This window comes from Klebsiella sp. K-3 (assembly GCF_051207495.1).
Classification (GTDB): Bacteria; Pseudomonadota; Gammaproteobacteria; order Enterobacterales; family Enterobacteriaceae; genus Klebsiella; species Klebsiella aerogenes.
Window position 1 is genome coordinate 512,432 of the sequence record NZ_JBPNXF010000001.1, and the last position, 56,712, is coordinate 569,143.

General features: G+C 56.8%; 52 protein-coding genes (2 of these 52 only partly in view). 22 read left to right on the forward strand and 30 right to left on the reverse strand.

What is annotated here, in order from left to right; all coding sequences use genetic code 11:
* The 6 genes in view from moaA to ACSEMK_RS02490 are tightly spaced (at most 44 nt apart) and all read left to right on the forward strand, a layout consistent with a single transcriptional unit that may run on beyond the window.
* Window positions 1-905, forward strand: the 3' portion of a protein-coding gene (moaA, locus tag ACSEMK_RS02465; protein ID WP_087860035.1) for a GTP 3',8-cyclase MoaA. It extends 85 nt beyond the left edge of the window; the window shows 905 of its 990 coding nt (coding positions 86-990); its start codon lies off the left edge, out of view; the stop codon is at window positions 903-905.
* A 23-nt stretch (window positions 906-928) separates the two neighbouring features.
* Window positions 929-1,441, forward strand: coding sequence for a molybdenum cofactor biosynthesis protein B (gene moaB / locus ACSEMK_RS02470; protein WP_015367606.1), 513 nt, complete (start codon window positions 929-931; stop codon window positions 1,439-1,441).
* 3 nt (window positions 1,442-1,444) lie between these two features.
* Window positions 1,445-1,933, forward strand: coding sequence for a cyclic pyranopterin monophosphate synthase MoaC (gene moaC / locus ACSEMK_RS02475; RefSeq protein ID WP_015367605.1), 489 nt, complete (start codon window positions 1,445-1,447; stop codon window positions 1,931-1,933).
* On the forward strand, window positions 1,926-2,174 hold the full coding sequence (gene moaD / locus ACSEMK_RS02480) for a molybdopterin synthase sulfur carrier subunit (protein ID WP_015367604.1): 249 nt from the start codon (window positions 1,926-1,928) through the stop codon (window positions 2,172-2,174). Before moaC ends, moaD begins: the two co-directional genes overlap by 8 nt.
* A 1-nt stretch (window position 2,175) precedes the next feature.
* The gene (gene moaE, locus ACSEMK_RS02485) at window positions 2,176-2,628 is read left to right on the forward strand and encodes a molybdopterin synthase catalytic subunit MoaE (RefSeq protein ID WP_032707649.1); all 453 of its coding nucleotides are present in this window, start codon (window positions 2,176-2,178) and stop codon (window positions 2,626-2,628) included.
* Window positions 2,629-2,672: 44 nt separating this feature from the next.
* Window positions 2,673-3,377 (forward strand): Bax inhibitor-1/YccA family protein, encoded by a 705-nt coding sequence (locus tag ACSEMK_RS02490; RefSeq protein ID WP_015367602.1) that lies wholly within the window; start codon window positions 2,673-2,675, stop codon window positions 3,375-3,377.
* A 93-nt stretch (window positions 3,378-3,470) separates the two neighbouring features.
* Here the strand turns inward: ACSEMK_RS02490 and ACSEMK_RS02495 are convergent, their stop codons facing one another.
* Genes ACSEMK_RS02495 through ACSEMK_RS02505 form a run of 3 tightly spaced genes read right to left on the reverse strand, consistent with a single transcriptional unit; the run spans window position 3,471 to window position 6,435 of the window.
* A complete protein-coding gene (locus ACSEMK_RS02495; protein WP_430914949.1) occupies window positions 3,471-4,436 on the reverse strand; it encodes a lysylphosphatidylglycerol synthase domain-containing protein in 966 nt (321 codons plus the stop codon).
* Window positions 4,433-5,677, reverse strand: a complete 1,245-nt coding sequence (clsB, locus tag ACSEMK_RS02500) for a cardiolipin synthase ClsB (protein ID WP_015704806.1) — start codon at window positions 5,675-5,677, stop codon at window positions 4,433-4,435. Before clsB ends, ACSEMK_RS02495 begins: the two co-directional genes overlap by 4 nt.
* Window positions 5,674-6,435, reverse strand: coding sequence for an endonuclease/exonuclease/phosphatase family protein (locus ACSEMK_RS02505; RefSeq protein ID WP_087860032.1), 762 nt, complete (start codon window positions 6,433-6,435; stop codon window positions 5,674-5,676). Before ACSEMK_RS02505 ends, clsB begins: the two co-directional genes overlap by 4 nt.
* 131 nt (window positions 6,436-6,566) lie before the next feature.
* On the opposite strand from ACSEMK_RS02505, the gene ACSEMK_RS02510 reads away from it, so the two are divergent.
* Entirely contained in the window at window positions 6,567-6,977 is a 411-nt protein-coding gene (locus ACSEMK_RS02510) for a YbhQ family protein (RefSeq protein WP_087860031.1), read from the forward strand.
* Here the strand turns inward: ACSEMK_RS02510 and ACSEMK_RS02515 are convergent.
* The 5 genes from ACSEMK_RS02515 to cecR form a co-directional block, all read right to left on the reverse strand.
* Window positions 6,939-8,045 carry an ABC transporter permease gene (locus ACSEMK_RS02515; RefSeq protein WP_087860030.1) on the reverse strand — a complete coding sequence of 369 codons (1,107 nt, stop codon included), beginning with the start codon at window positions 8,043-8,045 and terminating at the stop codon, window positions 6,939-6,941. The two genes, ACSEMK_RS02510 and ACSEMK_RS02515, sit on opposite strands and share 39 nt — an antisense overlap.
* Window positions 8,046-8,134: 89 nt before the next feature.
* Entirely contained in the window at window positions 8,135-9,268 is a 1,134-nt protein-coding gene (locus tag ACSEMK_RS02520; RefSeq protein WP_316424439.1) for an ABC transporter permease, read from the reverse strand.
* On the reverse strand, window positions 9,258-10,997 hold the full coding sequence (locus ACSEMK_RS02525; RefSeq protein ID WP_316424440.1) for an ATP-binding cassette domain-containing protein: 1,740 nt from the start codon (window positions 10,995-10,997) through the stop codon (window positions 9,258-9,260). The genes ACSEMK_RS02520 and ACSEMK_RS02525 overlap by 11 nt, the downstream gene beginning before the upstream one ends.
* On the reverse strand, window positions 10,990-11,982 hold the full coding sequence (gene hlyD, locus ACSEMK_RS02530; protein ID WP_316424441.1) for a secretion protein HlyD: 993 nt from the start codon (window positions 11,980-11,982) through the stop codon (window positions 10,990-10,992). Before hlyD ends, ACSEMK_RS02525 begins: the two co-directional genes overlap by 8 nt.
* Window positions 11,979-12,656, reverse strand: coding sequence for a transcriptional regulator CecR (gene cecR, locus ACSEMK_RS02535; protein ID WP_213317771.1), 678 nt, complete (start codon window positions 12,654-12,656; stop codon window positions 11,979-11,981). The genes hlyD and cecR overlap by 4 nt, the downstream gene beginning before the upstream one ends.
* A gap of 259 nt (window positions 12,657-12,915) precedes the next feature.
* Here cecR and rhlE point away from each other — a divergent pair, with 259 nt between their 5' ends.
* From rhlE to ybiB, 3 genes are all read left to right on the forward strand, one after another.
* Window positions 12,916-14,259 (forward strand): ATP-dependent RNA helicase RhlE, encoded by a 1,344-nt coding sequence (gene rhlE, locus ACSEMK_RS02540; RefSeq protein ID WP_087860027.1) that lies wholly within the window; start codon window positions 12,916-12,918, stop codon window positions 14,257-14,259.
* 195 nt (window positions 14,260-14,454) lie between these two features.
* Window positions 14,455-16,599: an ATP-dependent DNA helicase DinG gene (gene dinG / locus ACSEMK_RS02545; RefSeq protein WP_430914951.1), complete on the forward strand. Its 2,145-nt coding sequence runs from the start codon at window positions 14,455-14,457 to the stop codon at window positions 16,597-16,599.
* Window positions 16,600-16,649: 50 nt separating this feature from the next.
* Entirely contained in the window at window positions 16,650-17,618 is a 969-nt protein-coding gene (gene ybiB / locus ACSEMK_RS02550) for a DNA-binding protein YbiB (protein WP_337071944.1), read from the forward strand.
* A gap of 102 nt (window positions 17,619-17,720) precedes the next feature.
* On the opposite strand, the gene ybiJ is transcribed toward ybiB, so the two are convergent.
* The 4 genes from ybiJ to ACSEMK_RS02570 form a co-directional block, all read right to left on the reverse strand.
* Window positions 17,721-17,981: a DUF1471 family protein YbiJ gene (ybiJ, locus tag ACSEMK_RS02555; protein WP_045395040.1), complete on the reverse strand. Its 261-nt coding sequence runs from the start codon at window positions 17,979-17,981 to the stop codon at window positions 17,721-17,723.
* Between the two features lie 284 nt (window positions 17,982-18,265).
* The gene (locus tag ACSEMK_RS02560) at window positions 18,266-18,532 is read right to left on the reverse strand and encodes a DksA/TraR family C4-type zinc finger protein (RefSeq protein WP_045395039.1); all 267 of its coding nucleotides are present in this window, start codon (window positions 18,530-18,532) and stop codon (window positions 18,266-18,268) included.
* A 119-nt stretch (window positions 18,533-18,651) separates the two neighbouring features.
* Window positions 18,652-18,915: a DUF1471 domain-containing protein gene (locus tag ACSEMK_RS02565; RefSeq protein ID WP_087860025.1), complete on the reverse strand. Its 264-nt coding sequence runs from the start codon at window positions 18,913-18,915 to the stop codon at window positions 18,652-18,654.
* A 158-nt stretch (window positions 18,916-19,073) separates the two neighbouring features.
* Entirely contained in the window at window positions 19,074-19,688 is a 615-nt protein-coding gene (locus ACSEMK_RS02570) for a flavin reductase family protein (RefSeq protein ID WP_087860024.1), read from the reverse strand.
* A 97-nt stretch (window positions 19,689-19,785) separates the two neighbouring features.
* Here ACSEMK_RS02570 and rlmF point away from each other — a divergent pair, with 97 nt between their 5' ends.
* Window positions 19,786-20,700, forward strand: a complete 915-nt coding sequence (gene rlmF / locus ACSEMK_RS02575; RefSeq protein ID WP_113373910.1) for a 23S rRNA (adenine(1618)-N(6))-methyltransferase RlmF — start codon at window positions 19,786-19,788, stop codon at window positions 20,698-20,700.
* Here rlmF and ybiO read toward each other — a convergent pair.
* From ybiO to rhtA, 6 genes are all read right to left on the reverse strand, one after another.
* On the reverse strand, window positions 20,697-22,895 hold the full coding sequence (gene ybiO / locus ACSEMK_RS02580; protein WP_411325790.1) for a mechanosensitive channel protein: 2,199 nt from the start codon (window positions 22,893-22,895) through the stop codon (window positions 20,697-20,699). The genes rlmF and ybiO overlap by 4 nt on opposite strands.
* Before the next feature lie 111 nt (window positions 22,896-23,006).
* Entirely contained in the window at window positions 23,007-23,729 is a 723-nt protein-coding gene (glnQ, locus tag ACSEMK_RS02585) for a glutamine ABC transporter ATP-binding protein GlnQ (protein ID WP_015367582.1), read from the reverse strand.
* Window positions 23,726-24,385, reverse strand: a complete 660-nt coding sequence (gene glnP, locus ACSEMK_RS02590) for a glutamine ABC transporter permease GlnP (RefSeq protein WP_045364618.1) — start codon at window positions 24,383-24,385, stop codon at window positions 23,726-23,728. Before glnP ends, glnQ begins: the two co-directional genes overlap by 4 nt.
* Window positions 24,386-24,510: 125 nt before the next feature.
* A complete protein-coding gene (gene glnH, locus ACSEMK_RS02595; RefSeq protein ID WP_015367580.1) occupies window positions 24,511-25,257 on the reverse strand; it encodes a glutamine ABC transporter substrate-binding protein GlnH in 747 nt (248 codons plus the stop codon).
* Between the two features lie 379 nt (window positions 25,258-25,636).
* Window positions 25,637-26,140 carry a DNA starvation/stationary phase protection protein Dps gene (gene dps / locus ACSEMK_RS02600; RefSeq protein ID WP_015367579.1) on the reverse strand — a complete coding sequence of 168 codons (504 nt, stop codon included), beginning with the start codon at window positions 26,138-26,140 and terminating at the stop codon, window positions 25,637-25,639.
* A 238-nt stretch (window positions 26,141-26,378) separates the two neighbouring features.
* Entirely contained in the window at window positions 26,379-27,266 is an 888-nt protein-coding gene (gene rhtA, locus ACSEMK_RS02605; protein ID WP_045364611.1) for a threonine/homoserine exporter RhtA, read from the reverse strand.
* Between the two features lie 352 nt (window positions 27,267-27,618).
* Between rhtA and ompX the strand changes: the two genes are divergently transcribed.
* Window positions 27,619-28,134: an outer membrane protein OmpX gene (gene ompX, locus ACSEMK_RS02610; RefSeq protein ID WP_015367577.1), complete on the forward strand. Its 516-nt coding sequence runs from the start codon at window positions 27,619-27,621 to the stop codon at window positions 28,132-28,134.
* Window positions 28,135-28,203: 69 nt separating this feature from the next.
* Here the strand turns inward: ompX and ACSEMK_RS02615 are convergent, their stop codons facing one another.
* On the reverse strand, window positions 28,204-29,781 hold the full coding sequence (locus tag ACSEMK_RS02615) for a phosphoethanolamine transferase (RefSeq protein ID WP_087860020.1): 1,578 nt from the start codon (window positions 29,779-29,781) through the stop codon (window positions 28,204-28,206).
* Window positions 29,782-30,049: 268 nt separating this feature from the next.
* Window positions 30,050-30,175 carry a manganase accumulation protein MntS gene (gene mntS / locus ACSEMK_RS02620; RefSeq protein ID WP_015367575.1) on the reverse strand — a complete coding sequence of 42 codons (126 nt, stop codon included), beginning with the start codon at window positions 30,173-30,175 and terminating at the stop codon, window positions 30,050-30,052.
* 186 nt (window positions 30,176-30,361) lie between these two features.
* Between mntS and mntR the strand changes: the two genes are divergently transcribed.
* From mntR to ACSEMK_RS02645, 5 genes are all read left to right on the forward strand, one after another.
* A complete protein-coding gene (mntR, locus tag ACSEMK_RS02625; protein WP_113373913.1) occupies window positions 30,362-30,829 on the forward strand; it encodes a manganese-binding transcriptional regulator MntR in 468 nt (155 codons plus the stop codon).
* Entirely contained in the window at window positions 30,826-31,938 is a 1,113-nt protein-coding gene (locus ACSEMK_RS02630) for an anion transporter (RefSeq protein ID WP_430914952.1), read from the forward strand. Before mntR ends, ACSEMK_RS02630 begins: the two co-directional genes overlap by 4 nt.
* 107 nt (window positions 31,939-32,045) lie before the next feature.
* Window positions 32,046-33,086, forward strand: coding sequence for an aldo/keto reductase (locus ACSEMK_RS02635; RefSeq protein WP_113373914.1), 1,041 nt, complete (start codon window positions 32,046-32,048; stop codon window positions 33,084-33,086).
* A gap of 156 nt (window positions 33,087-33,242) precedes the next feature.
* Window positions 33,243-34,619 carry a glycoside hydrolase family 1 protein gene (locus ACSEMK_RS02640; protein WP_430914953.1) on the forward strand — a complete coding sequence of 459 codons (1,377 nt, stop codon included), beginning with the start codon at window positions 33,243-33,245 and terminating at the stop codon, window positions 34,617-34,619.
* 60 nt (window positions 34,620-34,679) lie between these two features.
* Window positions 34,680-35,396, forward strand: a complete 717-nt coding sequence (locus tag ACSEMK_RS02645) for a GntR family transcriptional regulator (RefSeq protein ID WP_271032232.1) — start codon at window positions 34,680-34,682, stop codon at window positions 35,394-35,396.
* A gap of 82 nt (window positions 35,397-35,478) precedes the next feature.
* On the opposite strand, the gene ldtB is transcribed toward ACSEMK_RS02645, so the two are convergent.
* Window positions 35,479-36,393, reverse strand: coding sequence for a L,D-transpeptidase (gene ldtB / locus ACSEMK_RS02650; protein WP_015367569.1), 915 nt, complete (start codon window positions 36,391-36,393; stop codon window positions 35,479-35,481).
* Between the two features lie 198 nt (window positions 36,394-36,591).
* Window positions 36,592-37,374: a tyrosine-protein phosphatase gene (locus ACSEMK_RS02655; protein WP_047049100.1), complete on the reverse strand. Its 783-nt coding sequence runs from the start codon at window positions 37,372-37,374 to the stop codon at window positions 36,592-36,594.
* Window positions 37,375-37,553: 179 nt separating this feature from the next.
* Here ACSEMK_RS02655 and ACSEMK_RS02660 point away from each other — a divergent pair, with 179 nt between their 5' ends.
* The gene (locus tag ACSEMK_RS02660) at window positions 37,554-39,146 is read left to right on the forward strand and encodes an ABC-F family ATPase (RefSeq protein WP_015367567.1); all 1,593 of its coding nucleotides are present in this window, start codon (window positions 37,554-37,556) and stop codon (window positions 39,144-39,146) included.
* A 134-nt stretch (window positions 39,147-39,280) separates the two neighbouring features.
* On the opposite strand, the gene ACSEMK_RS02665 is transcribed toward ACSEMK_RS02660, so the two are convergent.
* Together ACSEMK_RS02665 and ACSEMK_RS02670 are read right to left on the reverse strand one after the other, a co-directional pair.
* On the reverse strand, window positions 39,281-41,644 hold the full coding sequence (locus tag ACSEMK_RS02665; RefSeq protein ID WP_316424450.1) for a glycoside hydrolase family 31 protein: 2,364 nt from the start codon (window positions 41,642-41,644) through the stop codon (window positions 39,281-39,283).
* Window positions 41,645-41,659: 15 nt separating this feature from the next.
* Window positions 41,660-42,961: an MFS transporter gene (locus ACSEMK_RS02670; RefSeq protein WP_113374838.1), complete on the reverse strand. Its 1,302-nt coding sequence runs from the start codon at window positions 42,959-42,961 to the stop codon at window positions 41,660-41,662.
* 296 nt (window positions 42,962-43,257) lie between these two features.
* Here ACSEMK_RS02670 and ACSEMK_RS02675 point away from each other — a divergent pair, with 296 nt between their 5' ends.
* Window positions 43,258-44,331 carry a LacI family DNA-binding transcriptional regulator gene (locus tag ACSEMK_RS02675; RefSeq protein WP_087860012.1) on the forward strand — a complete coding sequence of 358 codons (1,074 nt, stop codon included), beginning with the start codon at window positions 43,258-43,260 and terminating at the stop codon, window positions 44,329-44,331.
* Here the strand turns inward: ACSEMK_RS02675 and ACSEMK_RS02680 are convergent.
* The 6 genes from ACSEMK_RS02680 to moeA form a co-directional block, all read right to left on the reverse strand.
* Window positions 44,328-45,593, reverse strand: coding sequence for a DUF1479 domain-containing protein (locus tag ACSEMK_RS02680; protein ID WP_271032234.1), 1,266 nt, complete (start codon window positions 45,591-45,593; stop codon window positions 44,328-44,330). The genes ACSEMK_RS02675 and ACSEMK_RS02680 overlap by 4 nt on opposite strands.
* Before the next feature lie 139 nt (window positions 45,594-45,732).
* Window positions 45,733-46,548 (reverse strand): Cof-type HAD-IIB family hydrolase, encoded by an 816-nt coding sequence (locus ACSEMK_RS02685; protein ID WP_430914954.1) that lies wholly within the window; start codon window positions 46,546-46,548, stop codon window positions 45,733-45,735.
* A gap of 150 nt (window positions 46,549-46,698) precedes the next feature.
* Window positions 46,699-49,131, reverse strand: coding sequence for a formate C-acetyltransferase/glycerol dehydratase family glycyl radical enzyme (locus ACSEMK_RS02690; protein ID WP_435336308.1), 2,433 nt, complete (start codon window positions 49,129-49,131; stop codon window positions 46,699-46,701).
* 3 nt (window positions 49,132-49,134) lie between these two features.
* Window positions 49,135-50,034 (reverse strand): glycyl-radical enzyme activating protein, encoded by a 900-nt coding sequence (locus ACSEMK_RS02695; RefSeq protein ID WP_316424453.1) that lies wholly within the window; start codon window positions 50,032-50,034, stop codon window positions 49,135-49,137.
* A 156-nt stretch (window positions 50,035-50,190) separates the two neighbouring features.
* Complete coding sequence (moeB, locus tag ACSEMK_RS02700; RefSeq protein ID WP_316424454.1) at window positions 50,191-50,946, reverse strand: molybdopterin-synthase adenylyltransferase MoeB; 756 nt, start codon at window positions 50,944-50,946, stop codon at window positions 50,191-50,193.
* Window positions 50,946-52,181 carry a molybdopterin molybdotransferase MoeA gene (gene moeA, locus ACSEMK_RS02705; protein WP_430914956.1) on the reverse strand — a complete coding sequence of 412 codons (1,236 nt, stop codon included), beginning with the start codon at window positions 52,179-52,181 and terminating at the stop codon, window positions 50,946-50,948. Before moeA ends, moeB begins: the two co-directional genes overlap by 1 nt.
* Before the next feature lie 179 nt (window positions 52,182-52,360).
* Between moeA and iaaA the strand changes: the two genes are divergently transcribed.
* The 3 genes in view from iaaA to gsiB are tightly spaced (at most 33 nt apart) and all read left to right on the forward strand, a layout consistent with a single transcriptional unit that may run on beyond the window.
* Window positions 52,361-53,302 (forward strand): beta-aspartyl-peptidase, encoded by a 942-nt coding sequence (gene iaaA, locus ACSEMK_RS02710; protein WP_087860004.1) that lies wholly within the window; start codon window positions 52,361-52,363, stop codon window positions 53,300-53,302.
* A gap of 14 nt (window positions 53,303-53,316) precedes the next feature.
* Window positions 53,317-55,170: a glutathione ABC transporter ATP-binding protein GsiA gene (gene gsiA / locus ACSEMK_RS02715; RefSeq protein WP_087860003.1), complete on the forward strand. Its 1,854-nt coding sequence runs from the start codon at window positions 53,317-53,319 to the stop codon at window positions 55,168-55,170.
* A gap of 33 nt (window positions 55,171-55,203) precedes the next feature.
* A protein-coding gene (gene gsiB / locus ACSEMK_RS02720) for a glutathione ABC transporter substrate-binding protein GsiB (protein WP_430914957.1) crosses the window boundary here: on the forward strand, window positions 55,204-56,712 show its 5' portion. Its footprint extends 33 nt past the window's final position; the window shows 1,509 of its 1,542 coding nt (coding positions 1-1,509); its start codon is at window positions 55,204-55,206; its stop codon lies off the right edge, out of view.

Consider the following 56,712-nt stretch of genomic DNA (forward strand, 5'->3'; position numbering starts at 1 on the left):
CCTACTGCCTGCCGGACGGCTACAAGCCCGGCGCCGTGACCAACAAGGGCTTTCTTAGCGTAGACGAAGTGCGACGCGTCACGCGCGCATTTTCCGCCCTGGGCACGGAAAAAGTCCGCCTCACCGGCGGCGAACCCTCTTTACGTCGCGACTTTACCGAGATTATTGCCGCCGTGCGTGAAAACAGCGCGATTCGTCAGATTGCGGTGACCACCAACGGTTATCGTCTGGCGCGCGATGTCGAACGCTGGCGCGATGCCGGGCTGACGGCGATTAACGTCAGCGTTGATAGCCTCGACGCTCGCCAGTTCCATGCCATCACCGGGCAGGATAAGTTCCAGCAGGTGATGGACGGCATTGACGCTGCGTTTGCCGCCGGCTTTGAAAAGGTAAAGGTCAACACCGTGCTGATGCGTGATGTCAACCATCACCAGCTCGATACCTTCCTCGCGTGGATCAAACCACGTCATATTCAACTGCGTTTTATTGAGTTAATGGAAACCGGCGAAGGCAGCGATCTGTTCCGCCGCCACCATATCTCCGGCATGGTGCTGCGTGATGAACTGCTGCGCCGCGGCTGGATCCATCAGATCCGTCAGCGAAGCGATGGCCCGGCACAGGTCTTTTGCCATCCGGATTACGCCGGCGAAATCGGCTTGATCATGCCGTATGAAAAAGACTTCTGCGCCACCTGTAACCGACTTCGCGTCTCATCCGTTGGCAAACTGCACCTGTGTCTGTTTGGCGAAGGCGGCGTAGACCTGCGCGACCTGATGGCCGAGGACGAGCAGCAGGCCGAGCTGGAAGCGCGGATAGCCGAAGCCTTAACCCATAAAAAGCAGACCCATTTCCTGCACCAGGGCAACACCGGTATTACGCAGAACCTGTCGTATATTGGCGGATAATCGTTTTCGAAAGGAGCATTCAGATGAGCCAGGCAAGCGCTGAGTTTATCCCGACCCGTATTGCTATTCTTACCGTTTCCAACCGTCGCGGCGAAGAGGACGATACCTCCGGCCACTGGCTGCGCGATGCGCTGCACGAAGCGGGACATACCCTCGTCGATAAGGCGATTGTGAAAGAGAACCGCTACGCGATTCGCGCCCAGGTCTCGGCGTGGATTGCCAGCGATGAGGTGCAGGTGGTGCTGATCACCGGTGGCACCGGTTTTACCGACGGCGATCAGGCGCCGGAGGCGCTGTTGCCGCTGTTTGATCGCGAGGTCGAAGGTTTTGGCGAAGTGTTCCGTATGCTTTCGTTTGAAGAGATTGGTACCTCGACGCTGCAGTCCCGCGCCGTTGCCGGCGTTGCCAACCGCACGTTGATTTTCGCCATGCCGGGTTCGACCAAGGCCTGCGCCACCGCGTGGGAAAATATTATCGCGCCGCAGCTGGATGCGCGCACTCGCCCGTGCAACTTCATTCCTCATCTAAAGAAATAGTTTATGTCACAACTGACCCACATTAACGCCGCGGGCGAAGCCCACATGGTTGACGTCTCCGGCAAAGCGGAAACGGTGCGTGAGGCGCGCGCTGAGGCTTACGTCGAAATGCAGGCCGCAACGCTTGCGATGATTATCGACGGCAGCCACCATAAAGGCGATGTATTCGCCACCGCGCGTATCGCCGGTATTCAGGCTGCGAAACGTACCTGGGAGCTGATCCCGCTGTGTCATCCGCTGATGCTCAGCAAAGTAGAAGTGAACCTGCAGGCGCAGCCGGAACATAACCGCGTGCGCATTGAGTCACTCTGCCGCCTGACCGGTAAAACCGGCGTAGAAATGGAAGCGCTGACCGCGGCCTCGGTTGCCGCGCTGACCATCTACGATATGTGTAAAGCGGTACAAAAAGATATGGTGATTGGTCCGGTACGTCTGCTGGCGAAAAGCGGCGGCAAGTCCGGCGATTTTAAGGTGGAGGAAGCCCATGATTAACGTCCTGTTTTTTGCCCAGGTGCGCGAACTGGTTGGCACCGATACCCTGACACTCGACGCCAGCGAATTGCCGACCGTTGAAGCCGTGCGTCAGCAGCTTGCCGCGCGCGGAGACCGCTGGGCGCTGGCGCTGGAAGAAGGAAAATTGCTGGCGGCAGTCAACCAGACGCTGACCTCGTTTGACCATCCGGTCGCGAGCGGCGACGAAGTGGCGTTTTTCCCGCCGGTCACCGGGGGCTAAGATGACGCAGACTCGTATCGTGGTTAGCCCGGCGCGCTTTTGCGTCGGCGATGAGTATCCGTGGCTGGCCGAGCGCGATGAAGACGGCGCGGTGGTCACCTTCACCGGCAAAGTGCGTAATCACAATCTCGGCGACAGCGTGAAAGCGCTGACGCTGGAGCACTATCCTGGCATGACCGAGAAATCGCTGGCGGAAATCGTCGAACAGGCGCGGGAGCGTTGGCCGCTTGGCCGGGTGACGGTTATCCATCGCATTGGCGAAATGTGGCCGGGCGAAGAGATTGTTTTTGTTGGCGTGACCAGCGCCCACCGCGGCAGCGCCTTCGCCGCCGGCGAGTTCATTATGGATTACCTGAAAACCCGCGCGCCGTTCTGGAAACGCGAGGCGACGCCGGAAGGCGAACGCTGGGTCGATGCCCGCGATAGCGATCACCAGGCGGCAGAGCGCTGGTAGTGTGATACGCTTATTGAGAGAAACTTGTTAATCAGGAGATAGTCATGGACAGATTCCCTCGTTCCGATTCCATTGTTCAGAGCCGCAGCGGCCTGCAGACCTATATGGCGCAGGTTTACGGCTGGATGACGGTCGGGTTGTTGTTAACCGCGTTTATCGCGTGGTTTGCGGCGAATACCCCGGCGGTCATGATGTTCGTCTTTTCAAGCAAAATCACTTTCTTCGGGCTGATCATCGCCCAACTGGCGCTGGTGTTTGTGCTCTCGGGGATGGTGCAGCGCTTAAGCGCGGGTATGGCAACGACGCTATTTATGCTTTATTCGGCGCTGACCGGGCTAACGTTAGCGAGCATTTTTATCGTTTATACCTATTCGTCTATCGCCAGCACTTTTGTGGTCACCGGCGGGATGTTCGGCGCGATGAGCCTGTATGGTTACACCACCAAGCGCGATCTGAGCGGCTTCGGCAGCATGCTGTTTATGGGGCTGATTGGTATCGTGCTGGCGTCGTTGGTTAACCTGTGGCTGAAGAGCGAAGCGCTGATGTGGGCGGTAACCTACATTGGGGTGCTGGTGTTCGTCGGCCTGACCGCCTACGACACCCAGAAGCTGAAAAACATCGGCGAGCAGATTGATACCCGCGATAGCGCCACGCTGCGTAAATACTCGATTCTCGGCGCTTTAACGCTGTATCTGGACTTTATCAACCTGTTCCTGATGCTGCTGCGTATCTTCGGCAACCGCCGTTAATCTTATCCCGGATAGCGGCGCGATGCGCCTTATCCGGGCTACCAATCCAGGCAATCCGCAAAAATGTCGCCCGGTAAGCGCAACCGGGCCGTTTCATCCGCGGGCCAGCTTGCGCTCGTTTTTCTGCCGCAGCTTTTTCGCCCGACTCTCCAGTACCAGATAGGCGACGGTCGCCAGCAGCAACGGCAGAAAATAGTACAGCGCGCGCCACGCCAGCAGAGCGGCAATTATCGCCCCCTTCGAAATCGACTCGCCGGAGAGCATGGCGATAAACACCGCCTCCAGCACGCCAATTCCGGCGGGAATATGAACGATCACGCCGGCGATACTGCTCACCAGCAACACGCCCAGCACCAGAAAATAGTTAATCTCGCAGCCCAGGAGCAGCCAGATAATCGCCCCCATCACCATCCAGTTCGCCGCGGAAATCCCTATCTGTAGTAGAGCGAAACGAAAAGAGGGCAGCACCAGCCGCTGCCCCTTAATCGTCATGTGGCGGCGTTTAGCGAAGGCGCAAGCGAAAAGATAGAGCAGGGTAAAAAGCAGCAGAACGCCGCCAATAATACGTAACGTAGTTTGACTGATGTACCAGTGCGGCGGCAGCGTCACCAGATTCGCGGTGAATATGACGCCGCCCAGCAGAATATAGCCCAGCCAGTTGGTGGTAATGCTAAGCGAGAAAATACGGGTAATGGTGCTGCCGTTCAGCCCTAGCCGCGAGTATAGCCGATAGCGCATTCCGATCCCGCCAACCCAGGTGCTCAGCGTCAGGTTAAAGGCGTAGCAGATAAACGATACCAGCATCACCTGTTTTTTTGCCAGCTTATGGCCGCACCAGGCGCGCCCGAGCAGATCGTAGCAGCCATAAATCAGGTAGCTGACGATAACCAACCCAACGGCGCTAAATAGCGCCAGACGATCGTAGCCGCGGATGACCTTCCATACATCCTGCCAGTCGACCTTTTGCGCGTAAATCACCAGCAATACGATGACGGCGATAAAAAAGAGCGCGGTCAGCACTCTTTTCGCCATCCGCCAGCGGGGATGCGATTTGCTCATAGCGGATTGTCTCTGGTTTGCGTTTCTACCCGATCCTGGGTTTCAATTTCCGGCTGCACCGGCGGGCTGACCCTGGCTAACTGCGGGGTATGCGCCGGCAGCCAACCGACCCAGGCTGGGAAGTGCCGCAGAAAGTGGAACGCCAGCACGCTGACGCCGAGCCGCCACCAGTTACGTTTTGGCAGCATGGATTTATCTATCTGCTGGCAGTCCCTGGCGATAAGGCCGTTGAGGTTATCACGCAGGGTCTGATTGAACTCGCGGTCGTGGATAATCAGATTGGCCTCCAGATTCAGCGACAGACTCAGCGGGTCGAGGTTACTGGAACCGACGGTGGCCCAGTGGTCGTCCGCCAGCGCTACCTTGCCATGCAGCGGACGTCGGCGGTATTCATACACCTGAACGCCGCCTTTAATCAGGTAGTGGTACAGCAGATGGGCGCCAAACTTAACAATCGGAATATCCGGCTCGCCCTGGACAATCAGCTTGACCCGTACGCCGCGCCGGGCGGCATTGCGCATGGCGTGCAGCAGACGGTAGCCGGGAAAGAAATAGGCGTTGGCGATGATGACCTCGCGGCGGGCGCTGGTCAGCATCTTCAGATAGTGCCGTTCAATATCGTCGCGGTGTTCGTGATTATCGCGCCAGATAAATAGCGCCTGCGCTTCGCCAGGGGTTTGGTTAATTTCCGGCTGATGGCGACGGCGACGCCACCAGCGGCGGGCTGCCTCGCTGGTGGGCAGGTTCTCCAGCTCGAATTGGAGAATATCGAGCACCACCGGCCCCTCAACCTGCACGGCATAATCCTGTTTCGCCTCCGGACCGTAATCGCTCATGTGCTCGGCAGAGTAGTTGATGCCGCCGACAAACGCCGTTGTGTCGTCAATCACCACGATTTTTCGATGCATGCGGCGGAATAAATTGGTACGCATACCCATTAGCCGCGGGCGCGGATCGTAGTAGCGGAAGACCACGCCAGCGGCGGTGAGTTCGCCAACAAACTCATCGCTGAGATCAGGCGAGCCGTAGCCGTCGAGCAGTACTTCCACCTGAATACCGCGGCGGGCGGCTTTCAGCAGCACCGCATGCAGGCGCCAGCCCACCTCATCTTCAAACCAGATAAAGGATTCAAGGATCACCTTGCGCTGCGCGCGGCCAATGGCGGCGAATAACGCCGGATAATACTGGTCGCCATTCTCCAGTAGGGTAATACGATTGCCTTCCTGCCAGCGACATTTCACAGATGTATCTCCACGCTCAGGGGCGCATGATCGGACAGATGCCGCCAGTGTTTAAGCGCCAGCGCTTTCGGATGGCTGGCATGAGCATTCTTAACGTAAATACGATCGAGTCGTAGCAGCGGGAAAGCGACCGGAAAGGTGCGTAGCGGCCGCCCGCGGGCGCGGGTAAAAATCTCCTCAAGCCCTGCCTGCGCTTTTAATGGCTGATTAGCCTGCTGGCGCCAGTCGTTGAAGTCGCCAGCTACTACCACCGGATCGTCTGCCGGTAGCGTGTTGACCCATTCCGCCAGCATCGTTAGCTGTGCCTGCCGCTGGTGCGTGCGAAGACCGAGATGCACGCAGATGACGTGGATCGTCACGCCGCTGTGCGGAGGTACGATGCGACAGTAAAGCAGGCCTCGTTTTTCGCCATTGCCGACCGAAATATCGCGATTTTCATAGTATTCAATGGGAAAGCGCGACAGCACGGCATTGCCGTGATGACCCTCGGGGTAGACCGCGTTGCGCCCGTAGGCGTAATCGCTCCACATGGTGTCGGCAAGAAACTCGTAATGGGTGGTATCAGGCCAGTTTTCGATATGCAAAGGGTGCACTTCGTGCGCGCCCATCACTTCCTGTAGGCAAACTATGTCGGCGCTGACGCTGCGAACGGCCTCGCGCAGTTCGGGCAAAATAAAACGCCGATTAAACGCCGTAAAGCCTTTATGAGTGTTAATTGTCAGCACGTTCACCGAAATTCGCGACGTTGGCTCAGCCATAATTCTCCAGTTAATGTCACTTTCCTGAATAAAATAGTGTAGTAGACGTCACAAAAAGATGCGGTGATACGGAATTTTCCGTAAAGTGCGGTACTCTGAGTAGCAGAGAAAAATCCTTCAGGAGAGAAGCCATGAAGTGGCAACAACGTGTACGCGTCGCAACGGGTCTTAGTTGCTGGCAGATTATGTTGCATCTACTGGTCGTGGCAGTACTGGTGATGGGTTGGATGAGCGGCGCGCTGGTGCGCGTCGGATTAGGGCTGTGCGTACTGTACGGCGTCACGCTGCTGGCGATGCTGTATTTGCAGCGTCACCATGAAGCGCGCTGGCGCGACGTGGGGGACTTCCTCGAGGAGCTCACCACAACCTGGTACTTCGGCGCCGCCATGATAGTGCTCTGGTTGTTGTCGCGCGTGTTGCACAACAACCTGCTGCTGGCCCTCGCCGGGCTGGTCATACTGGCAGGCCCGGCGGTGGTATCGCTGCTGGCGAAAGATAAAAAACTACGCAATCTTTCTTCGGAACATCGCATACGCCGCTGAGCCGGTAGTGGCCGCTATGACTAATAGCGGCCACAAACTTCCCCACACAATCTTCAGACTCGCATCCTTCAGATAAATTTGCTTGGTGATATCGGTAAAATGGCGGATAGGGTTTATCCAGGTGACGTCCTGTAGCCATTGCGGCATGTTTTCAACCGGTGAGACGTAGCCGGAAAGCAGAATCGCCGGCATCATAAAGACGAACACGCCGATAAATGCCTGCTGCTGGGTTGAACACAGCGAAGAAATCAATAAGCCAAAGCCCACCAGCGATAGACCGTAAATCAGCATGGTGAAATAGAACAGCAGCAGCGAGCCGGCAAATGGGATCTGATAGGCCCAGATGCCGATCGCCAGCACGATAGTCGCCTGCATCGTGGCGACAATCAGCGCCGGTACCGCTTTGCCAATGAAGATTTGCCAGGTGGCGAGCGGTGAGACCAGCAGCTGATCGAGGGTGCCCTGTTCGCGCTCGCGTGCCACCGACAACGACGTTACGATCATCACCCCGATGGTGGTGATCATGGCGATAAGCGACGGCACCACGAACCATTTATAATCGAGATTCGGGTTGTACCAGTTGCGCACCACCAGTTCGCTGTTGTTCGGTTTCGCTTTGTCCTGCAGCAGATCCTGCTGATAGTTTTTAACAATCTGCTGTAGATAGTTAGCGGCGATTTGCGCGCTGTTGGAGTTACGCCCGTCGAGCAGTAGCTGTAGCGGGGCGGTTTGGTAGTTGTCGAGATTACGCGAGAAATCCGCCGGGAAGCGCACCACGAGCAGGGCTTTTTGTTCATCGATGGTCGGCTGGATCGCCTGCGGGCTTTTCAGCAGCAGAACGTGAGTAAAGGCTTTGGCGCGGGCAAAGCGCTGGGTGAGCTCCACCGCGTGGCGGCCGCTATCTTCGTTATAGATAGCGATGGTAGCGTTGGTCACCTCAAGCGTGGCGGCAAAGGGAAACAACAGTACCTGAATCAGCACCGGCATGATTAAAATCATCCGCGTTTGCGGTTCACGCAGTAGCGACTGCAGCTCTTTGCGGATTAATGTCCATAAACGATGAAACATAGAACCTTCCTCATGTCGGACCCGGGCGACCGAAACTTACCGTAGGCCCGGTAAGCGTAGCGCCACCGGGCAAAATTCGAGCGCCAGGGTTAATCCAGACGCCGTTTGGTTTTAAGCCACGTCAGGCCGATAAACATCACCGCCGAAGCAATCAAAAACAGCACGTTCACCAGCAGTACCACCGGAATATTGCCCGCCAGAAACAGGCTTTGCAGGGTGTTGACGAAGTAACGCGCCGGGATCACGTAGGTCACCGCGCGGATCACCGCCGGCATACTGTCTATCTGGAAAATAAACCCGGACAACATAATTGACGGTAAAAAAGCGGCGTTCAGCGCGACCTGCGCGGCGTTAAACTGGTTGCGGGTAATGGTCGAGATCAGTAACCCCATTCCCAGCGTACTGAGCAAAAACAGGCTGGTGATGACAAACAGAATCAGCAGCGAGCCGCGATAGGGCACGCCGAGAATAAATACCGATACCAGCATACACAGCAACATCGCCAGCATGCCGAGGAAATAGTAGGGAATTATCTTGCACAGCAGCAGTTCGGCACGGGTGATTTCAGTGGATAGCAGCGCTTCCATGGTGCCGCGTTCCCATTCACGCGCTACCACCAGAGAGGTCAATATCGCCCCGACCACGGTCATGATGATGGTAATTGCGCCGGGGATAATAAAGTGCTGACTGATGGCCGCCGGGTTAAACCAGTAGCGCATCTGCACGTCAATAAGTGGTTCAAAGGTCTCACCGCGGTCTTCCGCCCGCTGCTGTTGCCAGATCTGCCAGATACCTTCGACGTAGCCCTGCGCGAAGTTAGCGGTATTCGGCTCGCTACCGTCGGTAATTAATTGAATCGGCGCATTGGCGCCGGCGCGGGCCATCTGGCGGTCAAAGTCGACGGGAATGACGACCATCGCGCGAATGAGCCCGGCCTGCATCAGCTCAATCAACTGCTGGCGATTATCGCTGACGGTGGCGTCGATATAGGGCGAGCCGGTCATGGTATGGACGAAATCCAGCGCTTCTTCGCTCTGCTGTTCCAGCAATACGCCGACTCTCAGTTTGCTGGAGTCGAGGTTTATGCCGTAGCCGAAGATAAACAGCAGGAGCAGGGGGATCACCACCGCAATCAGCCAACTACTGGGATCGCGGACGATCTGTCGGGTCTCTTTGACACACAGCGCGCGAACCCGTCGCCAGGAAAGAATGCTATTGCTCATGACCGTTTTCCTTGTCCCATTGGTTAATCAGGGTAATAAACGCCTGTTCCATAGTGGGATCCGCCTGACTGTCATTCGCCGCCTGCGCCTTCAGCGCGTCCGGCGTGCCGCTGGCGATAAGCTTGCCGTGGTAGACCAGCCCGATGCGGTCGCAATATTCCGCCTCATCCATAAAGTGGGTAGTCACCATCACCGTGACCCCTTTATCGACCATGCTGTTGATATGCAGCCAGAATTCGCGGCGAGTAAGCGGGTCGACGCCGGAGGTGGGTTCATCGAGGAACAGAATGTCGGGTTCATGCATCAGCGAGCAGGCCAACGCCAGCCGCTGCTTGTAGCCGAGCGGTAGCTCGTCGGCGGCATGGCCGGCGATACTTTTCAGGCCAAAGGCATCGCTCATCCGCGCGATTTTTTCATTTTGCGCCCGGCCGCGTAGGCCGTAAACGCCGGAGAAAAAACGCAGGTTCTGCTCGACGCTGAGGTTGCCGTACAGCGAGAATTTTTGCGCCATATAGCCCAGATGCTGGCGCGCTTTACCGGAGCTAACCTTGAGATCCATCCCCAGCACCAGCGCTTTTCCGTCGGTCGGCACCAGCAGGCCGCACATCATTTTGAAGGTCGTGGATTTGCCGGCGCCGTTGGGGCCGAGCAGGCCGAAAATCTCACCGCGCTTAACCTGGAAATCGACGTGGTCGGTGGCGGCGAAATCACCAAACTTTTTCGTTAACGACCGTGCTTCAATGACCGTTTCGTCTTTGCTGCCGTCAACGTGATGAATAATCTCGCCTAACGGCGACTCGGCGGTTCCGGCGCCGCCTAACAGGTCGATAAAGGCGTCTTCAAAACGCGGCGCGGTTTCGGCCACCTGTAGCGGCGGCATGTCGTCATGTTGCTTAACCTCAGCAATGCGGGCTTCCTTTTTCAGGATCAAACGCACCGATTTGCCCTGAATCACGCCATCGCTAATTTGCGGCAGTTTTAGCGCCCGCTGCAGCAGGCGGCGGTTGTTTTCCAGCGGGCTGGAGACCAGAAAGCTGCGCCCGGCCATGGTTTGCGTCAGCGCCTTCGGTTCACCCTGGTAAAGCAATTTACCTTCGTTCATCAGCAGCACATCCCGGCACTGCTCGGCTTCATCGAGATAAGAGGTGCTCCACAAAATTAGCATACCGTCGCCGGCCAGTTCGTGCACCATCTGCCACAGCTCGCGGCGCGAAATAGGGTCGACCCCGACGCCGGGCTCATCTAACAACAGTACTTTAGGATCGCCCACCAGCGTACAGGCGAGCCCCAGCTTTTGTTTCATGCCGCCGGAGAGTTTGCCGGCTAATCGCCCGGTGAAAGGGCCAAGAGAAGTGAATTCCAGCAGGCGCTCGAATATTTTCTTCCGCGCCTCGCCGGTGACGCTGCGCAGATCGGCGTACAGATTCAGGTTTTCCATCACCGTCAGATCTTCATACAGGCCAAATTTCTGCGGCATATAGCCGAGCGCCGCGTGCAGCGCGCTGTCGTCCTTGAGCGGATCGAAGCCGATTACGCTGGCGCTGCCCTCATCGGGCTTAAGTAAACCGGCCAGCATTCGCATCAGGGTGGTTTTCCCAGCGCCATCGGGGCCGACGAGCCCTGTGACGTAGCCTGAGTGAATCGTACAGTTCAGCGGCGCGACCGCCGGCCTATCCATGCCGGGAAAACGGCGGGTCAGGCCGTTAACGGTAATGACGTCCTTACTCATGCCCGTTTCCGTTGCTGAATGAGACAGTCACCGGCATGCCCTGACGCAGGGCGCCGTCGGCGTCGTTCACCACGATGCGTAGACGGTAGACGAGATCGGTACGCAAATCCGGTGTTTCCACGGTCTTCGGCGTGAATTCGGCGCTGGGGGAGACAAAGCCGATTTTACCATGATAGGGCTTGTTCGGCCGGCTATCGGTATACAGCAGTACTTCGCGCCCCGGCTGCGCCTGGCCGAGATTTTTCTCGTCAACGTAGGCGCGTACCCAAACCGGACGGGTTAATGACAGCGTCAGCACCGTGCCGCCGGCGTTTAACATGGTGCCGGGTTCGACGGCGCGGGTCATCAGGGTACCGTCGGAAGGCGCGGTCAGCACGGTATCATGCAGGTCCAGTTTGGCCTGCGCCAGGGCCGCCTGCGTCTGTTCAAGGCTGGCTTTGGCCTGGGCAATTTCCTGCGGGCGGTTACCGGCGCGATATTGACGCAGCTTATCCTGCGCTGACTTTAAGGTCGCCTGCGCCTGATCGCGTGAAGAACGGGCGTTTTCGAGGTCGTTGGCGGAAATCGCGCTGCTGGCGCGCAGACCGAGCTGCCGTTGATAAAAATTCTGCGCGTAGACCCACGCGGCCTGCGCTTGATTAACCGCGGCCGCCGCCTGCGCAATCTCTTCGGCACGATAACCCGCCATCATCAAATCGTACTGCGCCTGGGCGGTAGAGACGTTGGCCTGCGCTTGCTGCAGCGCGTTTTCATACGGCGCGCGGTCCAGTTCGCCGAGGGTTTGCCCGCGGCGAATTTCATCGCCTTCATCGACGTTCAGGGCTGCCAGCCGTCCGCCGACGCGGAAGCTCATATTCACAGTACGAATATCGACATTGCCGTAGAGAGTGAGATCTTTCGCTTGGCTGCTTTGATACCACCACCAGCCGCCGCCGATCGCGGCGAGCACGATGACGACCAGTAGAACGACGACGGGTTTTTTCATGATCCCAGGCTCCTTTGCGCTAACCCTTGCAGAATGAAATCGATATGACAGGTAATCACCTGAAAAATTTGTTCAGCCTTTTGTTGATCGAACTGCGCCCAGCCGGTACGCAGTAAAATGGTTTCCCGCCCGAGCCGGAAGGCCAGTACCTCGCCAAGCAGGGCGTGGGTGTGCAGAATCATCTGCGTATCATTGGCATCGCGCCCGGTCCAGGCGGCGATAAGCCGGGTCAAATAGCTATGTAGCGGGGCGATAACCTGCTGGTGAATAAGCTGGTAAGCCGCGGTTGGCGAGAGCTGCTCGCGAGAGATAAATTTGCTGAGGTTGACCGTATCGTCCTGGGTTAGCAGCAGACTCATATCGCGACAGCTGCGCAGAATCAATTCCCGCAGCGCCGGTTTGTCTGGCTTCGTCTGGGCGAGCAGGGCTTCGGCCGCTTCGGCATGCGGGCGGAAATTCTCGCCGATACAGTCGGCGATCCACTGCGCGCAGGCGAGATACAGGTCGTCTTTCGAACCGAAATAATAGGTGATGGCGGCGATATTTTGCCCGGCCTGCGCGGCGATATCGCGGGTCGTCGCATGGAGGCCATACTCGCCGAATTGCGCGATAGCGGCGGCGATAAGCTGGTTTTTGGCTTGTTCGCCTTTACTGGTCACGGAAGTATTATTCATCGCGCCTAAAAAAATTAATCAATCGATTGATTAAGAATAGGGGCGATTCGCTGAACTGTCCACAATGGTGAATACTAAAAGTGACCCGGCGCAAGCGAGCATTATTTTGCTGGTAATTCCTGCGGGGATATTTTATGCGGTTCGTCACAAAATCTGCTAGACTGCGCCCCTTCATGGCATTGTGGTTTTTGCCATCTCTATCGCAATAATCTCCCTGAAAACTACGCCCTTAAACGGGCCGGGGCGGTTCGGAGTTGTTATGTCTTTTGATTCCCTTGGCCTGAATCCCGATATCCTGCGCGCCGTCGCCGAGCAGGGTTACGTTGAGCCGACCCCTATCCAGCAGCAGGCGATCCCGGCAGTACTGCAGGGCCGCGATCTGATGGCCAGCGCCCAGACCGGGACCGGCAAAACCGCCGGTTTTACGCTGCCGCTGCTGCAGCGCCTGACCCAGGAGCAGCCGCACGCGAAGGGGCGCCGTCCGGTGCGCGCCCTGATCCTGACGCCGACCCGCGAACTGGCGGCGCAGGTGGGCGAGAACGTCCGCGACTACAGCAAATATCTGAATATCCGCTCGCTGGTGGTCTTCGGCGGCGTGAGCATCAACCCGCAGATGATGAAACTGCGCGGCGGCGTCGATATCCTCGTCGCCACCCCGGGCCGTCTGCTGGACCTTGAACATCAGAACGCGGTCAGCCTGGATAAAGTTGAAGTGCTGGTACTGGATGAAGCCGACCGCATGCTGGATATGGGCTTTATCCACGACATTCGCCGCGTGCTGGCTAAACTGCCGCCGCGTCGTCAAAACCTGCTGTTCTCCGCTACCTTCTCCGACGAAATCAAAGCGCTGGCGGAAAAACTGCTGCATAACCCGCTGGAAGTCGAAGTGGCGCGCCGCAACACCGCCTCTGAGCAGATCACCCAGCACGTCCACTTTGTGGATAAGAAACGTAAGCGTGAACTGCTCTCGCAACTGATTGGCGAAGGCAACTGGCAGCAGGTGCTGGTCTTTACCCGCACCAAGCACGGCGCCAACCATCTGGCGGAGCAGCTGAATAAAGACGGTATCCGTAGCGCCGCCATCCACGGCAATAAGAGCCAGGGCGCGCGTACCCGTGCGCTGGCTGACTTTAAATCCGGCGGCATTCGTGTGCTGGTCGCCACCGACATCGCCGCGCGCGGGCTCGACATCGAAGAGCTGCCGCACGTGGTTAACTATGAGTTGCCGAACGTGCCGGAAGATTACGTGCACCGTATTGGCCGTACCGGCCGCGCGGCGGCGACCGGCGAAGCGCTGTCGCTGGTCTGCGTGGACGAGCATAAGCTGCTGCGTGATATCGAACGCCTGCTGAAAAAAGAGATCCCGCGTATTGCTATTGCCGGTTACGAGCCGGATCCGTCGATTAAAGCGGAGCCGATTCAAAACGGTCGTCAGCAGCGTGGCGGCGGCGGTGGTCGCGGTCAGGGGCAAGGACGCGGTGGTCAGAGCCAGGGCCGTAGCCAGCAGGCGCCGCGTCGTCAGGATGGCGAAGCGCCGAAAGCGCGTACCCAGGACGGTAAACCACCGCGTCGTCGTCGCCCACGTAAACCTGCCGGCGAATAAGACGCTGTTGCCTGGGACGATAAAGCGCTCAGGCATCATCACGGCTCGTTTGTCCGCATGCGCGGCGGCGGGCCGTTTCTTTGCCGTTCATTGCGTTTTTTATCGAGCGCGATTCCACCCTCTACAGAAAGCAATACCTCCTGGCCGGCAAAAATGGCACAATAGTGGCTGTTTATACAGTATTCAGGTTTTCTCATGGCTTTGACCGCTGCGCTTAAAGCGCAAATCGCCGCCTGGTATAAGGCGCTTCAGGAACAGATCCCGGACTTTATCCCCCGAGCCCCGCAGCGGCAGATGATCGCCGATGTGGCGAAAACGCTCGCCGGGGAAGAGGGACGGCATCTGGCTATCGAAGCGCCGACCGGCGTCGGCAAAACGCTGTCATATCTGATCCCCGGCATCGCCATCGCCCGTGAGGAACAAAAAACGCTGGTGGTCAGTACCGCCAACGTCGCGCTGCAGGATCAAATCTACAGTAAAGACCTGCCGTTGCTGCGCAAGATTATTCCCGACCTGCGCTTTACCGCCGCCTTTGGTCGCGGCCGCTATGTTTGCCCGCGTAATCTGGCGGCGCTGGCCAGCACCGAGGCGACGCAGCAGGACCTGCTGGCGTTCCTTGATGACGATCTGACGCCAAAAAACCAGGCCGAACAAAAGCTGTGCGCGACGCTGAAAACCGATCTCGACGGCTATAAATGGGACGGCCTGCGCGACCATACCGATAAGCCCATTGACGACGCCCTGTGGGGGCGGCTAAGCACCGATAAAGCCAGCTGTCTTAACCGCAACTGCCACTACTACCGTGAATGCCCGTTTTTCGTGGCCCGGCGCGAAATTCAGGAAGCGGAAGTGGTGGTGGCCAACCATGCGTTGGTGATGGCGGCGATGGAGAGCGAAGCGGTGCTGCCGGAGCCGAAAAACCTGCTGCTGGTGCTTGATGAAGGCCACCATCTGCCGGACGTCGCCCGCGACGCCTTAGAGATGAGCGCGGAAATAACCGCGCCCTGGTACCGGCTGCAGCTGGATCTGTTCAGCAAGCTGGTGGCGACCTGCATGGAGCAGTTCCGTCCGAAGACCACACCGCCGTTGGCCAATCCGGAACGGTTGAACGAACACTGCGAAGAGCTGTATGAGCTTATCGCCTCGCTCAATAATATTCTCAATCTCTATATGCCTGCCGCTCAGGAGGCGGAGCATCGCTTCCCAATGGGCGAACTGCCGCAGGAAGTGATGGAGATTTGCCAGCGGCTGGCCAAGCTCACCGAAATGCTGCGCGGGTTGGCGGAGCTGTTTCTCAACGATCTCAGCGAAAAGACCGGCAGCCACGACGTGGTGCGTCTGCATCGTATCCTGCTGCAGATGAACCGGGCCCTTGGCATGTTCGAAAGCCAGAGCAAGCTGTGGCGGCTGGCCTCAATGGCGCAGTCTTCCGGCGCGCCGGTGACCAAGTGGGCCACCCGTGAGATTCGCGATGGCCAGATCCATGTCTGGTTCCACTGCGTCGGGATCCGCGTCAGCGATCAGCTTGAACGCCTGCTATGGCGCAGCGTGCCGCATATTGTCGTCACCTCGGCGACCCTGCGTTCGTTGAATAGCTTTTCGCGACTGCAGGAGATGAGCGGTCTGAAGGAAAAAGCGGGCGATCGTTTCGTGGCGCTGGACTCGCCGTTCAATCACGTCGAGCAGGGAAAAATTATTATTCCGCAGATGCGCTATGAGCCGCTTATTGATAACGAAGAGCAGCACATCGCCGAAATGGCGGTTTTTTTCCGTGAACAGGTCGAGAGCAAAAAGCATCTTGGTATGCTGGTGCTGTTCGCCAGCGGGCGTGCCATGAATCGCTTTCTGGAACATGTTACCGATCTGCGCCTGATGCTGCTGGTGCAGGGTGACCAGCCGCGCTATCGGCTGGTCGAGCTGCATCGTAAACGCGTTGAAGGTGGGGAGCGCAGCGTACTGGTTGGCCTGCAATCTTTTGCCGAAGGGCTGGATTTAAAAGGCGAGCTGTTAAGCCAGGTACATATCCATAAAATCGCCTTCCCGCCGATCGACAGCCCGGTGGTGATCACCGAAGGCGAGTGGTTGAAAAGCCTCAACCGCTATCCCTTTGAGGTGCAAAGCCTGCCGAGCGCTTCATTCAACCTGATTCAACAGGTCGGGCGCCTGATACGTAGCCATCAGTGCTGGGGCGAAGTCATTATTTACGATAAGCGTCTGCTGACTAAAAATTACGGCGCGCGATTGTTAAATGCGTTACCGGTATTTCCCATAGAGCAGCCGGGCGTTCCCGAGGTTATAGTAAAAAGCAAAGCAAAACAGACGCGTCGCCGACGCCGCTAAGCGCATAAGCGGTGCGGTCGGCGGAGCCTACCGCTGGAGGGAGCAAGTTGATGGATTACACCAAAATCATCAAAGAAGTCGGGCGCGGCAAAAATCACGCTCGCGACCTGGATTTAGTCACGGCCCGTGCGCTGTATACGCGGATGTTAAACGGCGAAGTGGACGATCTGGAACTGGGCGCTATTCTCATTGCGCTGCGCATCAAGGGCGAAGGCGAAGCCGAAATGCAGGGCTTCTATGAGGCGATGCAGCTACAGACCATCCGCCTGACGCCGCCGGTAGCGAAACCGATGCCAATTGTTATCCCCAGCTATAACGGCGCGCGCAAACAGGCCAACCTGACGCCGCTGCTGGCGGTACTGCTGCATAAACTTGGTTTCCCGGTGGTGGTTCACGGCGTCAGCCACGATCCAACCCGTGTCCTGACCGAGACCATATTTGCGCTGATGGGGATCCCGGCCACCACCCACGCGGGTCAGGCCCAGGCGCGTCTCGACAGCCATGAGCCGGTCTATATCCCGGTCGGCGCGCTGTGCCCGCCGCTGGAAAAGCAGTTGGCATTGCGTTGGCGGATGGGGGTGCGCAACAGCGCCCATACCCTGGCCAAGCTGGCGACGCCGTTCGCTGAAGATGCCGCGCTGCGTCTGTCGAGCGTCTCGCATCCGGAATACGTCGATAAGGTCGCGAAGTTCTTTACTGAAATCGGCGGTCGCGCGCTATTGATGCACGGTACCGAAGGTGAGGTTTACGCCAATCCGCAGCGTTGTCCACAAATCAATCTCATTGATGCGGCGGGGACGCGAGCGCTGCATGAGCGAGCCGATGAAAGCCAGCAGGACAAGGTGGCGCTGCCGGAATCTAAAGATCCCGAAGTTACCGCGCGCTGGATTGAGCGCTGCGTGAGCGGTAGCGAGCCGGTTCCGCAGTCGCTGAAAATTCAGCTTGCCTGCTGCCTGGTCGCCACCGGTCAGGCGAGTTCGCTCGCCAATGGCCTGGCGCAGGTTGCCGAACGCTGGTAAACGGACAAAAAAAAGCCCGTCCGGTGGCTCGGACGGGCAAACAAGGGTATTTAAAAGGTCTTTTCAGGGTTAATTCAGTGGCATTTCAGAGTGTTGCTGCGATTATTTGTAGATAACCGCGGTACCGCTAACTTTGTTGTTGGTGTTAGCGGAGGTGATGCTGTAGCCGGTTGCGCCAGCGGCATCTGCTTTAGCAGCCAGTTTGGCTTCCAGGCCATCCAGAGTCGTTGCGCCTTCAGCGGAAACGACGCCGATTTTATTCATGCTTTCTGCCTGTGCGGAGGTCACCGGCTGAGCGGCGAATGCGCCGAAAGACAGAGCGGAAAGGGCGATAGCAGCGGCAGCGTATTTGATGTTTTTCATAATTAATCTCTCGCAGTGTGTTCTGTAGGGGGACGATGTTCTGTCGATGTGATGAGTATCACGTTTTTTGCCGCGAGATAAAATCGAAGGAAATTCACAGTCTTAATCGAATTTTTTGAATGATTAATAATTTATTGATTATTAATAAATTATTTTCCGCTATTGCTACGGTCGAGGGACAAACTAGTTGCCATGGCAACTAAAGGCACATTTTGCTACTTTTTTCGCCAAAAAACGTGCGTGAAAAGATAGCGCAATCAGCGGTAATGAACGGTAAAGGAAGGTCAGCGCAGCTGGCTATCTTTGGAGCCGCGGCGATTATATCCTGAATATGTATTGTTATGTAAATCTTTATCCTGCTGGCACTTCACGCAGTATTTAACCCCGGGCAGCGCCTTGCGCCGCGCCTCCGGAATAGGCTCGCCGCATTCTTCACAAAATTTGTTGCTCTCGCCGCCAGGAAGCTCGCTACGGGCGCGGGCGACAGCATCGTTTACCGTGCTGTCAATTTGATCCTGGACGGCCCCATCGTTTGCCCAACCTGATGCCATGATGCGCTCCTCGTGTTTGCAATCTATAAACAGTATAGAAAATATGGGGGCGAAAAATGAGCAGCCAAGTCCCGGCAGCCGGGATTTCCGCCTGCGTATTCCCGGCGAGAGCGGAAGAATTATTTATAAATAATCGCCGTGCCGGCTAATTTATTGCCGCCGCCGGCGGCGTTAATTCGCCAGGCAATCGCCCCCTGCTGGTGGGCTTTTTGCGCCAGTTGCGCTTGTAAGTCGTCGAGGGTGCTGGCGCCGGAGGCGGAAACGGAGCCGGACGGGCGCAGCGGACCAACGGCCACCGGAGCGGTTTCAGCGGTGTTGGCCAAAGTGAATGAGGAGAGAAGGGCGAGCGCGATAAAAGCGGGTACGAACAGAAAGGTTCTCATGGCTATATCCTCATTAACAGCATGGGACATACCATAAGTTTAGGTCGTGATGCGCAGAACCACCGGATAAATAAGCGTGGGCAAACAACCACTTTACGCGCTTAATGCCGCCCGGGCATTCGCCCGCTGCGACATGCGTTAGCCTTATTACGTGAAAGTTAACGAGCGTCCGGGCGGATCATATCGAAGCGCTGGCTTTCATCAATGCTGTAGTAGGCCGTCGGCCCGCCGGCGCGTAAAATCGGCTGCGCTTTCGCGGTTTGATAGATCCCGTCTTCCAGCAGCGACTCATCAATATGTACGGCGACCACTTCGCCGAGCACCAGCCAGCTATCAATGGCTTCGCCGCTGGCGCGCGTCAACTGAATACACTGCGTCAGGCGGCATTCGAAGTGGACCGGGCTTTCCGCCACGCGCGGAGCGCGGACGATCCGGCTCGGCGCGGCGGTCAATCCGGCGCGCAGGAATTCATCTTCATGACGCGGAATAGAGGCGGAGGTTTCATTCATCGCTTCGGCGAGTGGCCGGGTAGCCAGATTCCAGACAAACTCTTTTGTTTCAACAATGTTCTGCACGCTGTCTTTCCAGCCGCCGCTGGCGAAACCGATGATCGGTGGCCGATAGTTAAAGCAGTTGAAGAAGCTGTAGGGGGCGAGATTGCGTTGCCCTGCGTTATCGAGCGATGCGATCCAGCCGATGGGGCGCGGCCCGACGATAGCATTCAGCGGGTCGTGCGGCAGGCCGTGGCCTTCGGCAGGTTGATAGAAGTACATAGAGCACCAGAAAACGAAATAAGAAGATATCCAGACTCCCTTATTTACCGCGCCGCCGTCAACGGGTATCTTACGCGGCTGTTGAAAGGAGATTGCCATGAAAGCCGAAAAACCGGGGTTGCACCCGCGTAACCGTCATCACCAACGCTATGATTTGCCAGCGCTGTGCCAGACTCATCCCGAGCTGCAAAGCTACATCACCCTGAATCCGGTCGGTGAGCAAACCATTGATTTTGCTAACCCACTGGCGGTGAAGGCGCTGAATAAGGCGCTGCTGGCGCACTTTTACGCGGTAAAACACTGGGATATTCCTGACGGCTTCTTGTGCCCGCCAGTGCCGGGACGCGCGGACTACATCCACCATCTGGCCGACCTGCTGGCGCAGGATAGCGGCGAGATCCCGAAAAATGCCAGCATTCTCGATATCGGTACCGGCGCGAACTGCATCTATCCGCTGATTGGCGCGCATGAATACGGCTGGCGCTTCACCGGTAGCGAAGTCAACCCGCAAGCCTTTGCCAGCGCCCAGGCGATTATCAACGGCAACCCAGGGCTGACGCGGCAAATTCGTCTGCGTCGCCAGAAAGAGGGCCAGGCAATCTTTACCGGGATCATTCATAAGAATGAAACCTATGATGCGACTCTCTGCAACCCGCCGTTCCACGATTCCGCCGCCAGCGCGCGTGCCGGCGGCGAGCGTAAACGCCGTAATCTGGGGCTCGGTGAAGACAGCGTACTGAACTTCGGCGGCCAGCAGCAGGAACTGTGGTGTGAAGGCGGCGAAGTGGCCTTTATTTCGCAAATGATCCGCGAAAGCCAGCAGTTCGGCCGTCAGGTTAAATGGTTTACCTCGCTGGTTTCCCGCGGCGATAATTTGCCGCCGCTGTATCGCCTGCTGACCGAAGTCGGCGCGGTGAAAGTGGTGAAAAAAGAGATGGCGCAGGGGCAGAAACAGAGCCGCTTTATCGCCTGGAGCTTTATGGACGACGCAAAGCGCCGTCGTCCATTTTAAGTCTCCGCCGCCGGGTTTGCGTTGCCCGGCGGCGGCAATACTTGCCAGGTTTGTACCGGCGCGCGCACGCCGGCGCGGTCGAAATGCTGCTTCACCTGGGTATCGAGGGCAAAGCGTACCGTCCACTGCTTCAGAGGTAGCGTCGTAAAGCTGACGCGTAAGGTAAACGCGGTATTGCTAAGCCCCACCAGCCCGGCGAACGAGGGTTCGCCAATAATCAGCCCGCGGATCTCCTCCTGCGCCATCAGATCGTCTACCGCCGCCTTCAGCGCCTGATTGGCTTTATCCAGGTCCTCCTGCCTGTCGACATCATAGTTGGCGACCACCGAACCGATCCCGCGCACAAAGTTGGCGAAGGTGGTTATCGAAGACCAGGGAATAATATGGTACGCCCCGGTATCCTGGCGCACGCCCACCGAGCGGATCGACATCCGTTCCACCGTGCCGGTTAATGGCCCGATGGTCACCAGATCGCCGGTGTTCATCCCGTTTTCAAACTGGATAAAGATGCCGGTAATAATATCTTTAACCAGCGTTTGGGCGCCGAAAGAGATAGCCAACCCTAATGCCCCGGCGCCCGCCAGCAGCGGCGCGATGTTCACCCCCACTTCCGACAATAAGATCATTATCGTAATGGTGGTAATGACCACCGCCAGCGCGTTGCGAAACAGCGTCAGCAGCGTTCTGGCGCGAGCGCTGGGCAGCGGGCGTCCATGAATGTCCGATGACAGGCGGTTCTCAATCAGGCTTGCCAGTAGGGTCCAGCCGACGGCGGAGAAGAACAGGATTAGCGCGATACGAATCAGGACATCCACCGTTTTTTGCCCGGCATCATTGTGTAGCCATTGCTGAAAATCAAACAGTCCCCAGGCGCTCAGCAACAGCATCACCGCCACGCATACCGTCAGGATCCGCGCGGCTTTCAGCGAGGCGGAGATCCAGCCGTTGAGCCGTTTTTGCAGCTCCGGATAGTGGCGTTGCGTTTCTGGCGACAGGGTGATGGTTTTGGCTATCCAGCGTGACAAAATACCGGATACCAGCGCCGCGGCGCCGACGATAGCCAGGCTACGCAGCGTCGCGCCCATCATAAATTTGAGGCTGTTGCCGGGGTCAAAGAGCGAAAAGAAGAACAGCACGATAAAGTAGGCACAGGCCAGCCAGTGCCAGATCAGCGCGAAAGCGCGAATAAACAGGCTGAAGAAAGGCAGCGAGCGGTCGGCAAGATGGATAAGCCCCTGGGTGATGGCGCGTTTGTTGTGGAAAATCAGATACAACGCCCACACCGTAATGCACAACATTATGATGACGTTGGCCAGGGCGCCAATTTGCACGTTAACCTGGTTGGAGATAATCGGCACCGCCACGATCAGCCCGTAACCAATCAGGCTACTCAGGGCGCTGAGGCGTAAGTTCCAGTAGATTGCGTGTTCGTCGCTGATATTGAAGGGGCGTAAATCGGCAATCCGCGGGCAAAAAATCACTCGCAGAATGGCTTTAAAAAACTCGATCAGCGCGAAGGCGTTAAGAAACAGGCTTTGTTGGAAAGCAATGGTGCGGTTGCCGCCGTTTAAACGATCGCTTAACAGCTGGCCGATAAACAGCGTTAGCGCCAGCAGCAGCAGGTCAATGATAAAAGCGCCAGCAATGGTTGCCGGTAACTGAAGCCAGTTATTGCGCTCACGGTTTTTGTGCCTTCCCCAATGGCCCATTTTGCGGTACAGCGGCAGCGCCGCCAGGCGTACTAACCACCAGAAGGCAAATACCAGCCCGGCCAGCAGCAGGAAGTCGCCAGCGGCATTGCGAAAAGCATCGGCATGGAAAGGCTTATGCGGCGAGCCGGTGATATTGCGCCATAGCTGCGAAAACCGCGACGACAGGCGCTCGCTATACTGACGGCTAACTTCCGTCACGCTTTCCAGAACGGTTTGCTCATCTTTGACTTCTGGCGGGGTCAGCGTGGGGGCGGTGGCAGGCGGCTGGGTGGCGGCGGCTTTGCGCAGCTCATCGATTAACTCCTGCCGCGAGTCCGGATTATCCAGCACGTCAGCCAATGCCGCCCAGGCGGCTTTTTTCTGTTCAAGGTCAGGCTCGCTGGCTGTGCTTTTGTCGGTTGTCGCCGCCGGTATGCCGGGCAATGACGCCGCCGACAGTGGAGAAATCCACAGCGCAGCGAGCAACAGTAGGATCCACGGCATGGGCGCCTCCATTGCATCTCAAACTGCTAAGTATAGAAGGGGTCACACGAGGAGGAGCGGTGGGATGAATCTGGAAAGCGGCTCTCCCTTTGCCGGGGAGAGCCGGGCGCATCAGGCTACGTGCTGTAAAAACTCGCGCAGACGCGGGCTTGGCGGGTTCTTCACCAGAACCTGCGGGTCGCCATCTTCGGCGATGCGGCCTTTATCGATGAAGATCAGCCGTGACGCCACTTTTTCAGCAAAGCCGATTTCGTGGGTTACGATGACCATCGTCATACCTTCCTCGGCCAGGTCCTGCATGACTTTCAGCACTTCATGGCGCAGTTCCGGGTCAAGTGCCGAAGTCGGCTCATCAAACAGCATCATTTTCGGTTTCACCGCCAGCGCGCGGGCAATGGCGACGCGCTGCTGCTGGCCGCCGGAGAGTTCGGATGGATAGTGGTGTGCGCGTTCCGCGAGACCCACTTTCGCCAGCAGCTCTTTCGCCAGCGTTTCTGCCGCCGCCTTCGACGCGCCGCGCACGCGCTGCGGGCCGAACATCACGTTCTCCAGCGCCGTCAGGTGCGGGAACAGATAGAACTGCTGGAATACCATTCCGGCTTCCTGGCGAATTAAGCGCTCGTCAACTTTCGGGTCGTTCACCTTCAGGCCATCGACGATAAGATCGCCGCTGGTGATCTCTTCCAGTTTGTTGATGCAGCGTAGCAGCGTAGATTTACCGGAGCCGGATGGCCCGATGATCACGACCACTTCGCCTTTGTTGATCTTCAGATCGATATCGTGCAGCACTTTAGTCGGGCCAAAGTGTTTGGAAACGTTTTTAAATTCAATCACAGGATTTTCATCCTTCTTTCAAGACGACGCAGAATGAAGCTCAACACCAGGGTGATGATCAGATAAATGACCGCAACGGCGCTCCAGATTTCCAGCGCGCGGAAGTTACCGGCAATAATTTCCTGGCCCTGGCGGGTCAGCTCGGCGACGCCGATGACGATAAACAGCGACGTATCTTTGATACTGATAATCCATTGGTTACCGAGCGGCGGCAGCATACGGCGCAGCGCCAGCGGCAGGATCACGTGGCGGATGGTCTCGCGGCGGGAGAGCCCCAGCGCCAGACCCGCTTCGCGGAAGCCTTTGTGGATGGACAGCACCGCGCCGCGGGTGATTTCCGCGATATAGGCGCCGGAGTTGATCATGATGGTCACCACCGCGGCGGTGAATGGGTCGATGCGTAAGTCGCTAAACGCCATCGGCAGCGCGAAGTAGATGAACATCACCTGCACCACAATTGGCGTGCCGCGGATGATTTCAATAAATACCAGCGCGACGTGGTTGGCTATCCAGCCGCCGAAACAGCGGGCGAAACCGGCCACCAGACCGATTATAAGGCCGCCAACCAGGCCGAGGACCGAAATCCACAGCGTCATTTTGGCGCCTTCCAGCAAAATAGGAATGGCGGGCCAGATGGCACTCCAGTCAAACTGCATAATGTGTTCCTGTTACTGTTACCGTGTCGAAAGCAGAGAAAGCCTCTGCGAATACGGCGCCGGGGAAAGAGACCCTGGCGCCGTGGAGCCCGCGGCGGATTGGCCGCGGGAAGTCGTCCTGATTATTATTTTGGTTCAGTACCGAACCATTTTTTATAAATTTCGTTGTAGGTGCCGTTTTCACGCAGCGTTTTCAGCGCGCCGTTCACTTTTTCGCGCAGTTCGTCGCTGCCTTTCGGGAAAGCGATACCATAGCTTTGCGCTTCCAGCGATTCGCCTACCGCTTTGAACTTGCCCTGACCGGCAGTTTTAATGAAGTACAGGATGTTTGGCGTGTCGTGCAGTACCGCGTCAGCGCGGCCGGTGCCCAGTTCCATATAAGCGTTGTCAATGTTCGGGAACTGGCGCAGATCTTTGGTTTTGATGTTGGCTTTCGCATAATCAACGGAGCCGGTGCCGCTCTTCACGGCGACCACTTTGCCGTTCAGGTCTTTCACGTCTTTGATGTCATTGTTTTTCGCGTTCACCATCACCAGCAGGCCGCTTTTGTAGTAGCCATCGGAGAAGTCGATCGCTTTTTTACGCTCGTCGGTGATGGTGATCCCCGCCAGCGCCAGATCGATGTTTTTGGTCTGCAGCGCGGGAATGATGCCGCTGAAGTCCATAGGTTTCAGGGTGTAGTCCAGTTTCAGCTCTTTGGCGACCGCGGCCCACAGGTCAATATCGAAGCCGACGTATTTATCACCTTGCTTAAATTCAAACGGAACAAACGCCGTATCGGTGGCGACTACCAGTTTTTTATCTGCGGCGTGAGACGAAACCGCAAAAGCCAGGGTCAGTGCAGCCAGTGACACTTTTAATACAGACTTCATAGTATTTCCTTTTTTATCCACGGGACGAGCCCCTGCGAGAACGTGTAGCCTAATGAAAAAATCGTGCCAGTTTTACAAGCCATTGTTTTTCAACAGGAGCTCTCATATCGCTTGCACAATTTCGGTTATCCAATACGGTAAATGCACCGTGATGGGGCGTCATTTTGGTGCAATATAAACGTAGCGAATAACCAGAGCATTTTTAACGCAAACCCTGATGGGAAAACAATCTTGCTGTAACGATTGTGTGAGGTGATTATTACAATTGTTTTACTTTAGTACGTATTGTGTACAAGGTGGTGCACCAAAAGAGGGCGAGTTAAGCGGTTGTAGGGGGGGATGGAAATAGCCGCCAGCGGGCGCTGACGGCGACGGACGTTTATTCGATATTCGCTTCGATGAACCACAGGAATTTATCCAGGTCGCGGGAAGCCGCGGTAAAGATATCGGCGGTGTCTTCATCTTTCGCTTCGCTGATAGCTTTACGCACATCATTGGCCACGATGGCATAACGGTCGGCCAGCTCTTTCAGATGTTCCTGAACGGTGTGAATATCCAGGGGGTAGCTTTTCAGCGGGCTTTTGCTGTTGATGACCTGAGTGGTGCCCAGTGCGACGCCGCCCAGTTGAACGGCACGTTCAGCCATCGTATCAAGGTGATCGGTGAGCGCAGTGCGGAAACCATCCAGCATTTCATGAACGGCGATAAAGTTGGCACCGCGCATATTCCAGTGGGCCTGTTTGGTAATCAGCGACAGGTCGATGAACTGGATCACCTGGCGATTCAGCAGCTCAACGGTAGCTTTTTTCTCGTTGTCTGCGACATCGTTACGGGTATAGAGCAGGTTAGACGCTTTAGTTTTAACCAGTTTTGCGGTACTCATAGTTTCATATCCTCTTGATATTGATACTCGTCATACTTCAAATTTGAATTATGTAGAGCGTTTGTCCCAAATGACTTCGGGACTAATTATAGCAAGGGATATCGGGTATGAGGCATCGGCTGTCCATATCAGTCCGATAGCGCTAAGTTGTTGGCTATTTAAAAAGTTTTGTTAAATCATACAATTAGAAGTAAGTGACTGGCTCGCTAAGACCGCGAGCCAGTGTGGTAACAAAATCTTAATTTATATCGACTTTCTCAATTTTGCTTTGCCGCTGCATGGTCAGCGTCGACCCCATTGAGGCGATGATAATCGCCCCTAGCGCCAGAGTTTGCGTCAGCGTCAGCGTCTCGCCGAGGAACACCATTCCTGAGAGCGCTGCCAGCGCCGGCTCCATGCTCATCAGCGTGCCGAAGGTGCGGGTGGGCATCCGCGTCAGGGCAATCATTTCCAGCGAGTAGGGCAGCGCGGTAGAGAGAATGGCGATGCCAAGCCCCAGCGGCAGCAGCGACCATTGCAGCAGCGTATCGCTGGCCTGGACGATGCCGATGGGCACAAAAATCACCGCCGCGATGAGCGAGCCCATGGCCACCGTCGCCGGGCCATGTTCTTCACCCGCGCGCTGGCCGGTAAGAATATAGACCGCCCAGAATGCGCCGGCGCCGAGCGCGAACAGCGCGCCGACTAAATCCACTTCCCCTACGTTTTGCCCAAGCGGCAGCAGGAACCACAGCCCGAGCACCGCCAGCGCCACCCAGACGAAATCAAGCGGACGGCGTGAACCGAAGAGCGCCACCGCCAGCGGCCCGGTGAACTCCAGCGCGACCGCGACGCCAAGCGGGATCCGCTGCAGCGATAAATAGAAGAGATAGTTCATCGCCCCTAACGCTACGCCGTAAAAGAACAGCGGCAGCCGCTGCTGCGGGGCAAAGCGCAGTCGCCACGGCTTAAAAATAACGACTAAAATTAAAGTGCCGAGCGTCAGGCGCAGAGCGGTGACGCCCGGTGCGCCAATCAACGGGAAGAGCGATTTCGCCAGCGATGCGCCGCTCTGAATGGAGACCATGGCGATCAAAATAACCAGTATCGGCAACCACGCCGGAACTTTACGGGACGAGCCGGGCATCCTTTCTCCTGTCAGGGTTTGTCAAAAGAGGTAAAGGTTCCAGTGTACTGGAATAACCGCTTAACGGTTTAGCGATTGTTGAAAAAAGAGGGTGGAAAAACAGTACAATGGCGTAAAATGCGTAGGGGAATGCCTTCGCGACTAAGAATAATCTGGATGCGCAGCGCTTACGGCTGGTAAACGTTAAGCACTTTTTGCGCGAAAAGTGTTTGATTTCCAGATTGTTACGAAATCGTGGAAACTTTTGCTTACATGAAAAAGTATGTTAGACAATGTAAAGTCAAAAGAGTTTCCCAAAAGTTTTTGATATATTTAAGACTTAGGACTTATTAGAAACACATTTGAGGTGGTTATGAATAAAATTGCACGTCTTTCAGCACTGGCCGTTGTTCTGGCTGCATCCGTAGGTACTACTGCTTTCGCTGCAACTTCTACCGTTACCGGTGGTTACGCTCAGAGCGACATGCAGGGTAAAGCTAACAAAGCAGGCGGTTTCAACCTTAAGTACCGTTACGAGCAAGATAACAACCCGCTGGGCGTTATCGGTTCCTTCACCTACACCGAAAAAGACAACACCAGCAACGGTACTTACAACAAAGGTCAGTACTACGGCATCACCGCTGGTCCGGCTTACCGTCTGAACGACTGGGCGAGCATCTACGGCGTAATCGGTGTTGGCTACGGTAAGTTCCAGAACAACAACTTCCCGAACCAGAAATCCGACATGAGCGACTACGGTTTCTCTTACGGCGCTGGTATGCAGTTCAACCCGATCGAAAACGTTGCCCTGGACTTCTCCTACGAGCAGTCTCGCATTCGTAACGTTGACGTCGGCACCTGGATTGCTGGCGTAGGTTACCGCTTCTAATCACTTCGGTGATATAAAAAATCCGCCTCAAGGGGCGGATTTTTTTTGCTTGTGATTCGGCGATACCGTTTAGTTGACGGTAAACTCGTCGCTGCCCAGATGGTTGTAGTCCACTTTCTGTAACTGGAAATTGGTGATATACACCGGTCCGGCTTTCTGTTCCGAGATAAAGCGGTAGCGCGGGGTAATTTCCTGCGCGCTAATCCCGGTCCACTGCGAGAAGAAGCTGAGGAAATCATTCGCCGAGCGGCGGGCTTTAATCATCTTATGCGCTTTATCGTCGCTGGAGAGCACCATAAACGGTACCTGGAAGTTCTGTTGATATTTGTCATCATGGGCGAGATACTGCACTGCTTTACCGCGTTCTTTAAACGCCAGACCGTGGTCGGAAAAATAGGTGAGCGAGAAAGAGCTGCCGGAATTCTGTAGCTGGCCGTAGAGCTTTGCCAACAGCGCGTCGGTTTGCGTCACGCTGTAGAGATAGCACGAGGTCTCCTTTGACTGCACAAAGGTGGTGTACTTGCCTTTTGTGCGGTCACAGGCCTGCGGGTGCGAGCCCATAATATGTAATACGATCAGCTGCGGCTGGCTGCGCTCGACTGATAAGACCTGCTCGGTCAGTTTCAGCAGTTGTTCATCCTGAGTATTTTTATTGGCTTCAAAATCTCCGTTTTTCAGGAACTGCACTTCATCGGCGCGTTTGGCGATGCTGGCGATGGCGGTATCGTATTCACCAATTTGTCCCTGATTGGAGAACCACCAGGTCTGGAAGCCTGCGCGGTTGGCGAGGGTGACGAAGTTATCCTGATACTGGGGTTTGCCGTCAACCACCCGGTTGAGGGTCAGGCCCAGCGACTTCTGCGTGGAGCCGCTGGCGGCCACGTAGTTTTTAAACAGATAGCCGTTAACCGAGCTGGCGAACGGCGTGTTGTCCCAGTGGCCGCCGAAAGCGCCAAGGGCATCGCGGCGCGCGCTTTCGCCAATCACCACAACATAGAGATGGTACTTAGGCTTCACCGCCAGCACGTGCCAGCTATCTTTCATGTTCGCTAACTGCGCCATCCGCGCCTGTTCATCCAGCACTTCATTGTTATTAACGATCACGTCTTTTACGAAGCGCACGGCGGGATAACCGCTATCAATGACTTTAAAGACGCCGCCCCAGGCCAGATTCTGCACTGGCTGTAGAAAGAAGATACCGATGCTAAACAGCAGCCCCAGATATTCCACTTTGCCAAGGCGCGTGGGCGGCTGCGGTTTCCGCCGTATGGCAATGACGCCGAGGGCGAAGATAAATACCGCCAGCAAATAGTTGTACCACGGAAAAATAGTGAGTATTTCCGTCGATTCTTCAACGTTGGTCGCGTGCAGCGCCAGTAGCGTATTGAAGTTCGGCGCGCCGTAAGCCTGGCCGAAGGGATAGTACATTGCGGCCAGCAGGGAATAGAGGCCAACAACGCCTTTTTGTACCCGCGGGAAGGTGCGCCACAGCAGATGGAGTACGCAGGTAAACGCAACGGTATAGAGCAAGCTAAATTCATACCCAAGCGCCAGATTAATCAACAGCGACTGTAAAAAGTAGAATCCTGTCCACGGGTTCAGGGCCAGCCTGCGGGCGGCCAGCGTTTCTTTCAGAGTGACATTCATAATTCGTAATCAACAAGACGCCATGTTCGTCCCCTGGCATCAAGGGGGTAAAACCTGCTGGACAGTGCGTGAAGAGGGTCTCTGCGAGCCGCAGTAGTGGCAGGGCTGACAAACGATAGGGCCTGCGAATGGTAAGGTCAACTGTTCATAACAGATTGTTTTGCGAGAAAGCTTACAAAACTTGAAAAAAGCGCTGAAAGGCGAGGAAACCGGGTAGGTTAACGGGGAAAAATGACAAAAAAATGAAGCGGCGTACCGCGACGCCGCGTTAGTGGTTAGGTTTATCCTGCTGCGGTTTGCCGTTGATCATGTCGCACAGCATGCCGATCAGCATTAAGCGTACTTTAAAGGGTGAATGGCTAAACACGTTTAAGCACCTCTTGAATTCGTTCATGGTTATTCCTCCTGCGTTTTCGCGCCGTCAAATCCGTGATGGCTGTTTGCATTACATACAGATATAGCACAGGCTATATTTTATAGCTATGGCTAAAATGTTATTTTTTTGTGCTCCGGGCGCAATCCATTACAATGTGGATCCTTTTATATGATGCTTGACGCGTCACACCAACGAGGAAGCACAATGAACCGTCGCGCAGGTAAGCCCATAACTAAAAAAGTGACGCAGCTGGTTAATGTCGAAGAACACGTAGAGGGGTTCCGTCAGGTGCGCGAAGCGCATCGTCGCGAGCTGATTGATGACTATGTGGAGCTGATCTCCGATCTGATCAACGAAGTGGGCGAAGCGCGCCAGGTGGATATGGCTGCGCGTCTTGGCGTTTCGCAACCGACGGTGGCGAAAATGCTTAAACGTCTGGCGAGCGTCGGCTTGATCGAACAGATCCCCTGGCGCGGGATCTTCTTAACCCCGGAAGGGGAAAAGCTGGCCCATGAAAGCCGCGAGCGTCATCAGATTGTGGAAAACTTTCTGCTGGCGATTGGCGTGAGCGCGGAGATTGCCCGCCGCGATGCGGAAGGAATGGAGCACCACGTCAGCGAAGAGACGCTGGCGCAATTTAAGCTGTTTACCCAGAGATTACACGCGGAATGAATCTCCCCTTTGTGCAGTCGCTCGCCCGTGACCGTTTCCTGCATCTTTTATTGCTTATCGCCATTATTCTTAGCCTGTTCGTTCCTTTCTCGCCTCGGCGCTGGGGGCAGGCTATCGACTGGCACACTATCATCACGCTCAGCGGGCTGATGCTGCTGACAAAAGGGATTGAACTGAGCGGTTATTTTGATGTACTGGGGCGTAAAATGGCGCGCCGTTTCGTCACCGAGCGCCAGCTGGCCATCTTTATGGTGTTGGCTGCCGTGCTGCTTTCCACTTTTTTGACCAACGACGTCGCGCTGTTCATCGTCGTCCCCCTCACGTTGACGCTGAAAAAATGGTGCGCCATCCCGGTGAACCGGCTGATTATTTTTGAAGCGCTGGCGGTTAATGCCGGCTCTTTATTAACGCCCATCGGCAATCCGCAGAATATCTTACTGTGGGGGCGCTCCGGGCTATCGTTTCTTGCCTTTATCGGCCAGATGCTGCCGCTGGCGGCGGCGATGATGATCACGCTGTTGGTGCTGTGTTGGTTCTGTTTCCCCGCCGCTCGGCTCAATTATCAAAGTAGCGACAAAGCGCCGGAGTGGCGGCCTAAGCTGGTGTGGAGCTGCCTCGCTTTCTACCTTATCTTTCTGGCGGCGCTGGAGATGAAGCAGGAACTCTGGGGACTGGCGCTCATTGCCGTCGGGTTCCTGTTGCTGGCGCGAGCGGTGATTATCAACGTCGACTGGTCGCTGCTGCTGGTGTTTATGGCGATGTTTATCGACGTTCACCTGCTGACGCAGCTGCCGGTGCTGCAGCAGTGGCTGAACGGCGTCGGCCAGCTCTCTTCCGGCGGGCTGTGGCTGACGGCAATCGGACTGTCGCAGTTTATCAGCAACGTGCCATCGACTATTTTGCTGCTTAATTACGTACCGCCAACGATGCTGTTAGCGTGGGCGGTGAACGTCGGCGGCTTTGGGCTACTGCCCGGGTCGCTGGCGAATCTGATTGCGTTGCGGATGGCCGGCGACCGCCGGATCTGGTGGCGCTTTCATCTTTATTCCATTCCGCTGCTGATCTGGGCGGCGCTCACCGGTTATGCCTTGCTCGCGCTGTGGCGCTGATTTTCAGAGGATTGGGCAAGAAACGGGCAGGAACACCCCATTCGCGATGACGACGCTCGGGCTATAACTATCTGGCTGACGTTAATCATCCGAATGAGGACACTGCTATGCGTTATCAAAAACTGGGAAATACCGGCCTGTTTGTCTCTGAGCTGTGCCTTGGCACCATGACCTTCGGCGGCGAAGAGGGGATGTGGGGGAAAATCGGCCAGCTGCGCCAGGCGGAAGCCGAACAGCTGGTGGGCAGCGCGCTGGATGCGGGCATCAACTTCATCGATACCGCCAACGTTTATTCAGAAGGACGCTCGGAGGAGATAACCGGCCAGGCGTTAAAGAACCTGAAGATACCGCGTGAAAACGTGGTGGTGGCGACCAAAGTGTTCGGCGAAACCGGCACCGCTGGGGTGAACTCGCGCGGCAGCTCCCGCTACCACATTATGGGCAGCGTGAAAGAGAGCCTGCGCCGCCTGCAGCTCGATCATATCGATCTCTACCAATTACACGGTTTCGATCCGGCGACGCCTATCGAAGAGACGCTGTCGGCGCTGGACACTCTGGTGCAGCAGGGGCACGTGCGCTACATCGGCGTTTCTAACTGGGCGGCCTGGCAAATCGCCAAAGCGCTGGGCATCGCGGAACGCCTTGGGCTCTCGCGCTTTGCTTCTCTGCAGGCTTACTACACGATTGCCGGGCGTGACCTGGAGCGCGAACTGGTGCCGATGATGCAAAGCGAAGGTCTCGGCCTGATGGTCTGGAGCCCGCTGGCGGGCGGACTGCTGAGCGGTAAATATCGCCGCGATGGGCAGGCGGAAGCGGGCGGTCGTCGCCTGGAGTTCGACTTCCCGCCGGTGAATAAAGATCGCGCCTTTGACTGCATCGACGTCATGCAGGCGATAGCCGAAGCGAAAGGGGTATCGGTAGCGCAGATTGCGCTGGCGTGGCTGCTGCATCAGCCGGCGGTCACCAGCGTTATTATTGGCGCCAAACGGGCCGAACAGTTGCAGGATAACATTGCCGCCACCGCTATTCGCCTGAGTGAAGATGAGTTACGCCAGCTTGACGCGGTCAGCGCGCTGCCGCGCGAGTATCCGGGTTGGATGCTGGAGCGCCAGGGGGAATATCGCCGTAAGCAGCTTGACGCGCAGTAACGCCGTTTTTTCCGTGCTTATAAAGATCGCCGCTTGCGGCGATCTTTTTTGTGTGTATGGCTCACAGAAAACGATCCTGCTTTTGCTTCGGCGGCGGTTTTTTTGTATATGACTAGTCATAACATTTAAATGACTAGTCATATACAGAGGCGAACCATGAAAGACAAACTACCGGCCAATTTTTTATGGGGTAATTCGGTCTCCAGCATGCAGACCGAAGGAGCGTGGAATGAGGGGGGGAAGGGGATGTCGGTATACGATATCCGTGAACCGTCGGAGTTCGCCTCGGACTGGAAGGTAGCGACCGACTCCTACCATCGCTTCCGCGAAGATTTTGATTTAATGCAGGATCTGGGCATGAACTGCTATCGCTTCCAGATAGCCTGGAGCCGCGTCTGCCCGCAGGGAGATGGCGAGTTCAATGAAGAGGGGATTGCGTTCTACCATCAGTTTATTGATGAGCTCATTGCCCGCGGTATTGAACCAATGATCTGCCTCTATCACTTCGATATGCCCTTGTCGCTGGCGGAGCGCTACAACGGTTTTACCGACCGCCGGGTAATGGACGCCTTTATCCGCTACGGTCAGAAGATGATCGACTGCTACGGCGATAAGGTGAAGTACTGGCTGACCTTCAACGAACAGAATCTTTACCATTCGCCGGAGGCTTTTCTGATCACCGGCTATCTGCGTGGCGATAAAACGCTGCGCGAGCTTTACCAAATTCAGCACCACGTGATGATGGCCCACGTCCATCTCACCGACTATCTCCATCAGGCCAAACCGCAGTGTCTGATGGGCGGAATGCTGGCCCATGCGCTGGTCTATCCGGCGACCTGTAAGCCGCGCGATATTCTGTGCGCCCAGCAACTGGACGAGTTTTTAAACCAGAACCTGCTGCGCGCCTACGCGGGCGAGGGCTATAGTCCGGAGGTGATGCATTTTGTCGCTCGCGAAGGCTTTGACGATATTTATCGCCCTGAAGATATTGCGCTGATGGCGACGGTGAAGGTCGACTATCTGGCATTCAGCTACTACGCCAGCCGCGCGCTCAATAGCGACGCGATCCCGCCGGGTACGGCGGTGAACAACTACATGTTGTTCGGCAACCAGGACAATTCGTATCTGAAAGCGACGGAATGGAACTGGCAGATCGATCCGCTGGGATTCCGCATGATCATTACCCGCTATTACAATGACTGGCGGCTACCGGTCTTCCCGATTGAAAACGGTATCGGGGTAATCGAATCCTGGGACGGCGAAAACCCGGTCGCCGATGATTATCGTATTGCCTATCACCGTGATCATATTAACGCCATGAAAGCGGCAATGTTTGAAGACGGGGCGCAGGTAATAGGCTATCTCGGCTGGGGATTAATCGATATTCTTAGCTCGCAGGGCGACATGCGTAAACGCTACGGCGTGGTGTACGTCAATCGTGAAAACCACGATCTTAAGGATCTCAAGCGGGTACCTAAGAAAAGCTACGCGTGGCTGAAGCGGGTTATCCACAGTAATGGCGAAGAGATGTAACGGCGAGCGGGCGGTGTATGCCGCCCGCCAGCCATTCACAAAATGTTAAAGGATCGGAGAATGACGGCGAAGTATCTTAATATCGCGCGGGAAATAAAAAAGCGGATCATTAGCCAGCAGTATCCTGCCAGCGCGCCGTTACCCGACCAGTTTGCGCTGGCGGCAGAGTTCAATACCAGCCGGATGACCATCCAGCAGGCAATGCGTCAGCTGATTGTCGAGGGTCTTATCTACACCCGCAAAGGTCAGGGTACCTTTGTACGGAAAAATTTCCTCCAGCTATCGCAGTGGGAACTGCCCGGCAGCGACTATTTTGGCGCCACTAAAACCTGGGAGCATCTTGGCGAGGTGCAAAGCGAAGTGCTGCGCTTTGAGCTGCGTTTTCCCAGCGAGAAGGAGCAAAGTTCGCTGCTGATCGACGCCGATGCGCCGGTGTATGACTTCGTCCGCCTGCGGTTGCTTAACGGCGAGCCGGTCTCGCTGGATCTTACGGTAATGCCGGTGGCGCTGGTGCCGGGGCTCAATAAAAGCCATCTGCAGAGTTCGGTGTTTCGTTACGTGCAGGAGACGCTGGGGCTGAAGCTGATGGGGTCTTATCGGGTGGTGCGGGCGAAGAAGCCGGATGATCTGGATAAATTACATCTTAACTGCGAGCCGACCGATCCGGTGCTGGAGGTTGAGCAGGTGATTTATCTGGAAGATGGTACGCCGCTGGAGTACGCGCACTGCCGCTACCGCTACGATCATGGCGGGGTCATTCTGGTCAATAACGGCTAGCGGGAAGATTTGCCCTGCTGGCGCTGCGAGCAGATAAAAAACGGCGGGCACCTGGCCCGCCGTTTTCATGTGCTAGCTGAAATTAGTTCAGGCGCACCGGCATCCCTGAACGGTTCTGGATCGCCTGATCCATTACGCTCTGGTCAACGTCAGGCTGGCTGGTCACCGACTGCACGGCCTGAGTCAGGCTGATAGGCACGATTTCGCCGCCTTTGAACTGCGCTTCGGTGGTCGACAGCGGGTTGTGTACTTCGACGTAGCGGCTGCCATCCGGTTCGGTAGTGGCTTTCACCGGCTCATCGATAAACTGCACGCGGGTGCCGACCGGCACGTTCTCAAACAGGAATTTGATGTCTTCGTTACGCAGACGCACGCAGCCGTGGCTCACGCGCAGGCCGATACCAAAGTTGGCGTTGGTACCGTGGATAGCGTACAGACGACCGATATACAGCGCGTACAGGCCCATCGGGTTATCCGGGCCTGCTGGCACGACTGCCGGCAGCGGGTTGCCTTCCGCGGCGTATTCGGCGTGCATTTTCGCCGTCGGGGTCCAGGTCGGGCCCGCTTTCTTACGTTCAACTTTGGTCGTCCAGTTGATCGGCGTATCTTTGCCCAACTGGCCGATACCGATCGGCAGTACGATCACGGTATTGGTGCCTTTCGGGTAGTAGTACAGACGCATCTCGGCGCTGTTGATGACGATACCTTCATGCACGGTGTCCGGCAGAATCAGCTGTTGCGGAATATTCAGCACGGTGCCGCCTTTCGGCAGGTAGGTATCCACGCCCGGGTTCGCTTCCAGCATGTTGGACAGACCCATCTGGTATTTGGCAGCGAAATATTCCAACGGCTGTTTATTATCGTCTGGAATAGTAATGACCTGGTTCTGGCCAATCAGACGGCTGCCGTCGGTCGGCAGAGGATAGGTAACAGCTGAAGCTGTGTTGCAAAAGCCCACGATGGCGAAGGCTGCCGCTAAGAGTGTCGATAATTTCATATTCTTCATGTCGTGCGCGGTGTCAACGCCACACGGGCCTTGTTAGATATTCAGATAGTAGATGGGAGCGCATTATATGTGCTTTCCGATAAACAGGTAAATCAGATGTGTACGAAATCACAATTTTTTCCTGTTGCTACTAGTGTAGTGCGCTACGCGCCGCTTTCACGGCGAATCGTCTGGTTATCGAAACGTGGATTAATCTTCCAGCAGCCGCGACTGTAACGCTTCGCGCGCCTGCGGCGTCAGGCGATATTCCTGCTCCAGCCAGCGGTCGACATGACCGTAACGTTGTTCAATGCTGGACAACGCGGTCGCCAGATACGACTCCTGGACGGTCATGATGGCGGCGAGATTTTTACGTCCGTTATCATTAAGGCCTTCGCCGAAGGTGTCGAGCAGGAATCCTTCGACCTGCGCCAGCATCCCTTGGGTCAGCAGATACTCTTCCATGACCGTATTGCTATCGCAGCCGAGCGCGAACAACGTTAGGGCGCAGCCGACGCCGGTACGGTCTTTACCAACCGCGCAGTGCTGCAGTAGCGCGCCGTCGAAAGGTTCCATCAACCACTGAGTCAACTGGCGATAGGCGGCGTTATCAAACGGCAACTGACGGTAGAGCTGTAGCATAAACTGCTCGCCGTCCATGGTGTTGAGGGTCGCGGCGTTAAACTCGGTGACTTTCGCATTGACGCTGCTGGAAAGCGGATTGGCCGGAGCGTTGAGGTAGAAGGCTTCGCTATTTAGCCGGTCAGGGCTGCGATTGACCTCTGTCGGATCCCGATAATCCAGCACCCGGCTCAGCGGAATAGCGCTGAGATGATTGAGATCCTCCGGCGTCATGTTGTGCAGCGAACCCGAGCGCAGCAGTTTGCCAGAACGTACGCGCCGGCCATCGGCCGCGCGTTGACCGCCGAGGTCGCGAAAGTTGATGCCGCCTTGAAGCGAGATAAATGCAGGATGGCTGGTGCGGGTGGTCATAAATTCCCTCTGAATTGCGGATAATTATTATGTCTTAGCAATCGGTCATTTTGCGGTAAAACCCTGACCATAGCATAGTTATTGGCGGGCTTTTTACCGCAGTCCGTGAAAAGTGAACCATTTGCTGGCATAATGTCTGGTTCATCACATCCCTAATTCTCTATTTTCAGGATATCCTCGTGCTAGTATCCAGCAACGTCACCATGCAGTTTGGCAGTAAGCCGCTGTTTGAAAACATCTCCGTCAAATTTGGCGGCGGCAACCGCTACGGCCTGATTGGCGCCAACGGCAGCGGCAAATCCACGTTTATGAAGATCCTCGGCGGCGATCTTGAGCCGACGCTGGGCAACGTGTCTCTCGACCCGAACGAGCGTATCGGTAAGCTGCGCCAGGATCAGTTCGCCTTCGAAGAGTTCACCGTGCTGGATACGGTTATCATGGGCCACGGCGAGCTGTGGGAAGTGAAGCAAGAGCGCGATCGCATCTACGCGCTGCCGGAAATGAGCGAGGAAGACGGCTATAAAGTGGCCGACCTGGAAGTAAAATACGGCGAGATGGACGGTTACTCCGCCGAAGCGCGCGCCGGCGAACTGCTGCTCGGCGTCGGTATTCCCGTGGAGCAACATTACGGCCCGATGAGCGAAGTCGCGCCGGGGTGGAAATTGCGTGTCCTGCTGGCGCAGGCGCTGTTCTCCAATCCGGATATCCTGCTGCTCGATGAACCGACGAACAACCTCGACATCGACACCATTCGCTGGCTGGAGCAGGTGCTGAACGAACGCGACAGCACCATGATCATCATTTCGCACGACCGTCACTTCCTGAACATGGTCTGCACCCATATGGCGGATCTCGATTACGGCGAACTGCGCGTGTATCCGGGCAACTATGACGAATATATGACCGCGGCGACCCAGGCGCGTGAGCGTCTGCTGGCCGATAACGCCAAGAAGAAAGCGCAAATTGCCGACCTGCAGGCCTTTGTTAGCCGTTTTAGCGCCAACGCTTCAAAATCGCGTCAGGCGACTTCCCGTGCCCGTCAGATTGATAAAATTAAGCTGGATGAAGTGAAAGCCTCCAGCCGTCAGAACCCGTTCATTCGCTTCGAACAGGATAAGAAACTGTTCCGTAACGCGCTGGAAGTGGAAGCGCTGGCGAAAGGCTTTGATAACGGCCCGCTGTTCAAAGGGGTTAATCTGCTGCTGGAAGTTGGCGAAAAGCTGGCGGTACTGGGGACCAACGGCGTCGGTAAATCAACGATGCTGAAAACGCTGGTCGGCGAACTGGAAGCGGATAACGGGACCGTCAAGTGGTCCGAAAACGCCCGTATCGGCTACTACGCTCAGGATCATGCCGAAGATTTCGAGAACGACCTGACGGTCTTTGACTGGATGAGCCAGTGGAAACAGGAAGGCGATGACGAGCAGGCGGTACGCAGTATCCTTGGTCGTCTGTTGTTTAGCCAGGACGATATTAAAAAGCCGGCGAAAGTCCTCTCCGGCGGCGAGAAAGGACGCATGCTGTTCGGTAAGCTGATGATGCAGAAACCGAACATCCTGGTGATGGATGAACCGACTAACCACCTGGATATGGAATCGATCGAATCGCTGAACATGGCGCTGGAGATGTATCAGGGCACCCTGATTTTCGTTTCTCACGACCGTGAGTTCGTTAGCTCGCTGGCGACTCGCGTACTGGAGATCACCCCAGAACGCGTAATCGATTTCAGCGGCAACTACGAAGATTACCTGCGCAGTAAAGGTATCGAGTAATCCCTCTCCGTTACCCGGGTGGCGGCTACGCCTTACCCGGGCTACCAAACAGCATAGTGCTGTAGCCCCGGTAAGCGGTAGCGCCACCGGGGATTTCTAGACCACCACTACCAGCAGTTTCAGCCGGCCTATGGTCAGAGTCTCCACTCGGTCCCTTCGACGCCATTCACCAGCAGTTGGCGTTTTTCTCCCGCTGGTAATAACAGCTTCAGCGCTTTCCACGCCGGGCGATAGTTGCCGCGAGCGTTAATATTCAGGTTTACACTAGTGGCGCTGCAGGTCATTTCCCACTCCAGCCATAGCGCATCACCCTCTTTATAGCCCCAGCTTTCGCCGTCGTCTTCAAACAGCAGGCCGCGGGTTGAGCCGGTGCCTTTCAGCGGGAACAACTGCAGTTCGCGACGATCGTCTTTTTGCGCATCGACGTGGCTGATACGTTCACTGAGCGGCAGACCGGCGCCGGCGCGGACCAGCAGCGGCAGTTTTTCCAGCGGCGCGTCCAGCGTCACCCACTGACCACCGGCGAACCACTGGTGGCTGTAAAAATCGTACCAGCCGTCCTGATTATCGGGCAGCCACAGCTGGCGCTGACGGGCGCCGGGCTCTACTACGCTTGCCACCAGCAGATCGCGCCCCAGCATGAAGTCATCACACTCGGCGAATGTCTGGGTATCGTGCTGGTGATCGAGGAAGGTCGGGCGCAACATGGGTTCGTCATCGGCATGCGCCTGCCATAACAGGGTGTACAAATAGGGCAGCAGACGGTAGCGCAGCTCGATGGCAGAGCGGATCGCCGGGGTGATTTCCGGGTACATCCAGGGTTCATTGACCGTCTGGTCGTCATTCCACGAGTGAATGGTAAAGCGCGGATGCATCACGCCGTTTTGCACCCAGCGAACGAACAGTTCTGGCTCGGGTTTATCGCCGGAGAATCCGCCGACGTCATGGCCGACGTTAAACAGCCCGGAAAGACTCATCCCTAATCCCATACGGGTGTTATAGCGCAGCGTATCCCAGTTGGTGCGGTTGTCGCCGCTCCAGGTCTGTACGTAGCGCTGCATCCCGGCACAGCCGGAGCGGGAGATCAGATACGGGCGCTTTTGCGGCGCAAAACGCTGCTGCGCTTCCAGCGAGGCGCGCATCATTAATAGCGGCATCACCGGGCGAATATGCTTAATGGCGATTTCGCGGCCAAAGCCGTAGCAACGCGCTTCGCCGTCCCATACCTCATACTCGTTATTATCATTCCAGGTCGAATCGATACCCATCTCCAGTAGCTGGGTGGTTACGCCTTCTTGCCACCAGGTCACGGTGTGCGGGTTGGTGAAGTCGAGATGCGAACCTTCATCGTCCCAGAAGCTGGAACGTTCGGGAGCATCGGTTTGCGAATCGCGAATAAAGAGGCCGCGTTCCGCCACTTCGCCATAGCGCGGGTGATCCTGCAGCAGGCACGGTTTGATATTGGCAGCCAGTTTCAGCCCGGCATCGTGGAACGACTGGCTCATCACTTTTGGCTGCGGCACCTTGTCGTAGTTCCAGTTAAAGACGTAGCGTTTGCCGTTGATTGAGGTATAGCCGGAAGAGAGCTGGAACGAATCACAGGGGATCGCATGCTGCTCGCACAGGCGGATAAAGTTCATCAGCTGATTTTGCGCATCCGGCGCGTCGGTATAGTGCATCGTCGAGCCGCTATAGCCGAGGCTCCATTTCGGCCCAAACAGCGTTTTACCGGTCAGACGGACGAACGCCTTGGTCACATCCAGCACCTGCTTACCGGTAAACAGGTAATAATCGATGTCGCCGGCTTCCGCCTGCCAGCGGCGATAGGCGGTGTGGTAGTTGTCGATTTCATTACCCAGATCCAGCCAGCAGCTACTCAGGTTGTCATAGAACAGGCCGTAGCTGATATCGCTGCGCTGCGTGATGGTAAACGGAATATGTTTATACAGCGGGTCTGTGCTGACGGCGTTGTAGCCCATGGCATCGAGGTTACGCATTTCGTAGCGCTTACCGTTACGCTGCAGGTCGCCGGCCTTTTCACCCAAACCATAGAAACGCTCATCTTTACGGCGGCTGAGATAATGGGCGACGCCATCCCCGTGGGCATTTGCCAGATAGGCGCTGGTTGGGCGGTCATTGGCGAGCGTCTGCCACTCGCCGGCGTCGTCGCGATAGCTCCACTCCAGCCATAGCGGCTGGTGGACGGTGACGCGCAGCTGGCGGGTGGCGATGGTCAGTGCGTCATCTTCTTTGGTCATCTGCCAGGCCGGGAGGCTAAAACCGCTGAGGTCATCCCGCGCGCGGCCTTCCCACGGCACATCCTGCTGCGGGGCGATACTCCATGTGCGATCCAGCGCCAGTTGGCCCTGGCGCTTCAGCAGGACGCGGAATAAATTCTCTTCCAGCACATACAGACATAAAGTGTGCTGACCATCAACGGTCAGTTCAACGTGATGCTCCTGCTGTTGGTGCAAACTCCAGTGTTTCAACGTCTTCATATTTTACATCCACTCTCAGGCGCGCTTGGCGCGACGTTCAGCAATAAATGCCACCAGGAAAACGGCGCCAATCAGGTCAAAGAACCCCATGGCGATAAACAGCGGGTTGAAGCCGATTTTGTCGGCGGTCACCCCGATTAATAATGAGAACAGGAAGCTGGCGATCCACGCCGCGGAACCGCGCATACCGTTGACCGTCGCCATTTGTCCCTTGTCGAAAGACTCCACCACCAGCGCGCTGAGCATGCAGGAGATGATCTGGTGGCCGAAACCGCCAATGGAGATCAGGATGATGGTGATATAGGGATCGCGGGTAATGGCGACCAGCGCCAGCGAGATCATCAGAAACGCGCCGGTAACGGAACTGGCGATGACCGAGTTGACTCGCGTACAGCCGAACCAACGGACGTACAGGCGGGTGAGGTAGCCGCTGACCACGCTGCCAAGGTCGGCGGCGAGGAACGGCAGCCAGGCGAACATCGCTATCTGTTTAAGATCCATACCGTGCTCTTTCGCCAGGTACAGCGGCACCCAGAAGCTCAGCACCGCCCAGGCGGGCTCGGCCATAAAAGCGGGGATGGCGATACCGTAGAAACGTTTATTCTTCGAGACGGTTTTTAGCGCGGTAAAAAAGGGCAGCTTCACCGGCGGCGCTTCGTTATCCTGCTTGATGTACTCCAGCTCGCCTTGGCTGAGATTCGGGTGTTTTTCCGGGCTCTGGTAGAACACCCACCACAGCACGACCCATAGCAGCGCCAGCACGCCGGTAAACATAAACGCGCCCTGCCAGCCGAAGGAGGCGTGGGCGAAGTAGATGATAGGCGGCGCCAGCATCGCGCCGATAGAAAAGCCGACGCCAGCCCAGCCGGCGGCGATCGGCCGTTCGGATTTCGGGAACCACTCGCCGATGGTTTTAGCGTTAGCCGGGGTGGCGGCCGCCTCCGCGCCGCCCATAAAGAAGCGCAAAATAGCCAGATGCAGCCAACTGCCGGCGCCGGCGTGCGCGATACAGGCTACCGCCCACAGCGTGGCGCAAACCATAAAGCCCAGCTTGAGCCCGATGACGTCGATAAGCCAGCCGCACAGCGGTTGGAAGATGGTATAAGCCAGCTGAAATGCGCCGACGATCCACGAATATTGCTCGGTGGTAATACCGAGTGTGGCTTTCAGTTCCGGGGCGATAATCCCCAGCGAGTTACGTGTGATGTAGTTGACGGTGACGCCAAGTAAAAACAGTACCAGCACCCACCAGCGCAGGTTTTTCACTACCCGGCGCGTTTTGCTGACTGCCATATCATTGTTGAGGCCTTGACTCATAGAACTCTCCACAAGACGTTGTAGGGGGAAGTGACGATCCAGGCGCTGGGTCGTCACGTAATAGTTCTAACCATTTGAATTATTTGTTTTTATTTCAATATCTATTGGTATAACTAGTATGGAAGATATTGGACCAATTCAAAATAAGGGAGAAAGTCGGCAGGCAGTAGCGCTATTTATGCAAAATTTTTCATGAGATGACGTAGTTCTCATAATTTGGCGGAGTATTTGCTTGTTGGTCAGGGTTTGGCGACTATGAAAATTCTTTCATTTTTGAATTGGAGCTGGATCACAGAATGGACAAAAAGCTGCGAGTCGCGGAAATTGCCGCCCGCACCGGGCTGTCGGCCAGTACGGTTTCGCGTGTGTTAGCCGGAAAAGCGAATACCAGCGAAAAGGCCCGTCAGGCGGTATTGGCCTGCGCCCGTGAACTTGGGGTGATGCAGGGATTGGCCGCCGGGCGGCTACTGCTCAACAACCTGCTGATTTTTGCGCCACAGCGGGCCTTCGACGAACGTTCAGATATTTTCTACTACCGCGTCATCCAGAGTATTAATAACGCGCTGGCGCCGCATGAAGTACGTCTGCGTTATTGCGCGCTGGAAGAAAACGACAGCGACGCCAATCTGTTTCTGGCCCGCATGAACGAGACCGACACCCAGGCGGCGGTATTACTGGGTATCGACGATCGGCATATCCACGCGCTGGCGGCGGATCTTGGCAAACCTTGTGTATTAATCAATTGCCGGGATGAGGGGATGCGGCTTCCTTCCATTGCGCCTGACCATCGCCTGATTGGTCAGTGCGCCGCTCGTTATCTGTTTGATATGGGCCATCAGGCGGTAATGAACGTGATGTGCCTGCGCCGCTATACCATGGAGCTACGGCTGGTGGGTATTAAAGAGGCGTGGCGCGCGTGCAACCTGCGGTTTACCAGTAGCCGCGACCTGATTAGCGTCGCTAATTTTAGCGCCAGAGAAACGGAAGAGCAGGTCGGTGCCTGGCTCGATGCTTTACAGGGGCGCCCGATGCCGACGGCATTCCTGGTGGGCGGCGATTTTATGGCCGCCGGTACCGTCAGCGCGCTGCAAAAACGAGGCCTGCGGGTGCCGCAGGATGTCTCGGTGATGAGTATCGACGGTTTTAATCTGGCGGCGATTCAGGACGTGCCGCTGACGGCGATTCATGTGCCGCGGGATGAGCTCGGCAGCGAGGCGGTGCATCTTCTCCAGCAGCGTCTGCTGCGCCCGGAAGCGCCGCACGGTTCGCTACTACTGCACGGCGCCCTGGTGGTACGCGATTCGGTGCGGCGGATCCGGCCAGGCAAGAGCCATACCGCCGTAGAACAGCAAGGTCTGTATGATGATTAGATCTTCATGCCCAATGCGCGTTTGCCGTGATCGTTAAGATCGGCAACGGTGAAGCGCGCCTGCCAGTCGCATTCATAATCCTCGCGCGGGAAATCCCCGGGAGAAGCGCCTTTTTCCAGCGCGATTTTTACCTTCTGCGCGTAGGCGAGATTCTTCTCGCACATCGGCGCGGCCGGGATGTACATGACGTTGCCCCAGCCCTGTTGATTTTCCACCGGCGCGACCGAGTGAATGACATCGCAGTGCCACCAGACGGAATCACCGGCGTTCAGCGCTGGAATCGAGCTTAACGCTTTGATAAGCAATGGATGCCATTGCTCAGAGATCGGCAGCACCTTGCCCGGCGCGACGCCGCACAGTTCATCTTCCGGCACATCATCCAGCAGAGGGCGCAGCAGAACGTAAGCCATCGCCTCCGGGATCGGCACCACGTGCAGTAGCCCTTGACCGGGGATCATGTCCGACAGCGCCGTCCAGCCCTGGAAGGTGCGGAACACCGAACATTTGGTGGTGTTATCGACGGTGTACTCTTCCACTTCGGTACGGTGTGCCGCGTCCCACGGATCGTAGGCGTCGATATTGCCATTAAAGACGTTGGCGAAAACCTGCTGATAGGCGGGAAGCAACCAGCGCTCCAGCGCCCCGGAATCGGTATGCGCGCCCAGCCCCTTTGAAGTGGTTCCCGGCGGGCGGCGGCGGATGCGGTCAGGGTAAATCACGCTGACATCCGGATCGAACCAGCGTTTGCCGTCCTGTTCAAAGCGCCACAGTCGGTTAAGGAAGGATTGTACCGCCGCCATTTCATCGCTTTGGCGCGCCTGCATTTGCGAGGGCGACCAGTAGATCGGATAGATCTCCGGGCGCGAAGCCTCCAGCGAGCCGAAGAAGCTGTCGCCAGGCCCTTTGTAAACGTCGTCGAAATGGTTCAGATCCAGGTATTCCAGCATCGCGTTATCCCAGGCCAGCGCCTGTTCGCGCGGGTAGTGGCCTTTGATAACCGCGCAACCGCGGCGCTTAATCGCCTCACGCTGCGCCTCGCTCACTTTACCCTGGGCGATATCGCTAAACGGGATTACCGGCCAGACTTCCTGACCTGCGGCTTTCAGGGCATTAATCTCGTCCAGGCGCTCGCTGATGCGCGCCGAGAGTTTATCGAACACTGCCTGGACATCGCCGATTTGCGCCCGTAGCGCCTGTTTCATCTGGCGAATCGCCGCTTTGTGGTCGGCAGGTAATGTTTCGTGGGTAGGGAGAGCAGCCATAATCACCTCGCTGTATCTTTCATTCGAAAGTAATAAATCTTACAAACGTTAATTTAAGTTAAATTAGAGTTAATGCAAGTTTAAAATCATGCAGCGGCGCACAAAATGGAAAAGCCGGGGCGGATACCCCGGCACAGGATCAGTCGTTGAAAGGGGAGGTCTTATCGAGAACGGCCTGAATCACCTTCAACGCGCCGTCGTGGTTATTGTCATCGGTGGTGAAACCGGCGATGGCTTTGATGCTGTCGGCAGCGTTGGCCATAGCAAAAGCATATTTCACCAGTTTTAACATTTCGGCGTCATTGCCGCTGTCGCCAATTGCTACGCACTGCTGCGGCGAAAGGTTCCAGCGTTTGAGCAGGCGGCTGATGCCGTTGGCTTTATGCAGGCCGGGGATAATCAAATCGACAAAGCCAAAGCCGCTGGTGACCGGCTTCATGATTCCGTCGAGCGAGACGTGCAGTTTATCAATAAGCTGTGGAATATCGCTATCCGGCAGGTTGAGGGAGAATTTGAATAGCGTATCGTCGATGCGATGGTAATCGCTTATCCGCTGCAGACGATGGTAGTGCTTCGACATCAGCTCAACAAAGGCGTCCGGGGCTTTATCACTAACGTATGCGCTTTGCAGGCCGCAGGCGACAAAGTTGAGCTGCGGATCTTTCAGCAGTTCGCCAATGACTACTTGTGACTCGTGACGGGTCAGTTCGCCGTGGAACACCTGTTTGCTATGCTCGTAAACCAGAGCGCCGTTTTCTGCGACGAACGAAATCTGCTCGCGGATTTCCGGGAAAAATGAGATCAGCTGATAGTACTGGTTGCCGCTGGCGACAACAAATTCAATACCTTGCTGTTTAAGCTGCGCAAACTGCGCGAGGAAACGCGGGCGGTCGTACTGCTTGGCGTCATTGAGAAAAGTTCCGTCCATATCGGTGACGATAACTTTAACGGTCATAAGAGGTGCTCCTGGCTTAACTTCGACCAGTAACATTCTAATTACAATGTGATGGGGAGCACAAATTTATTTCGAATGAAAGTTTATCCCATTATCAACGGGTACAGAAGATGTCACCCGGCTCAGCGCAGCGCCGGCCGGGTATTTTCCTTACAGCGTATGCTCGGTACGGGCGATGATGTCGTCCTGGGTATCCGGCGACAGGGCGGTGAAGAACGCCGAGTATCCGGCGACGCGGACCACTAAATCGCGGTACTGGTCAGGGTGTTTCTTGGCTTCCAGCAGCGTTTCGCGTGACACGATGTTGTACTGAATATGCCAGCCTTTGTGCACTTCAAAGAAAGTACGCAGCAGCACCATCAGCTTCTGCTTATCGGACTCGTTCTCCAGCGTGGAAGGATTTAGCTTCTGGTTGAGCAGCACGCCGCCGAGGATCGCGCCGGTCGGCAGTTTGCCTACCGAACTGATAACCGCCGTGGGCCCCAGGTGATCGGTACCGGAGGCCGGGCTGGCCCCTTCCGCCAGCGGCGCGTGCGCTTTGCGGCCATCCGGCGTCGCCATGGTTTGCGCGCCGAACGGGACGTTCGCGGAGATAGACGACGTACCGGCGTAATAGTTACCGCCAATCGGGCCGCGGCCGTAACGCGGGTTATGGTACTGCTTCAGCTCGTCGATATAAGTCTGATAGGCGCGGGCCAGCAGAATATCGACGCTATCGTCGTCGTTACCGTACTTCGGCGCGCCGTTGATCAAGCGCTGACGTAACTGCTCATGGGTCAGGCCGGTAAAATCTTCCGCCAGCGCCTTCGCCAGTTCCTGCTGGCCGATAACGCCCTGATCGAAGACCAGTTTTTTCACCGCCGCCAGGCTGTTGCCGAGGTTGGCGATCCCGACCTGCAGGCCGGAAACCCAGTCATATTTCGCGCCGCCCTGCTTGATGCTTTTCGCCCGTTCGATGCAGTCATCAACTAACGCTGAGCAAAGAATATCGTGGACGTTCTCTTCCAGCATGGTATCGACAACGTACTCAATCTCGATGGATTTACGGGTGTAGTAGCGGATCTGGGTGTCCCAGTCTTCCAGTACCTGGTCGAAGTTGGCGAAGTTGCCTTTCGACAGCGCATGTTCCTGCGCAAGGAATACCTGACCGCTGGTGGCATCGCGGCCGCCTTCCAGCGTCGCCAGCATCACCCGCGCGAAGTTGATAAAACTCATGCCGGTGCAACGGTAGCCCCACTTGCCGCCGACCGCGGTTTCGATACAGCCGATGGCGGCATAATCGTAGGCGTCCTGCGGCTCGATACCGAGCTTGATAAATTCCGGAATGACGATTTCATCGTTATTAAACGCCGGCATGCCGAAACCGCAGCGGATCACCTGAACGCAGGCGTCGAGGAAGTCGTTGCTCATCCCGGCATGGTAACGCACGCTGAGGTTCGGCTGGGTAGAGCGCAGGCGGCCGCAGGATTCGAGGATCGCGTACGACAGCGGGTTGACGGCGTCCTGTGGTTGACCGTCGACCAGATTTTGCCCGCCGATGGTGACGTTCTGGTATAGCGGGCTGCCGGCAGAAGCCTTGGAATGCGAGCCGGAGCGGATTTTGTTGACCTCCAACAGCTTCAGCCAGCAGCTGTGCAGCAGCTCAATGGCCTGTTCGCGATCCAACGATTGCTGCAGTTCAACGTCGCGGCGGTAGTACGGATAAAGGTACTGGTCCATGCGGCCAAAGGAGACCGAGTGGCCGTTGGATTCAATCTGCAGGATCAACTGAATGAAGTAGCAGAGCTGCAGCGCCTGCCAGAAGGTTTTCGGCGGCTCGTGGGCGATAACTTCACAGTTTTCGGCGATCGCCAGCAGTTCGTCGCGGCGCAATTCGCGCGGCTCCTGCGCCGCCATGTCGCGCGCCAGCGTAGCGAAGCGTTTGCAGTGTTCGCTCACTGCCGCGAGCACGATATCGATCGCCTTCAAAAATTGTTCGCCGTGCAGATCTTCCAGCACCGTCAGATTAATACGCGAGCGGCGCTCAGCGACTTTCGCGCGCATGCCGTCGAGCCCTTTTTCCAGCAGCAGAGGATAGTTGACCGCCAGGTGGGCGTCGCCGGAAGTCATGTTACCTTCGGCTTTGATAATACCGGTGGCGAGCAGCGCTTTTTGTTCATCGGTAAACATGCCGTAGCAGCGGTCCTGAACGGTCTGCCCGCGCCACCATGGGCACACTTCATGTAAGACACGCTTATTCTCTTCACTGACCGAGAAGCCGGCGCCCGGACGGTCGGCGAGATCGTCTATCTCTTTCTCAATCCAGCTGACGGTATATTCCGGGAAAATCGGCGCGGCGCGAACTTCGCTGGCCTGGTTGCCGACGATCAGTTCATCGTGCTTGATCCAGATAGTGCGTTCCGCCAGATGATGCGCCAGCGCCAGCGCGCGACGCACCGGGATGGGTTTATCGAGATGTTGCTGATAGGCGGCGGTATAGTGTTGGGCGCGCTCGGTACAAACCGGCGGCTTAACGATATGCACCAGCGCCATTTTATGCGCCTGAATGCGAGCGCTCAGAGTATCCAGTTTTAAGGTGGTCATAAGTTATCCTCGTAGGGTCGCCGTTAAACCTTTGCTTTGCGCGTACTGCTGCGCAAAGGCCAGTAGCTCGGGAGCGGCCAGCGGTTTTTCCGGTGCGGTATAGGGCTGACTGAGTAATTGGTATTTATTCATTCCCAGCGTGTGGTACGGCAGGAAATGGATTTCGCTGACCTGAAGACGGTCGGCGGCAAAATCGGTAATCGCGGTAATGTCGGCTTCGTTGGCGTTAAATCCCTGAATTAATGGGACGCGAATGATGATTTTTTTCCCTGCCTGCGCCAGGCGCTGCAGGTTATTCATTACCCGGCGGGCGCTGCCGTCGGTCCACTGCTGGAAGACGGCATCGTCAACGTGCTTCAGGTCGGCCAGAAACAGATCGACAAACGGTAAAGAGGGTTCAATGTACTTCCATGGTACGTGCAGGCAGGTTTCCACGGCGGTGTGAATGCCCGCCTGATGGCTGGCTTCGAACAGCGCCTGCGCAAGCGTCGGGTTCATAAAGGGCTCGCCGCCGGAAAGGGTAATGCCGCCGCCGCTGCGATCGTAAAACGGCTTATCGCGTAGCACCGTCGCCATAATTTCCGCCACGCTTTTTTCCTCGCCGCAGACCGTCAACGCGGTAGTGGGGCAGCAGTCGCGTAGCGCGGCAATATGGCGCTCGTTGACGTTTTGCCGATGGATAATCAGGCCGTCGAGGGTACGTGTAATCACCTCCGGCGCCGCCTGCTGGCACAGCTCGCAGCCGTCAAGACATAGCCGCGCGTCGTACAGCAGGTCTTCGTTGCGGGCGCGGCTTTCCGGGTTCTGACACCAACGGCAGCCCAGCGAACAGCCTTTAAGGAATACGACGGTACGGATCCCCGGGCCGTCATGGGTGGAGTAGCGCTGGATGTTGAAGATCATGATTTACCCTCTTATTTGCATATGAAGATTAAATAACTTTCGAATGAAAGTTATATTGATGCAAATCAACAATCAGAGTGGGTAAAAGAGACGGGAAGAAAAAGAACGGTGTGGTTCACAAAATAACCGGCGACCTGCCTCGCCGGCGGCTGGAATTTAATGCGAACCGCACACCTCGCACTGGGGGTGACGCATCAGCTTCATTTCGCGAAACTGGCAGCTCATCGCGTCATACATCACGATTTTGCCCCTGGCGGGGGTGCCGTAACCGGTCAACAGTTTAATCGCCTCCATGGCCTGCAGCGAACCGATAGTGCCGACCAGCGGCGCCATCACCCCGGCTTCGACGCAGGTGAGGGCGTTTTCGCCGAACAGGCGGCTCAGGCAGCGATAGCATGGCTCGCCGTCCTGATAGGTAAAGACGCTGATTTGCCCCTCCATACGAATCGCCGCGCCGGAGACCAGCGGGGTTTTGTGCTGGAAGCAGCCGGCGTTAAGCTGGTTGCGAATAGCAACGTTGTCGGTACAGTCGAGCACCAGATGGTGGTCGGCAATCTGCGTTGCCAGCGCCGCGTCATCGAGCATTGCATCGATGGTGACCAGCCGGACGTGCGGGTTAATACGCGCCAATGCGTCGCGGGCAGAATCCACCTTCGGCTGGCCGATGGTCGCGTCGCTGTGCAGCGTCTGACGTTGTAGATTGGATAACGAAACGGTATCGAAATCCAGCAGGGTGAGCTGCCCCACCCCGGCTGCCGCCAGGTATTGAGCGGCGGCGCAGCCGAGCCCGCCGAGGCCGACGACCAGTACGCGAGCGGCTTTTAACCGCTCCTGACCGTCGAAATCAAACCCTCGCAGTACGATCTGCCGATTATAGCGCAGCATCTCCTCGTCGCTCAGCTCAACGGCCATTACAGCCCCCCAAACAGGTGATTAAAGGGCTCGACTTCGACCCATTCGCCCGCTTCGACGTTGCCGCGTTCGCGCTCCAGTACGATAAAGCAGTTACCGAGGCTGAATGAGCTGAAAATGTGCGAGCCCTGATGGCCGGTGGTGCTCACCACCAGTTCGCCTTCCGGATTGCGTTGCAGCACGCCGCGCTGGAAGTCGAGGCGGCCCGGCGATTTTTTCAGCCGGCTGGCGGCGCGCACGCGCAGACGCATCGGCTGGGTTTGACCGCGGTTGCCGGAGAGCTTGGCCAGCAGCGGCTGTACCAGTTGATAGAAGGTTAAGGTGGCGGAAACCGGATTGCCCGGCAGGCCGCAGAACCAGCTGTTGCTGAGCTTGCCGAAGGCGAACGGTTTACCCGGCTTAATCGCCAGCTTCCAGAAGCCGATCTCGCCCAGTTCTTCGAGGATAGTTTTGGTGTAATCGGCTTCGCCCACGGAGACGCCGCCGGAACTAATCACTACATCGGCCTGCTGGTCGGCGGCGATAAAGGCGTCGCGCAGCTTCGCCGGATCGTCAGGAATAATACCGAGGTTGATGACCTCGCAGCCCAGCTGTTCGAGCATCAGATGTACCGCCAGGCGGTTAGTGTCATAAATCTGGCCGTCGCCGAGCGGTTGGCCCGGCAACTGGAGTTCATCCCCGGTCGAGAAGACCGCGACGCGCACTTTACGCACGACCTCGACGTCGGCAATACCCAACGATGCCAGCACCGGCAGTTCCGCAACGGTAAGACGAGTCCCTGCCGGGAATACTACCGCGCCGTTGGCGATATCTTCGCCGCGACGGCGTATATTTTGCCCGGCTTTCACCGGCGCGATGAAGCGCACGCCCGCATCGCTTTGTTCCGTTTCTTCCTGCATGACCACCGCGTCGCAGCCTTCAGGCACCGGCGCGCCGGTCATGATGCGGATACAGGTGCCCGCCGGCCAGGCGTCGTGGAACGGTTGGCCGGCAAAGGCCTTACCGGCAACCGGCAGCGACGCGCCGTCGGTGAGGTCGGCCAGGCGCACGGCATAGCCGTCCATCGCTGAGTTATCAAAACCGGGTACGTCCAGCGGCGAAACGACATCATGGGCGGTCACGCGCGAAAAGGCCTGCAGCAGCGGCAGGGTTTCCGTGGCCTTCAGCGGCGAAATACGGTCGAGCATCTGAGTCAGGGCTGTGTCGAGCGGCATCAGTCCGGCGGTAAAATCCATGGGTTACTCCTGCTGGCAAAACGTCGAAAACGCCTATTATGGCAGAAAAGCGCCGGCGACTGTATGCCACTGCGGTACGAGGCTTTACATCACCGGATGCTCTTTCTATATTCAAAAAATGTATAAAAGTTTAGTCAGTATAATGATATCTATACAGTTTATGGCAAAGGAAAGATCGAATGGGTAAGGCGGTAATAGCAATCCACGGCGGCGCCGGCGCGATTAGCCGAGCGCAGATGTCGCCGGAGCGCGAACGCGAGTATGTAGCCGCGCTGTCGGCCATCGTCGACAGTGGGCAAAAAATGTTGGCAGCAGGCGCCAGCGCGCTGGATGCGGTGACAGAAGCGGTACGTCTGCTGGAAGAGTGCCCGCTGTTTAACGCCGGGATAGGCTCGGTATTTACCCACGATCAAACGCACGAACTGGATGCCTGCGTGATGGATGGCTATAGCCTGCAGGCCGGCGCGGTGGCTGGCGTAAAGCATCTGCGTAACCCGGTGCTGGCGGCGCGTCTGGTGCTGGAAGAGAGCCCGCACGTGCTGCTCATCGGCGAAGGGGCGGAAAAGTTTGCCGCCTCGCGCGGGATGACGCTTGTTGAAAACGAGTTATTTTCTACCACCGAGCGGCTTCTGCAGTTACAGCAGGCGAAAGAGGGCGGCGAGATTATTCTCGACCACCATGCCGCGCCGCTCGACGAACGCCACAAAATGGGCACCGTTGGCGCGGTGGCGCTGGATCTGGCCGGTAATCTGGCGGCAGCGACCTCCACCGGCGGAATGACTAATAAACTGCCCGGTCGCGTCGGCGATAGCCCGCTGCCGGGCGCCGGCTGCTATGCCAATAATGCCAGCGTCGCGGTCTCCTGCACCGGCACTGGCGAAGTGTTCATGCGCACGCTCGCTGCTTACGACATTTCGGCGTTGATGGAGTACGGCAATCTCAGCCTGTTTGAGGCCTGCGAGCGAGTGGTGCAGGAAAAACTGCCGGCGCTGGGCGGCAGCGGAGGCCTTATCGCCGTTGACCGCGAGGGGAATGTGGTGCTGCCATTCAACAGTGAAGGGATGTACCGGGCGTGGTGTTATGCGGGCGATACGCCGACGATTGGAATTTATCGCGAATAAAAGGAGAAGCGAGTTTGCCGCAAAGTCATGAAATTGATGAAGACGATGTGCTGGTGGTACGCGATCTTAACGTCGCCTTTAGCCAGCAGCGGCAGCGCGTTTCTGCGGTGCGTAACCTGTCATTTAGCCTCCGCCGCGGCGAGACGCTGGCGATTGTCGGCGAGTCCGGTTCCGGAAAATCGGTGACTGCCCTGGCGTTGATGCGCCTGCTCGACGAGGCGGTTAGCGAGGTCAGTAGTGAAGCGTTGCTGCTACGTCGACGCAACCGTCAGGTGATTGATATCAACGCGCAAACGGCAGGTCAAATGCGTCAGGTTCGCGGCGCGGACGTGGCGATGATTTTTCAGGAGCCGATGACCTCGCTGAACCCGGTATTCACCATCGGCGAACAAATTGCCGAGTCTATTCGGCTACATCAGGGACTGCGGCATGACCAGGCGCTGCGGGAAGCTAAAAAGATGCTCGAACGGGTGCGTATTCCGGAAGCGGAAGCGATGCTTTCACGTTACCCGCATCAGCTTTCCGGCGGCATGCGCCAGCGGGTGATGATCGCCATGGCGTTATCGTGTCGACCGGCGGTACTGATTGCCGATGAACCTACCACCGCGCTGGACGTCACTATTCAGGCGCAGATCCTGCAGCTTATCGCCGCATTGCAAAAAGAGATGGCGATGGGGGTGATGTTTATCACTCACGATATGGGCGTGGTGGCGGAGATCGCCGATCGTGTGCTGGTGATGTATCGCGGCGAAGCGGTTGAAAGCGGGCGCGTCGACGATATTTTTCGCGCCCCGCAGCACCCTTATACCCAGGCGCTACTGGCGGCGGTACCGAAGCTCGGCTCAATGCGCGGCAGCGATTTACCGCGGCACTTCCCGCTGCTCAACGACGGTGTGACCCAGCAGCCGGAACAGAATACCGTGGTCGCCGGCAAACCGATTTTACAGGTGCGCGATTTGGTCGCGCGTTTCCCGATCCGCGGCGGTATTCTCAACCGCGTCACCCGCGAAGTGCACGCGGTGGAAAAAGTGAGTTTCGATCTGTGGCCGGGCGAAACGCTGTCGCTGGTCGGCGAATCAGGCTGCGGTAAATCGACCACCGGGCGGGCGCTGCTGCGGCTGGTGGAAGCGCAGGGCGGCAGTATCACCTTTAACGGCCAGCGTATTGATGCGCTGTCCGGCGGCAAGCTGCAGACGCTGCGCCGCGACATTCAGTTTATTTTTCAGGATCCTTACGCCTCGCTCGATCCGCGGCAGACGGTCGGTTATTCCATTATGGAGCCGCTGCGCGTGCATGGTTTGCTGGAAGGGGATGCGGCTCGCGAACGCGTCGCCTGGCTGTTGCAGCGCGTGGGGCTGGAGGCGGAACACGCGTGGCGTTATCCGCATGAGTTTTCCGGCGGCCAGCGGCAGCGTATCTGTATCGCCCGCGCACTGGCGCTCAATCCGAAAGTGGTGATCGCCGATGAGTCGGTGTCGGCGCTGGACGTGTCGATTCGCGCGCAGATTATTAATCTGCTGCTCGATTTACAGCGTGAAATGGGCATCGCATTTCTGTTTATTTCCCATGACATGGCGGTGGTGGAGCGCATCAGCCACCGCGTGGCGGTAATGTATCGCGGGCGGATCGTGGAGATTGGCCCGCGTCGCGCCGTGTTTGAAAACCCGCAGCATCCTTACACCCGTAAACTGATGGCGGCGGTGCCGGTCGCCGACCCGGCGCATCGTCAACCGCAGCGCGTATTACTCTCTGACGAGCTGCCGGGGAATATCTATAAACCGGGAGAAGAAATCGACAGCGCGCCGTTACAGCTGGTAGCGCCGGGACATTATGTCGCCCGCGAGCCCGCCGATGTACTGAGCCGATAACAACCTAACGCACTCTTGCAGGAGCATAACAACATGACTCAACCTGTTACACGCAAATGGCTACTGGCGCTTGGCATCGCCTCGGCGCTGGCGGCGACGCCGGCCTTCGCCGCGAAAGATGTGGTGGTCGCAGTCGGTTCCAACTTCACGACCCTCGATCCCTATGACGCGAACGATACCTTATCGCAGGCGGTGGCGAAGTCGTTTTATCAAGGCCTGTTCGGCCTTGATAAAGAGATGAAGCTGCAAAACGTACTGGCGGAGAGCTATACCGTCTCGGCGGATGGGCTGGTGTATACCATCAAGCTACACAGCGGGGTGAAATTCCAGGATGGCACCGATTTTAACGCCGAAGCGGTGAAAGCGAATCTCGACCGCGCCAGCAATCCGGATAACCATCTCAAACGCTATAACCTGTATAAGGATATCGCCAGCACCGAGGCGGTGGATCCGACGACGGTCAAAATCACGCTCAAACAACCGTTCTCGGCGTTTATCAATATTCTTGCCCATCCGGCGACGGCGATGATTTCGCCGGAGGCGCTGAAAAAATATGGCAAGGAGATCGGCTTCCACCCGGTAGGTACCGGGCCGTATAAGCTCGACACCTGGAATCAGACCGATTTCGTCAAAGTCAGCAAGTTTGATGGTTACTGGCAGCCGGGGCTGCCGAAGCTGGATTCCATTACCTGGCGCCCGGTGGTCGATAACAACACCCGTGCGGCGATGCTGCAAACCGGCGAGGCGCAGTTCGCTTTCCCGATCCCTTACGAGCAGGCGCCGCTGCTGGCGAAAAACAGCAAGCTGGAGCTGGTGGCCAGCCCGTCGATTATGCAGCGCTATATCAGCATGAACGTAACGCAGAAGCCGTTCGATAATCCGAAGGTGCGGGAAGCCATCAACTACGCGATTAACCGTCAGGCGCTGGTTAAGGTCGCGTTTGCCGGATACGCCACCCCGGCGACCGGCGTCGTGCCGCCTTCTATTGCCTATGCCCAGACCTACAGCGCATGGCCTTACGACCCGGCGAAGGCCCGTCAGTTGCTGAAAGAAGCCGGTTTCCCTAACGGCTTCAGCACCACGCTGTGGTCATCGCATAATCACAGCACCGCGCAGAAGGTGCTGCAGTTTACCCAGCAGCAGCTGGCGCAGGTGGGTATTAAAGCGCAGGTGACGGCGATGGATGCCGGACAGCGTGCGGCGCAGGTTGAAGGCAAGGGGCAGAAAGAGAGCGGAGTACGGATGTTCTACACCGGCTGGTCAGCGTCGACTGGCGAAGCCGACTGGGCGCTGTCGCCGCTATTCGCCTCACAAAACTGGCCGCCGACCCTGTTTAACACCGCCTTTTACAGCAACCCGCAGGTCGATAAAGACCTGAGCGAGGCGCTGAAAACGACCGATGCGCAACAGAAGACCAAACTCTATAAAGATGCGCAGGACATTATCTGGAAAGAGTCGCCGTGGGTGCCGCTGGTGGTTGAAAAGCTGGTATCGGCGCATAGCAAAAACCTGACCGGGTTTTATATTCAGCCGGATACCGGT

Excerpts from the sequence above, each read along its gene's own strand:
- moaB (WP_015367606.1), top strand. The coding sequence starts at position 929 with ATGAGCCAGGCAAGCGCTGAGTTTATCCCGACCCGTATTGCTATTCTT.
- moaC (WP_015367605.1), top strand. The coding sequence starts at position 1,445 with ATGTCACAACTGACCCACATTAACGCCGCGGGCGAAGCCCACATGGTT.
- moaD (WP_015367604.1), top strand. The coding sequence starts at position 1,926 with ATGATTAACGTCCTGTTTTTTGCCCAGGTGCGCGAACTGGTTGGCACC.
- moaE (WP_032707649.1), top strand. The coding sequence starts at position 2,176 with ATGACGCAGACTCGTATCGTGGTTAGCCCGGCGCGCTTTTGCGTCGGC.
- ACSEMK_RS02490 (WP_015367602.1), top strand. The coding sequence starts at position 2,673 with ATGGACAGATTCCCTCGTTCCGATTCCATTGTTCAGAGCCGCAGCGGC.
- ACSEMK_RS02495 (WP_430914949.1), bottom strand. The coding sequence starts at position 4,436 with ATGAGCAAATCGCATCCCCGCTGGCGGATGGCGAAAAGAGTGCTGACC.
- ACSEMK_RS02505 (WP_087860032.1), bottom strand. The coding sequence starts at position 6,435 with ATGGCTGAGCCAACGTCGCGAATTTCGGTGAACGTGCTGACAATTAAC.
- ACSEMK_RS02510 (WP_087860031.1), top strand. The coding sequence starts at position 6,567 with ATGAAGTGGCAACAACGTGTACGCGTCGCAACGGGTCTTAGTTGCTGG.
- ACSEMK_RS02515 (WP_087860030.1), bottom strand. The coding sequence starts at position 8,045 with ATGTTTCATCGTTTATGGACATTAATCCGCAAAGAGCTGCAGTCGCTA.
- ACSEMK_RS02520 (WP_316424439.1), bottom strand. The coding sequence starts at position 9,268 with ATGAGCAATAGCATTCTTTCCTGGCGACGGGTTCGCGCGCTGTGTGTC.
- ACSEMK_RS02525 (WP_316424440.1), bottom strand. The coding sequence starts at position 10,997 with ATGAGTAAGGACGTCATTACCGTTAACGGCCTGACCCGCCGTTTTCCC.
- hlyD (WP_316424441.1), bottom strand. The coding sequence starts at position 11,982 with ATGAAAAAACCCGTCGTCGTTCTACTGGTCGTCATCGTGCTCGCCGCG.
- cecR (WP_213317771.1), bottom strand. The coding sequence starts at position 12,656 with ATGAATAATACTTCCGTGACCAGTAAAGGCGAACAAGCCAAAAACCAG.
- rhlE (WP_087860027.1), top strand. The coding sequence starts at position 12,916 with ATGTCTTTTGATTCCCTTGGCCTGAATCCCGATATCCTGCGCGCCGTC.
- dinG (WP_430914951.1), top strand. The coding sequence starts at position 14,455 with ATGGCTTTGACCGCTGCGCTTAAAGCGCAAATCGCCGCCTGGTATAAG.
- ybiB (WP_337071944.1), top strand. The coding sequence starts at position 16,650 with ATGGATTACACCAAAATCATCAAAGAAGTCGGGCGCGGCAAAAATCAC.
- ybiJ (WP_045395040.1), bottom strand. The coding sequence starts at position 17,981 with ATGAAAAACATCAAATACGCTGCCGCTGCTATCGCCCTTTCCGCTCTG.
- ACSEMK_RS02560 (WP_045395039.1), bottom strand. The coding sequence starts at position 18,532 with ATGGCATCAGGTTGGGCAAACGATGGGGCCGTCCAGGATCAAATTGAC.
- ACSEMK_RS02565 (WP_087860025.1), bottom strand. The coding sequence starts at position 18,915 with ATGAGAACCTTTCTGTTCGTACCCGCTTTTATCGCGCTCGCCCTTCTC.
- ACSEMK_RS02570 (WP_087860024.1), bottom strand. The coding sequence starts at position 19,688 with ATGTACTTCTATCAACCTGCCGAAGGCCACGGCCTGCCGCACGACCCG.
- rlmF (WP_113373910.1), top strand. The coding sequence starts at position 19,786 with ATGAAAGCCGAAAAACCGGGGTTGCACCCGCGTAACCGTCATCACCAA.
- ybiO (WP_411325790.1), bottom strand. The coding sequence starts at position 22,895 with ATGCCGTGGATCCTACTGTTGCTCGCTGCGCTGTGGATTTCTCCACTG.
- glnP (WP_045364618.1), bottom strand. The coding sequence starts at position 24,385 with ATGCAGTTTGACTGGAGTGCCATCTGGCCCGCCATTCCTATTTTGCTG.
- glnH (WP_015367580.1), bottom strand. The coding sequence starts at position 25,257 with ATGAAGTCTGTATTAAAAGTGTCACTGGCTGCACTGACCCTGGCTTTT.
- dps (WP_015367579.1), bottom strand. The coding sequence starts at position 26,140 with ATGAGTACCGCAAAACTGGTTAAAACTAAAGCGTCTAACCTGCTCTAT.
- rhtA (WP_045364611.1), bottom strand. The coding sequence starts at position 27,266 with ATGCCCGGCTCGTCCCGTAAAGTTCCGGCGTGGTTGCCGATACTGGTT.
- ompX (WP_015367577.1), top strand. The coding sequence starts at position 27,619 with ATGAATAAAATTGCACGTCTTTCAGCACTGGCCGTTGTTCTGGCTGCA.
- ACSEMK_RS02615 (WP_087860020.1), bottom strand. The coding sequence starts at position 29,781 with ATGAATGTCACTCTGAAAGAAACGCTGGCCGCCCGCAGGCTGGCCCTG.
- mntS (WP_015367575.1), bottom strand. The coding sequence starts at position 30,175 with ATGAACGAATTCAAGAGGTGCTTAAACGTGTTTAGCCATTCACCCTTT.
- mntR (WP_113373913.1), top strand. The coding sequence starts at position 30,362 with ATGAACCGTCGCGCAGGTAAGCCCATAACTAAAAAAGTGACGCAGCTG.
- ACSEMK_RS02630 (WP_430914952.1), top strand. The coding sequence starts at position 30,826 with ATGAATCTCCCCTTTGTGCAGTCGCTCGCCCGTGACCGTTTCCTGCAT.
- ACSEMK_RS02635 (WP_113373914.1), top strand. The coding sequence starts at position 32,046 with ATGCGTTATCAAAAACTGGGAAATACCGGCCTGTTTGTCTCTGAGCTG.
- ACSEMK_RS02640 (WP_430914953.1), top strand. The coding sequence starts at position 33,243 with ATGAAAGACAAACTACCGGCCAATTTTTTATGGGGTAATTCGGTCTCC.
- ACSEMK_RS02645 (WP_271032232.1), top strand. The coding sequence starts at position 34,680 with ATGACGGCGAAGTATCTTAATATCGCGCGGGAAATAAAAAAGCGGATC.
- ldtB (WP_015367569.1), bottom strand. The coding sequence starts at position 36,393 with ATGAAATTATCGACACTCTTAGCGGCAGCCTTCGCCATCGTGGGCTTT.
- ACSEMK_RS02655 (WP_047049100.1), bottom strand. The coding sequence starts at position 37,374 with ATGACCACCCGCACCAGCCATCCTGCATTTATCTCGCTTCAAGGCGGC.
- ACSEMK_RS02665 (WP_316424450.1), bottom strand. The coding sequence starts at position 41,644 with ATGAAGACGTTGAAACACTGGAGTTTGCACCAACAGCAGGAGCATCAC.
- ACSEMK_RS02670 (WP_113374838.1), bottom strand. The coding sequence starts at position 42,961 with ATGAGTCAAGGCCTCAACAATGATATGGCAGTCAGCAAAACGCGCCGG.
- ACSEMK_RS02675 (WP_087860012.1), top strand. The coding sequence starts at position 43,258 with ATGGACAAAAAGCTGCGAGTCGCGGAAATTGCCGCCCGCACCGGGCTG.
- ACSEMK_RS02680 (WP_271032234.1), bottom strand. The coding sequence starts at position 45,593 with ATGGCTGCTCTCCCTACCCACGAAACATTACCTGCCGACCACAAAGCG.
- ACSEMK_RS02685 (WP_430914954.1), bottom strand. The coding sequence starts at position 46,548 with ATGACCGTTAAAGTTATCGTCACCGATATGGACGGAACTTTTCTCAAT.
- ACSEMK_RS02690 (WP_435336308.1), bottom strand. The coding sequence starts at position 49,131 with ATGACCACCTTAAAACTGGATACTCTGAGCGCTCGCATTCAGGCGCAT.
- ACSEMK_RS02695 (WP_316424453.1), bottom strand. The coding sequence starts at position 50,034 with ATGATCTTCAACATCCAGCGCTACTCCACCCATGACGGCCCGGGGATC.
- moeB (WP_316424454.1), bottom strand. The coding sequence starts at position 50,946 with ATGGCCGTTGAGCTGAGCGACGAGGAGATGCTGCGCTATAATCGGCAG.
- moeA (WP_430914956.1), bottom strand. The coding sequence starts at position 52,181 with ATGGATTTTACCGCCGGACTGATGCCGCTCGACACAGCCCTGACTCAG.
- iaaA (WP_087860004.1), top strand. The coding sequence starts at position 52,361 with ATGGGTAAGGCGGTAATAGCAATCCACGGCGGCGCCGGCGCGATTAGC.